The 57,671-nt window shown below is 67.3% G+C and carries 50 protein-coding genes, 1 pseudogene and 1 CRISPR repeat array (1 of these 52 running past the window's edge); of the genes and pseudogenes, 29 read left to right on the forward strand and 22 right to left on the reverse strand.

The genetic code is table 11. The annotated features are described in order from the left end of the window. Positions 1–35: 35 nt before the first annotated feature. Positions 36–918: a CRISPR direct-repeat array (repeat unit 28 nt; unit sequence ATGCGCCCCGCACCTGCGGGGATGAGCC). 422 nt (positions 919–1,340) lie between these two features. From AUCHE_RS13775 to AUCHE_RS13785, 3 genes are all read right to left on the reverse strand, one after another. Continuing rightward, positions 1,341–1,592, reverse strand: a complete 252-nt coding sequence (locus tag AUCHE_RS13775; RefSeq protein WP_006503933.1) for a hypothetical protein — start codon at positions 1,590–1,592, stop codon at positions 1,341–1,343. Then, entirely contained in the window at positions 1,589–2,116 is a 528-nt protein-coding gene (locus AUCHE_RS15915; protein WP_006503934.1) for a Panacea domain-containing protein, read from the reverse strand. The genes AUCHE_RS13775 and AUCHE_RS15915 overlap by 4 nt, the downstream gene beginning before the upstream one ends. A gap of 146 nt (positions 2,117–2,262) precedes the next feature. Next, a complete protein-coding gene (locus tag AUCHE_RS13785) occupies positions 2,263–3,372 on the reverse strand; it encodes an adenosine deaminase (protein ID WP_006503935.1) in 1,110 nt (369 codons plus the stop codon). A 601-nt stretch (positions 3,373–3,973) separates the two neighbouring features. Between AUCHE_RS13785 and AUCHE_RS13790 the strand changes: the two genes are divergently transcribed. Continuing rightward, the gene (locus AUCHE_RS13790) at positions 3,974–5,500 is read left to right on the forward strand and encodes a hypothetical protein (RefSeq protein WP_006503936.1); all 1,527 of its coding nucleotides are present in this window, start codon (positions 3,974–3,976) and stop codon (positions 5,498–5,500) included. Positions 5,501–5,601: 101 nt separating this feature from the next. On the opposite strand, the gene AUCHE_RS13795 is transcribed toward AUCHE_RS13790, so the two are convergent. The 3 genes from AUCHE_RS13795 to AUCHE_RS13805 all read right to left on the reverse strand — a co-directional run bounded on the left by AUCHE_RS13795 (position 5,602) and on the right by AUCHE_RS13805 (position 9,072). Continuing rightward, positions 5,602–7,749, reverse strand: coding sequence for a hypothetical protein (locus AUCHE_RS13795; RefSeq protein ID WP_006503937.1), 2,148 nt, complete (start codon positions 7,747–7,749; stop codon positions 5,602–5,604). Beyond that, positions 7,746–8,420, reverse strand: coding sequence for an ABC transporter ATP-binding protein (locus AUCHE_RS13800; protein ID WP_006503938.1), 675 nt, complete (start codon positions 8,418–8,420; stop codon positions 7,746–7,748). The genes AUCHE_RS13795 and AUCHE_RS13800 overlap by 4 nt, the downstream gene beginning before the upstream one ends. A 328-nt stretch (positions 8,421–8,748) precedes the next feature. After that, positions 8,749–9,072, reverse strand: coding sequence for a transcriptional regulator (locus AUCHE_RS13805; protein WP_006503939.1), 324 nt, complete (start codon positions 9,070–9,072; stop codon positions 8,749–8,751). 149 nt (positions 9,073–9,221) lie between these two features. Here AUCHE_RS13805 and AUCHE_RS13810 point away from each other — a divergent pair, with 149 nt between their 5' ends. Further along, the gene (locus AUCHE_RS13810) at positions 9,222–10,310 is read left to right on the forward strand and encodes an S-(hydroxymethyl)mycothiol dehydrogenase (RefSeq protein ID WP_006503940.1); all 1,089 of its coding nucleotides are present in this window, start codon (positions 9,222–9,224) and stop codon (positions 10,308–10,310) included. After that, entirely contained in the window at positions 10,307–10,924 is a 618-nt protein-coding gene (locus tag AUCHE_RS13815) for an MBL fold metallo-hydrolase (protein WP_006503941.1), read from the forward strand. Before AUCHE_RS13810 ends, AUCHE_RS13815 begins: the two co-directional genes overlap by 4 nt. A 120-nt stretch (positions 10,925–11,044) precedes the next feature. Here the strand turns inward: AUCHE_RS13815 and AUCHE_RS13820 are convergent, their stop codons facing one another. Beyond that, complete coding sequence (locus AUCHE_RS13820) at positions 11,045–12,379, reverse strand: M20 family metallopeptidase (RefSeq protein ID WP_006503942.1); 1,335 nt, start codon at positions 12,377–12,379, stop codon at positions 11,045–11,047. Between the two features lie 222 nt (positions 12,380–12,601). Then, entirely contained in the window at positions 12,602–13,276 is a 675-nt protein-coding gene (locus AUCHE_RS13825) for a superoxide dismutase family protein (RefSeq protein ID WP_006503943.1), read from the reverse strand. A gap of 278 nt (positions 13,277–13,554) precedes the next feature. Here AUCHE_RS13825 and AUCHE_RS13830 point away from each other — a divergent pair, with 278 nt between their 5' ends. Then, entirely contained in the window at positions 13,555–14,538 is a 984-nt protein-coding gene (locus AUCHE_RS13830; protein WP_006503944.1) for a BadF/BadG/BcrA/BcrD ATPase family protein, read from the forward strand. On the opposite strand, the gene AUCHE_RS15920 is transcribed toward AUCHE_RS13830, so the two are convergent. After that, on the reverse strand, positions 14,514–15,170 hold the full coding sequence (locus AUCHE_RS15920) for a TetR/AcrR family transcriptional regulator (protein WP_006503945.1): 657 nt from the start codon (positions 15,168–15,170) through the stop codon (positions 14,514–14,516). The genes AUCHE_RS13830 and AUCHE_RS15920 overlap by 25 nt on opposite strands. 197 nt (positions 15,171–15,367) lie before the next feature. Here AUCHE_RS15920 and AUCHE_RS13840 point away from each other — a divergent pair, with 197 nt between their 5' ends. Beyond that, a complete protein-coding gene (locus AUCHE_RS13840; protein ID WP_006503946.1) occupies positions 15,368–17,134 on the forward strand; it encodes an oleate hydratase in 1,767 nt (588 codons plus the stop codon). Positions 17,135–17,974: 840 nt separating this feature from the next. On the opposite strand, the gene AUCHE_RS17925 is transcribed toward AUCHE_RS13840, so the two are convergent. After that, positions 17,975–18,535, reverse strand: coding sequence for a helix-turn-helix domain-containing protein (locus AUCHE_RS17925; RefSeq protein WP_407639826.1), 561 nt, complete (start codon positions 18,533–18,535; stop codon positions 17,975–17,977). Positions 18,536–18,907: 372 nt separating this feature from the next. Between AUCHE_RS17925 and AUCHE_RS13855 the strand changes: the two genes are divergently transcribed. The 6 genes from AUCHE_RS13855 (at position 18,908) to AUCHE_RS13880 (ending at position 24,728) form a co-directional block, all read left to right on the forward strand. Beyond that, complete coding sequence (locus tag AUCHE_RS13855; protein WP_006503949.1) at positions 18,908–20,392, forward strand: dicarboxylate/amino acid:cation symporter; 1,485 nt, start codon at positions 18,908–18,910, stop codon at positions 20,390–20,392. 200 nt (positions 20,393–20,592) lie between these two features. Then, on the forward strand, positions 20,593–21,306 hold the full coding sequence (locus AUCHE_RS13860; RefSeq protein WP_040322672.1) for an ABC transporter ATP-binding protein: 714 nt from the start codon (positions 20,593–20,595) through the stop codon (positions 21,304–21,306). Next, complete coding sequence (locus AUCHE_RS13865) at positions 21,303–22,829, forward strand: ABC-2 family transporter permease (RefSeq protein WP_006503951.1); 1,527 nt, start codon at positions 21,303–21,305, stop codon at positions 22,827–22,829. The genes AUCHE_RS13860 and AUCHE_RS13865 overlap by 4 nt, the downstream gene beginning before the upstream one ends. A 10-nt stretch (positions 22,830–22,839) precedes the next feature. After that, a complete protein-coding gene (locus AUCHE_RS13870) occupies positions 22,840–23,274 on the forward strand; it encodes a BlaI/MecI/CopY family transcriptional regulator (protein ID WP_052024938.1) in 435 nt (144 codons plus the stop codon). Then, positions 23,271–24,176 (forward strand): M56 family metallopeptidase, encoded by a 906-nt coding sequence (locus tag AUCHE_RS13875; RefSeq protein WP_006503953.1) that lies wholly within the window; start codon positions 23,271–23,273, stop codon positions 24,174–24,176. Before AUCHE_RS13870 ends, AUCHE_RS13875 begins: the two co-directional genes overlap by 4 nt. Before the next feature lie 216 nt (positions 24,177–24,392). After that, entirely contained in the window at positions 24,393–24,728 is a 336-nt protein-coding gene (locus tag AUCHE_RS13880; RefSeq protein WP_006503954.1) for a peptidoglycan-binding domain-containing protein, read from the forward strand. Between the two features lie 83 nt (positions 24,729–24,811). On the opposite strand, the gene AUCHE_RS13885 is transcribed toward AUCHE_RS13880, so the two are convergent. Beyond that, the gene (locus AUCHE_RS13885; protein ID WP_006503955.1) at positions 24,812–25,291 is read right to left on the reverse strand and encodes an antitoxin; all 480 of its coding nucleotides are present in this window, start codon (positions 25,289–25,291) and stop codon (positions 24,812–24,814) included. 307 nt (positions 25,292–25,598) lie between these two features. Here AUCHE_RS13885 and metB point away from each other — a divergent pair, with 307 nt between their 5' ends. Continuing rightward, entirely contained in the window at positions 25,599–26,774 is a 1,176-nt protein-coding gene (metB, locus tag AUCHE_RS13890; RefSeq protein WP_040322700.1) for a cystathionine gamma-synthase, read from the forward strand. A gap of 34 nt (positions 26,775–26,808) precedes the next feature. Here the strand turns inward: metB and AUCHE_RS17930 are convergent, their stop codons facing one another. The 3 genes from AUCHE_RS17930 to AUCHE_RS13900 form a co-directional block, all read right to left on the reverse strand. Continuing rightward, the gene (locus tag AUCHE_RS17930) at positions 26,809–27,045 is read right to left on the reverse strand and encodes a DUF4113 domain-containing protein (protein WP_081578257.1); all 237 of its coding nucleotides are present in this window, start codon (positions 27,043–27,045) and stop codon (positions 26,809–26,811) included. Between the two features lie 173 nt (positions 27,046–27,218). Beyond that, complete coding sequence (locus AUCHE_RS13895) at positions 27,219–27,548, reverse strand: type II toxin-antitoxin system PemK/MazF family toxin (RefSeq protein ID WP_006503957.1); 330 nt, start codon at positions 27,546–27,548, stop codon at positions 27,219–27,221. Next, entirely contained in the window at positions 27,548–27,817 is a 270-nt protein-coding gene (locus tag AUCHE_RS13900) for a hypothetical protein (RefSeq protein WP_074788530.1), read from the reverse strand. Before AUCHE_RS13900 ends, AUCHE_RS13895 begins: the two co-directional genes overlap by 1 nt. 138 nt (positions 27,818–27,955) lie before the next feature. Here AUCHE_RS13900 and AUCHE_RS17935 point away from each other — a divergent pair. The 3 genes and pseudogenes from AUCHE_RS17935 to AUCHE_RS13910 all read left to right on the forward strand — a co-directional run. Then, positions 27,956–28,136 (forward strand): annotated as a pseudogene (locus AUCHE_RS17935) (IS630 family transposase); the annotation flags it as partial. 1,523 nt (positions 28,137–29,659) lie between these two features. After that, positions 29,660–30,682 (forward strand): alpha/beta hydrolase family protein, encoded by a 1,023-nt coding sequence (locus AUCHE_RS13905; RefSeq protein ID WP_006503959.1) that lies wholly within the window; start codon positions 29,660–29,662, stop codon positions 30,680–30,682. Positions 30,683–30,863: 181 nt separating this feature from the next. Further along, positions 30,864–31,739: a hypothetical protein gene (locus tag AUCHE_RS13910; protein WP_006503960.1), complete on the forward strand. Its 876-nt coding sequence runs from the start codon at positions 30,864–30,866 to the stop codon at positions 31,737–31,739. A 69-nt stretch (positions 31,740–31,808) separates the two neighbouring features. Here AUCHE_RS13910 and AUCHE_RS13915 read toward each other — a convergent pair whose 3' ends face one another. Continuing rightward, the gene (locus tag AUCHE_RS13915) at positions 31,809–34,376 is read right to left on the reverse strand and encodes a non-ribosomal peptide synthetase (protein WP_006503961.1); all 2,568 of its coding nucleotides are present in this window, start codon (positions 34,374–34,376) and stop codon (positions 31,809–31,811) included. Between the two features lie 205 nt (positions 34,377–34,581). On the opposite strand from AUCHE_RS13915, the gene AUCHE_RS13920 reads away from it, so the two are divergent. From AUCHE_RS13920 to AUCHE_RS13965, 11 genes are all read left to right on the forward strand, one after another. After that, the gene (locus tag AUCHE_RS13920; protein ID WP_006503962.1) at positions 34,582–35,340 is read left to right on the forward strand and encodes a DUF4118 domain-containing protein; all 759 of its coding nucleotides are present in this window, start codon (positions 34,582–34,584) and stop codon (positions 35,338–35,340) included. A 73-nt stretch (positions 35,341–35,413) separates the two neighbouring features. After that, positions 35,414–35,500 carry a K(+)-transporting ATPase subunit F gene (kdpF, locus tag AUCHE_RS17940; RefSeq protein WP_074788531.1) on the forward strand — a complete coding sequence of 29 codons (87 nt, stop codon included), beginning with the start codon at positions 35,414–35,416 and terminating at the stop codon, positions 35,498–35,500. Further along, positions 35,500–37,149, forward strand: a complete 1,650-nt coding sequence (gene kdpA / locus AUCHE_RS13925) for a potassium-transporting ATPase subunit KdpA (protein ID WP_006503963.1) — start codon at positions 35,500–35,502, stop codon at positions 37,147–37,149. Before kdpF ends, kdpA begins: the two co-directional genes overlap by 1 nt. Beyond that, the gene (gene kdpB / locus AUCHE_RS13930; protein WP_006503964.1) at positions 37,146–39,212 is read left to right on the forward strand and encodes a potassium-transporting ATPase subunit KdpB; all 2,067 of its coding nucleotides are present in this window, start codon (positions 37,146–37,148) and stop codon (positions 39,210–39,212) included. Before kdpA ends, kdpB begins: the two co-directional genes overlap by 4 nt. 6 nt (positions 39,213–39,218) lie before the next feature. After that, on the forward strand, positions 39,219–39,803 hold the full coding sequence (gene kdpC / locus AUCHE_RS13935) for a potassium-transporting ATPase subunit KdpC (protein WP_006503965.1): 585 nt from the start codon (positions 39,219–39,221) through the stop codon (positions 39,801–39,803). A gap of 10 nt (positions 39,804–39,813) precedes the next feature. After that, entirely contained in the window at positions 39,814–42,426 is a 2,613-nt protein-coding gene (locus AUCHE_RS13940) for a sensor histidine kinase (RefSeq protein ID WP_006503966.1), read from the forward strand. Beyond that, positions 42,423–43,106 carry a response regulator transcription factor gene (locus AUCHE_RS13945; RefSeq protein WP_006503967.1) on the forward strand — a complete coding sequence of 228 codons (684 nt, stop codon included), beginning with the start codon at positions 42,423–42,425 and terminating at the stop codon, positions 43,104–43,106. The genes AUCHE_RS13940 and AUCHE_RS13945 overlap by 4 nt, the downstream gene beginning before the upstream one ends. 49 nt (positions 43,107–43,155) lie before the next feature. After that, complete coding sequence (locus AUCHE_RS15925; RefSeq protein WP_006503968.1) at positions 43,156–44,472, forward strand: sensor histidine kinase; 1,317 nt, start codon at positions 43,156–43,158, stop codon at positions 44,470–44,472. A gap of 1 nt (position 44,473) precedes the next feature. After that, positions 44,474–45,127: a response regulator transcription factor gene (locus AUCHE_RS13955; RefSeq protein WP_006503969.1), complete on the forward strand. Its 654-nt coding sequence runs from the start codon at positions 44,474–44,476 to the stop codon at positions 45,125–45,127. A 112-nt stretch (positions 45,128–45,239) separates the two neighbouring features. Beyond that, complete coding sequence (locus AUCHE_RS13960) at positions 45,240–46,337, forward strand: DUF418 domain-containing protein (protein ID WP_143115210.1); 1,098 nt, start codon at positions 45,240–45,242, stop codon at positions 46,335–46,337. Positions 46,338–46,417: 80 nt separating this feature from the next. Beyond that, entirely contained in the window at positions 46,418–47,269 is an 852-nt protein-coding gene (locus AUCHE_RS13965; protein ID WP_006503971.1) for an alpha/beta fold hydrolase, read from the forward strand. 60 nt (positions 47,270–47,329) lie between these two features. On the opposite strand, the gene AUCHE_RS13970 is transcribed toward AUCHE_RS13965, so the two are convergent. From AUCHE_RS13970 to AUCHE_RS13995, 6 genes are all read right to left on the reverse strand, one after another. After that, complete coding sequence (locus AUCHE_RS13970) at positions 47,330–48,205, reverse strand: class I SAM-dependent methyltransferase (RefSeq protein WP_006503972.1); 876 nt, start codon at positions 48,203–48,205, stop codon at positions 47,330–47,332. Beyond that, positions 48,198–48,560, reverse strand: a complete 363-nt coding sequence (locus tag AUCHE_RS13975) for a cupin domain-containing protein (protein ID WP_006503973.1) — start codon at positions 48,558–48,560, stop codon at positions 48,198–48,200. The genes AUCHE_RS13970 and AUCHE_RS13975 overlap by 8 nt, the downstream gene beginning before the upstream one ends. A 149-nt stretch (positions 48,561–48,709) precedes the next feature. Continuing rightward, positions 48,710–49,150 carry a hypothetical protein gene (locus AUCHE_RS13980; protein ID WP_006503974.1) on the reverse strand — a complete coding sequence of 147 codons (441 nt, stop codon included), beginning with the start codon at positions 49,148–49,150 and terminating at the stop codon, positions 48,710–48,712. Positions 49,151–49,254: 104 nt separating this feature from the next. Further along, on the reverse strand, positions 49,255–50,157 hold the full coding sequence (locus AUCHE_RS13985) for a DMT family transporter (RefSeq protein ID WP_006503975.1): 903 nt from the start codon (positions 50,155–50,157) through the stop codon (positions 49,255–49,257). 458 nt (positions 50,158–50,615) lie between these two features. Continuing rightward, on the reverse strand, positions 50,616–50,831 hold the full coding sequence (locus AUCHE_RS13990) for a hypothetical protein (RefSeq protein ID WP_006503976.1): 216 nt from the start codon (positions 50,829–50,831) through the stop codon (positions 50,616–50,618). A 359-nt stretch (positions 50,832–51,190) separates the two neighbouring features. Then, on the reverse strand, positions 51,191–52,219 hold the full coding sequence (locus tag AUCHE_RS13995; protein ID WP_040322678.1) for a LacI family DNA-binding transcriptional regulator: 1,029 nt from the start codon (positions 52,217–52,219) through the stop codon (positions 51,191–51,193). Between the two features lie 104 nt (positions 52,220–52,323). On the opposite strand from AUCHE_RS13995, the gene uriH reads away from it, so the two are divergent. The 3 genes from uriH (at position 52,324) to AUCHE_RS14010 (ending at position 56,511) form a co-directional block, all read left to right on the forward strand. Beyond that, the gene (gene uriH / locus AUCHE_RS14000) at positions 52,324–53,268 is read left to right on the forward strand and encodes a uridine-preferring nucleoside hydrolase UriH (RefSeq protein ID WP_006503978.1); all 945 of its coding nucleotides are present in this window, start codon (positions 52,324–52,326) and stop codon (positions 53,266–53,268) included. Between the two features lie 98 nt (positions 53,269–53,366). Beyond that, complete coding sequence (locus AUCHE_RS16390; protein ID WP_006503979.1) at positions 53,367–55,808, forward strand: S-methyl thiohydantoin desulfurase domain-containing protein; 2,442 nt, start codon at positions 53,367–53,369, stop codon at positions 55,806–55,808. Positions 55,809–56,187: 379 nt separating this feature from the next. Then, a complete protein-coding gene (locus AUCHE_RS14010) occupies positions 56,188–56,511 on the forward strand; it encodes a GIY-YIG nuclease family protein (RefSeq protein ID WP_040322679.1) in 324 nt (107 codons plus the stop codon). Here the strand turns inward: AUCHE_RS14010 and AUCHE_RS14015 are convergent. Continuing rightward, on the reverse strand, positions 56,505–57,671 hold the 3' portion of the coding sequence (locus tag AUCHE_RS14015; RefSeq protein WP_006503981.1) for a PH domain-containing protein. Its footprint extends 555 nt past the window's final position; the window shows 1,167 of its 1,722 coding nt (coding positions 556–1,722); its start codon lies beyond the right edge, outside the window; it ends in the stop codon at positions 56,505–56,507. The two genes, AUCHE_RS14010 and AUCHE_RS14015, sit on opposite strands and share 7 nt — an antisense overlap.

The raw sequence follows: 57,671 nt of genomic DNA on the forward strand, positions 1-57,671 counted from the left end.
CCCCCGATGTTCTTGTTGGCCAGGCAGAGGATCGCATGCGCCCCGCACCTGCGGGGATGAGCCGAGGTGGCGTGCCATGACATGGATGCGTCCTGTATGCGCCCCGCACCTGCGGGGATGAGCCGATGGAGCTCAACGCCCGGCGATTCGCGGAGGCATGCGCCCCGCACCTGCGGGGATGAGCCGGCCCAGCGCACCGGGTCCCCTACGAACAAGCTATGCGCCCCGCACCTGCGGGGATGAGCCGACACCCGACCGACCCTGTGCGTCGCTCAGAGCATGCGCCCCGCACCTGCGGGGATGAGCCTGAATGGGCCCCGTTCGCAGCGGGACCCATTCGATGCGCCCCGCACCTGCGGGGATGAGCCGGGCAGCCGGAGCTTGCGTCCGGTGTCGTCGGCATGCGCCCCGCACCTGCGGGGATGAGCCGACGTTGGGGCTGGAGAACAAGACCAAGCTGGCATGCGCCCCGCACCTGCGGGGATGAGCCGTGCCACCCGTGCCACGACATGACGCCAAGCGAATGCGCCCCGCACCTGCGGGGATGAGCCGTCGAACCCGAACCCGTCAGCGTTTGACTGCTCATGCGCCCCGCACCTGCGGGGATGAGCCAGTCCGGGGTGAGCGTCCATGACGCGGTCCCGGGATGCGCCCCGCACCTGCGGGGATGAGCCCCAGCTCCGAGACGCCGGCGTGCCCGTCTACGAATGCGCCCCGCACCTGCGGGGATGAGCCCCGCTGCTTCAGCTCGTCGACGTTCGCGCCCGAATGCGCCCCGCACCTGCGGGGATGAGCCGCATGTCGACGATATGTGCCCGGGACGTGTCGGATGCGCCCCGCACCTGCGGGGATGAGCCGACGGTGACTGCGGAACCGAAGACCGTCACGGCATGCGCCCCGCACCTGCGGGGATGAGCCAACCCATAACCTTCTGCTCTGTGGACTCGCGGAATATTCGCAGCCGGTCACTCCTTCTACGTGACCAGCACATCTGGCCCTTTCCCGTGTAGCGTCAATCGCGCCTAGACGGTATGCCCTCTCGCCATCGGTGCTGTGTGAGCGAACGTGCACGCGCACGTGGATCTCAGGAGCAGTCTCATGGCGAAGAAGGGGAAGCCGCCGATCGGCTCCGCGCAGAGCGAAGCTGCGAGGCATCGCCAAGTACGAGCATTGACGCATTCCTGCTGGATACAGCCAGTTGACACGGCGAGATCAGCTGAGACCGACCATCCGCGCGTTGATCCACATCGCAGCGGTTCGCGCGCCGTCCTGATCCTCGGCAAGCGACCTCACGAAGTAGTCGACCTCCGCCGCCGACGTCCACACGAGGCTTTGACCATTCAGCTCCAGGAACAGAACCGTCGTGTGCCAGGCCAACCGCTTTTGCCGTCGGTGTACGCCTGAGCGCGCTGGATGCCGTCAAGCAGCTTCCCTGCCTTCTGGGCAAGCGACGGGTAGAGGGCGCGATCGAAGACCACCTGGAACGGGGCGTTGACCGCTCCATCGAGAAGGCCGGGGTCTCTCAGGACCCCGGCCTTCACCACGACTTCGTACAGCGCACGAACTTGCTGCGCTGTGACCTGGACGATCACCGGGCGAGCAGAGCTAGTGCGTCGTGCCACCGGTCTTCGTTGGCACGCGCGATAGCCAGAACGTCTTCGTCAGACGCTCGGCCGGTGGTGACCGAGGGCGCAGTCGGTCCCTCACCTGCGATCGACTGCTCCGTGTAGTACTTCCTCATCGCATCATGTCTGATCTCGTGAGAGCAGTGCCCCTCACCGTCGTTGTAGTTCTCCCAGGTGTCCCGCCAGGGGGGCTCAGCGTGCGATAGCTCACTGAGAGCAGTTCCAGACCGTCGCCCGTAGTGCGCCAGGACCGCATCGATGACCGCGGTGTCGCGCTCCTCCAACGCATGGGACGGCGCGACCGGGCGGTAGCGCAAGGCACGGACGACCGGCCCCATCTGCCACGCCTCGATGCGGTCGTTGAACATCGGGCGTCCTTGCCAGACAAGGGACCACGCCTGGATGTAATAGGCGAGCTTGTGCCTGTGCATCTCGCCGAGGGTGGGCATGCGAGACTCCACGTAGCTCATCACGTCCATGATGTCTGCCATGTCAGCCTCCTCTGCTACTTCGTCAGGTTTACATGACACTACTTACTGTGCCTGACAACGCATCGACCGAGTAAGACCATTCCGTAACGAATGCCTCGGCCCAGTCCTCCGTGCCACAGCCCCAGCCCGACCCAGACAGGCTCAGGTCAACGTGGCGGCGGTACTGGTTCGACTCCGCGTGCTGCCGCGAAAGCTGGCCGGATCGTCCCGGTGACGAGGCGCTCGCGGGAGTCCTCGTCCCAGAAGGCGGCGCGGGCGGCGTCCACGGTGAATCGTTCGACCGCTTCGATGCCGTAGCCGAAGGCTTCGCAGAGCAGAGCAAATTCCTCGGTCAGGGTGGTGCGGCTCTGCAACCTGTTGTCGCAGCTCACTGTGACGAGGAAGCCCAGGTCCGCGAGGATCGGGAAGGGATGGTCGGCGATGCTGTCGCAGATGCCCGTCTGGACATTCGACGTCGGGCACACCTCCAACGGGATGTGGTGGTCCCGCAGGTAGGTGGCGATCTTCCCGAGTTTGGGGCTGTCGGCGTCGAAGCAGATGTCCTCCATGATCCGTACTCCGTGGCCGACCCGTTCCGCGCCGCACTCGATGACGGCCTGTCGGATCGACTCCGGGCCGTCGGCTTCACCGGCGTGGGCGGTGCTGTGCCCGCCTCCGGCGCGGATCGTCGCGAAGGCCGACGCGAAACGGTCGGCGGGGAAGCCGTCCTCCGCGCCGGCGATGTCGAAACCGGCCACCCCGCGGTCCTTGAATTCCAAGGCCAGTTCGGCGACCTCCGTGGAGGGTTCGTTGTGGCGCATGCTGCACAGCAGTTGGCGCACCACGATCGGGTGGCCCTGTTGGGCGCACTCGGCCATGCCTTGGACGAGCCCGGCGGCGACGGCCTGCACGGCGTCGCGCATGGTCATCTCGCCCTGGGTGTGTTGTTCGGGCGCCCACCGGGTTTCGCCGTAGACGACTCCGTCGGCGGCGAGGTCGTGAACGTACTCCCGGGCGATCCTGGTCAGGGATTCGGGGGTCTGCAGGACAGCGACCACGTGGGTGAAGGTCTGGAGGTAGAGCTCCAGTGAGCCGGAGGTCGACGCCTCGTAGAACCAGTCGCGCAGGGCGGCGTCGCCGTCGGCGGCTGCGTCGGGGAGCTGCCAGCCGATCTCTTCGGCGAGTTCGATGATGGTCTGTGGGCGCAGGGCACCGTCCAGGTGATCGTGCAAGGAGACCTTGGGCAGCGCACGTAGCTGGTCACGGGTGAGGGTCATGGGTCCTCCTCGGTCGCTCCTGGTGGCTTTCCGTGTCGGGTCGTCGCCGGGTTCGTGTCCCCTCGAGCACTGCGACATGCCCGGATGGCGCCGAGGACATCCTCGACAGCATCAGAATGCCTGTCACTGACGTGAATCCGTCGCTTTGACGGCTCTTGCCAGTTCTTTCGCAAGGTCAACGTGCCGTACGGGGTGTTGGGTTCCGCACTTAAATAGGATGTTGGGTCTGATTCGGTTCTTTCTGCCCGGATGCCACCGGTGGTCGTGACGCGGGGTCTTTCTCGCCGGTCCCGGGCTTTTCCTGCCGTCTGCCCTGTCGTGCGCGGGCCCTCTTCGCCGGGATGTTCCTGCCCTGCCCTACCCGGCCCCGCCTTGCCGTACGTCGTCGGCCGACCCTCCCGCGCACCCATCCTTGCCCTGCTTTTATGCAGCTTTACGAGAAGCTATCTATAGTTAAGCTATTAGAAGGCATACTTTGGTAAAAGATGGATGAGCGCTCGGGTGACACCAACCCGCCGACACCCGCGCGCCCAGGGGGCACGGCGCCCTCCGCCGCGCACCCCACACCCGCGAATGATGCATCGGTGCAGGTAGGAGAGACATGTTCAAGGCCGCCCCGTCCGCCCATCAACAAGCCCTCGAAGACCAGTTCGGCCTCGCCGACCGCGTCGTCAACGAAGGCGTCCTCGCCAACAGCGTCGAACGCTTCCGCGAACGAGGCATCACCCTCCCCACCCTCGAAGAACTGTCGAACCCGCCGAAATACATCACCCAAGAGAAATACGGCGACGCCGACCCCCAAGGCCCCGACCCCCGCAACCTGTGGCGTGTCCACTGGTACAACGACAAGGACGGCAACCAGGTCGACGTCCCCGAGCACGTCGTCCTCACCAAAGAACTCACCGGCATCGACTCCCCGATCCTGGTGCTCTTCGGCAACCGCTTCCCCATGATCACCGCGCACAAGGTGCTCGCCGCGTACGCATGCCTCGCCCCGCGCCTGGTCACCGGCCAGTTCGACCCCACCGCCCACCGGGCCATCTGGCCGTCCACCGGCAACTACGCCCGCGGTGGCGTCGCCATCTCCCGGCTGATGGCCTCCCGCGGCGTCGCGATCCTTCCCCAAGGCATGAGCCAGGAACGCTTCGACTGGCTCGACAAGTGGTGCGAGAACCCCGCCGAAGACGTCATCAAGACCGTCGGTACCGAGAGCAACGTCAAAGAGATCTACGACGAGTGCAACCGTCTCGCACAGGACGACGGCAACTTCATCTTCAACCAGTTCGCCGAATTCGGTAACCACCTCACCCACTACAAGGTGACCGGCGCCGCGCTCGCCCACGTCTTCGAGCACTACAAGGAGACGACCGGTAAATCCGAAGCCCGGCTCGCGTTGATGACCTCCGCGACCGGGTCCGCCGGGACCATCGCCTCAGGTGAATACCTGAAGGACACGTACGGCACGAAGGTGTGTGCGGTCGAGGCCCTCGAATGCCCGACCCTGCTGAAGAACGGCTACGGCGAGCACAACATCCAGGGCATCGGCGACAAACACCTGCCGATCATCCACAACATCAAGAAACACGACCTGGTGTGTGCGATCTCCGACCGGGCCACCGACTCCCTCGAAGTGATGTTCAACGAGGAAGCCGGCGTCGACTACCTGAAAGCCAAGGGTGTGCCGCAGGAGATCATCGACGCGCTGCCCGACTTCGGTGTGTCCTCGATCTGCAACGTCCTCGCCGCGATCTCCTGCGCGAAAGTGCTCAACCTGGGCGCCGACGACGTCCTGGTGACAGTGGCCACCGACGGCGGCCAGATGTACCCGTCCGAGCGGGCCAAGATCACCGAGCGTGACTTCGCCGGTGCCTTCACCGCCCAACACGCCGCCGAGGTGTGGGGCGAACACCTGGCCACTGTGCCGACCGACGCCACCCTCGAGATGACCGAATTCGACAAGGACCGCATCTTCAACCTGGGCTACTACACCTGGGTCGAACAGCAAGGCACCCCGTTCGAACTGTTCGAGTCGCGGCGCGACCAGAAGTTCTGGGACGACCTGCACACCTACCTTCCGGTGTGGGACCGGATGATCCAAGAGTTCAACGCGAAGGTCGACGCCGGCTGAGCCGGGGGAGGAGCTCCGGGGCGCATCCCCCCAGGCCTGGGACGCGCCCCGGAGGACCCCCACCCCCACGAACAACCCCACCCCGACAACGCAGGCCCGCTCTACTCCTGCGGAACCAACGGATCGGACGCCCGCGAAAGCACCCCTCGCGACAGACCCACCGCCGCCGGGGCACACACCCCGGAGACCACGGCCAACACCACCGTCGGCCACACCGGCACCCCCGCCTGCGTCGAACTCAACTGCACGAAACCCGCCGCGACGGCGAGCCCCGCCACCCAGGCCAGCGCCAAGGTCGGCCACACGTTCAAACAGGTCTGCAGGACCAACGACCGCTGCAGATCACCCAACGACATCCCCGCGATCCGCAGACCCCGCAACGTACGCCCCCGCCCCCGCACCTGCGCGTGCAGGCCCACCACCAGGGAGATCACCGCGACGCCGGTGGCTACCAACACCGTGGCCACCGTCGCCATCAGGAAAGGACGCGTGACCTGCCGGGCCTGGTTCGCCGCCTCGCCGAGTGTCTCCACCGTCGACGTCGCCAGCTGCGCCCGGATCAGGTCGGTCCGCAGTCGCTCGGTCGCCTGGACGCCGTCACGTTGGAAGACGGCGAACAGCGTGGACGTCTCTCCCAGCGGTGGGATCGCAGTCGAACCGTGTTCCTGCTCGATGTGAGGCGGGAGCGGAACCCGGTGCGCCGTGGACACCGCCCGGACCGCCGCCACCGCAGCCTGCCCGCAGGTCGGCGGCCCGCCGTCGACGGACAACCCGCGACAGCGCAGCGACGCACGCCACCCGCCCTGGTCGTCCAGCGACGACGGGTCCGGGGTGTGCACCGTCAGAAGGGCATTCGGGTCGAGCCCGTTCACCCGCGGGAGCGCATCCGGGGTCACCGCGAGGACGATGGCATCCCGCCCCACGGACTCGGCGGCCGAAGCTTTTGCCCCGCCGCCGGACTCACCGAGCGTCGGGAAAAGTGTCATCAGCACCCCGGAGACCACGGTGAGCAGCGCCAAGGCCGCAGCCATGCCCACACTGCGGCTGCTCTGGCGTCGAGTGGCCGCACCGCCGATCACCATCCACGGGATGCGACTGTTCATCGGCGGCCCGGCCAGCCATCTCGCCAGGATGGCACCCGACATCGTGGCCGCCACGCAGAGCAGCAGAAAACCTCCCAGCAGGGCAGCAGCCCGCGCGTTCACTTCGTCCGGCCGCGGCCACCACACACTGACCACGACCCCTGCCGCGCCGAGGAGGACACCCGAGAGCGCCACCCACGAAGGTCGGGTACGTCGCCCACCGGAAGACGGCGACGGCGACGGCGCGAAACCGGCCCGCACACTGCTCAAGGCATACACCAGCGTGGTGACCAGGAGGAGTACGCCCAGGCCCACCGACATCGCCAGTGGATCGGGGCGAAGATCACCCGGCCACACGCCGTGCCCGACGGGAAGCCGAGGCGCGACCCACTGCGCCGACAGGAAGAAGACCGGAACCCCGACGAGCACCCCGGCCGCAGCTGCCACCAGACCTTCCAGCGCGGAGGCGCACAGGAAGACCTCCGGGGGAAGACCGATGAGGTCCATGGCCGTCCGACGCCGCGCACGCGCCGAGGACTCCACCCCGGAGGTCACCCACAGCAGCCACGCCAACGGCAGACACAACATCGCCGCGATGACGGGCGCCCCGACCCGCACCACGCCGGGCACCACCACATCGGCTCCTGCCGACGAAGCCATCCCCGCGATCAGCACGCCGCCGCGAGCCTCGACCTCCGCAGCGGGGGCGCCCACCACAGCGCGTAATTCGCGAGGCCCGCGCAGCGCGTCGGCAGGCATCTGATCGACCACCCGGCCCGGATAACGCCGGGCCAGCTCGGCATCCCGTTGCAGCGCAGCCGCCAATGCCGGGGAGACCACCATCTCGCCGGGGCGCGGATTCCCGGACAGCCGCGGAAACCGGAAGGTGGACGTCTCCGGCACCGCGATCCGGTCGACGGTGACCGGAAGACCCCGATAGTTCTCGACCGACTCCACCACCCACGCGCCCTGACCCGCGGCCGGCGCCGCACCCCGCACCGGCATGGTCGAGACTGCGACATCACGCTGCGTCTGCCCGACCGGCCCCGCGGAGAGCGCCGCGAGCACGACGACACCGATGACCGCGACCACCAGGACGGTGACGAAGCTCCGCCGCCGCTCGGCGGCCATCCCCCGGAGCGCCACCCATGCGGCCGCCCGGATCATCGCTGACCTTCCGGATGACACACGCCGTCACGCATCTCCACGACGCGGTCGTAGCGGGACAGCTGGCTGCGCTCATGGGTGACCACCAGGACACCCACCTGGTGACGACGGGCCTGGGCGACCAGCAGGTCCATGGCGGTGGCGGCGTTCTCACTGTCCAACGACCCGGTCGGTTCGTCCGCGAGGATGAACGCCGGACGCCCCACCAGCGCCCTCGCGATGGCGGCCCGCTGGCGTTGACCGCCCGAAACCTGCGCCGGAAGCCGCCCGGACAGCGCACCCACCCCCGCGACCTCCAACAACGAACGGGCCTCGGCTTCTGCCGCCCGACGGGAAGCCCCGCGCATGAGCCCAGGCAGCAGCGCATTCTCCAAGAGGGACAGCTCAGCGATCAGCTCCCCGAACTGGAGAACGAACCCGAGATGACGGGCCCGGAAATCACGCCGGTGACGCGCCGACATCTCCGACAGGGAAAGATCCCCGAAACGGACCGTGCCCTGACCGGGCACCTGAAGACCGGCCAGGCACATGAGCAGGGTCGACTTGCCGCATCCGCTGGGACCGACCAGGGCCACGATCTCCCCGGAGGAAAGAGTGAGCGACGAACCGCGCAGCGCGGGCGTCTCCCCGTAGGAGACATGCACATCGGTGGCAGAAAGGACGCCGTTCACGATGCGACCACAATCTTCCGACACGACTCCATACGGCGGAGCATCACATGATTGTCGGACCCCAATATGCGGGCCAAAGATTTCGCTTCAGGAGATATTGATGCTGAGACGGAACAAGAACTGAGTGGCGCTCCCGCAGCTACACCAGCGATGATGCGCAAGATTGAATGAACATTCATGCATTCCTCGCATTTTAAGAGTGTGAGCCAAGGCTAACTCTCATCACGTTTGATTCAGCGCTTCTCCCGGTTTTTCCGCAGCGAGTCCCGCAAACAGGAATCAGGCGGCGACAACAGGAACACCTGTATGCGGCACCCGGGCAGCCAGATCAGGGCCGTCGCGCCCGCACCGATTCCGAACGGCGGACCACCCTGGCCAGACGTTGGATCTCGGCGACATGCCCACAGAAAGCGACCCGCCCGACATCGGTGAGGGCCACCTCCAACCGGTCGTGGCCATCGGTGCGCCGTCGAACCGTCTGCGCATATCCGTGTTCGCGCAGCACCCGCACATGTTTGCTCAGTGCCGAATCGGAGATGCCCAACTCGTCCCGGAGGCCGGAGAACCTGCGCGACTCCACCGGGATCAACAAGGCGCACAGACGCATCCGGGTCGGCTCGTGGATCAGGGCGTCGAACACAGGGGCGGGCACCCCGCCATCCTCACATGCGTCTTGCCGCATAGGAAAGGCTCTTTCAGGTCGACGACCAGCACCGACCCGCCCACGACCGCTTTCTTCCTGGCCAAATACGCCAGACCGACGTTGACTGGGGGCTACCCCGCACCGAACGAGGAGCCCACATGCCCACCACCGTGAAAGGCGTCATCGCCCGCAGCAAAGGCACCCCCGTCGAACTCGTCGATGTCGTCGTCCCCGACCCCGGGCCCGGCGAAGCCGTCGTGAAGATCCAGGCCTGCGGGGTCTGCCACACCGACCTGCACTATCGGGAAGGCGGCATCAACGACGACTTCCCCTTCCTGCTCGGTCACGAAGCCGCCGGAACGGTCGAAACCGTCGGCGAAGGCGTCACCGACGTCGCCCCCGGCGACTACGTCGTCCTCAACTGGCGGGCCGTCTGCGGACAGTGCCGGGCCTGCAAACGCGGCGAACCCTGGTACTGCTTCGCCACCCACAACGCCACCCAGAAGATGACCCTCACCGACGGCACCGAACTCACGCCGGCCCTGGGCATCGGCGCCTTCGCCGAGAAGACCCTCGTCGCCGCAGGCCAGTGCACCAAGGTCGACCCCGAAGCCGCGCCCGCCGCAGCCGGCCTCCTCGGCTGCGGTGTCATGGCCGGGATCGGCGCCTCCATGAACACCGGCGCCGTCAGACGCGGCCAGTCGGTCGCCGTCATCGGGTGCGGCGGGGTCGGCTGCGCAGCCGTCGCCGGGGCAGCGATCGCCGGGGCGACCACGATCATCGCCGTCGACCTCGACGACCGGAAACTCGACCTGGCCCGGAAACTGGGCGCCACCCACACGATCAACAGCAGCGGCGTCGACCCGGTGGAGCAGATCCGCGAACTCACCGGCGGACACGGCGCCGACGTCGTCATCGACGCCGTCGGACGCCCCGAGACCTGGAAGCAGGCCTTCTACGCCCGCGACCTCGCCGGCACCGTCGTCCTCGTCGGCGTACCCACCCCCGAGATGACTCTCCCGGACATCCCGCTGATCGACGTCTTCGGCCGCGGCGGTTCCCTCAAATCCAGTTGGTACGGCGACTGCCTGCCCGAACGCGACTTCCCGATGCTGATCGACCTGTACAAGCAGGGACGACTCGACCTGGACGCCTTCGTCACCGAGACCATCGGCATCGGCGACGTCGAAGCAGCCTTCACCAAGATGCACCACGGTGACGTCCTGCGATCGGTGGTGACCCTGTGAGAGGCCCCCAGATCCCGGTGGCCCGCGGCATCACCTCGGGCACCTTCACCCTCGACGGCGAGACCTTCGACGTCGACAACAACGTCTGGGTCATCGGCGACGACCGCGAATGCCTCGTGCTGGACGCTCCGCATGACGTCGCCGAGATCCTCCAGATCGTCGGCGACCGCGAACTCAAAGCCATCGTGTGCACCCACGCCCACGACGACCACGTGCGTGTCGCACCGGAACTGCGCGAACGCACTGGCGCGCCCATCTGGTTGCACCCGGCCGACCGTCCGTTGTGGGAACTGACCCACCCCGACCAGTCCTGGGACGCCGATCTCGCCGACGACCAACGGATCACCGTCGGCGGGGTGACCCTCCAGGCGATGCACACACCCGGCCACGCTCCCGGCGCCGTCTGCTTCTACGCCCCCGACCTGGACGCGCTCTTCTCCGGGGACACCCTCTTCGCCGGAGGGCCCGGCGCCACCGGCCGTTCCTTCTCCTCCGAACCGCAGATCCTGCGGTCCATCAGGGAGCGCCTGCTGACCTTGCCCGGGCACACCGTCGTCCACACCGGGCACGGCGACTCGACGACCATCGCAGCCGAACGGGAGAACATCGGCTGAACCCGGACCCGGGGAGGGGAGGCCGCGGGGCCGCGTCGCCGGCGCGGCCCCGCCGGCGCGTACGCTCCACCGTCATGGCGTCGCCCCGGTCGCCCCGCGGATCGAGGACCCGCCCGGGGGTCACAGGGTGAAGGCGCTGCCGGGGAGTTCCGCCGCGGACAGGTAGATGCCGACGTTGCCGGTCAGCGACCGCTCCAGATAGTCGATCCGGGCGTATTCGTGAGGGGTGTGGATGCTCGCTTCCTGCGTGCCGGAATAGCCGATGCAGGGTTTGCCGAGGGCGGCGACGGCGGGCACGTCGGTGGAGAACGGCCAGTAGGTGTGCGCGACAGGTTCGCCGACGGAGGACAGGCCGTCACCGCAGGCGCGGACGAAGGGATGCTCGGCCGGGATCAACCACGGTTCCTTGCAGGCTTTTTCGGTGTCGACGGCGCCGGTGTAGCTGACGCGTTCGTAGGAGTTGACGGTGACATCGGCGCGGAAGGTCTCGTCGGTCTCGGCCAGGGTGTCGATCACCTCGCGGATCCCGGCGACGACGTCCTCGACGGTCTCGCCGGGCACGGTGCGCCGGTCGAGGATGAATTCGACCTTGTCAGGGACGATGGCCAGGGCGTTCGGGTAGACGGTCAGCATGGTCGGGGCGATCCCGGCCCGGCCCAGTTCGGGGTGGCTCATCCCGCTGCCCCAGGTGCCTTCTTCGACGGCACCGCTCAACCGGGCGGCGTGGACGAGGGCGTTGACCCCCAGCCAGGGCGAGCTGCTGTGGCAGCTGCGTCCGTACACGGTGACCTTCAGTTCGACCCGTCCTCGGTGGCCGAGGGCGAGCCGCAGACTGGACGGTTCGCAGCAGACCATGGCGTCGACGGTCAGCCCGCGGGCGGGCATGGTGTCCCGGATGAATCTGCGCATGGAGAACATCTCGCCGGGTTCTTCCATCGCGACCTGGGTGAGGAGGAAACGACCCGGGACCTGGTGTCCTTCGTCGATCAGGCGGGCGAGGACCGCGCCGGCGTAGACCTGGGCGGCCATGCCGCCTTTGAGGTCGGCGACGCCTCGACCGTGGATGACCTGTGCTTCTTCGTCGGGTTGGCCGGTGCCCAGGGGCGGCGGGGCGGAGTCGGTGGGGATGGTGTCGATCTGGGCGCCCCACGGGTCGTAGGGGGCCCAGGTCGCGGGGTCGCCGGCTTCGACGACGTCCATGTGTCCGTTGAACATCAGGGACGGTCCGGGGCGGGTGCCGTCGATGATGCCGACGACATTGCCCCAGTCGTCGCGGAAGGCGTCGTGGTAGCCGAGGGCGGTCAGACGTTCGAGGAGTAGTTCGGAGACGGCGTGTTCGTTGCCGGTGATCGAGGGGATGCGGACGAGGTCCTGGGTGAACTCGATCATCTCCGGTGCGAGTCGTGTGGCGATCGCTCGGGCGCGTTCGAGGGTGTGGCCGGACAGGTTGGTCACGTGTCCTCCTGGAGGGCAGAGGGGTTCGCCGCCGGAGTGCGTTCGGCGGTGGGGGAGCCACGAGTCAACCTACGCCGGGACGTTCTCGGAAATGGTGGGGGTATGGCTCCGAGGACGACCGGGCGTTCCGGCAGGTGCTGTCCGAGTTGGTGATGGCGCGTATTTGCCGAGGCCGCAGCCTTTTTGGGTGTCGGGCCGGCTGTTCTGCGAGGGGTGCGGGGGTCAGTGTCCGCCGCCGGCGTCCTTCTTCTTCAGGACGGCGCAGCCGATGCGCGGGCCGGAGTCGCCGGCGGCTTTGGTCTCGGCGTCGGGGCCGTTGGGGGCGTAGCGGGTGGGGATATTGGCGTAGTTGTCGGGGTTGTTGTGGATGATCATGCTGAGTCCGGCGGCGGCGTCGAGGTGGCTTTCCTTGATGCGGTCGGTGAGGGTGCTGATCTTCCCGCGGCCGTCCTTGCCGACGTAGAGGACGGGAAGGTCGCCGTCGTGGTCGGGGTGGGACTGGCCGGCTGCGGCGAGATGGCCGCCGGAGGAGAGGTGGTGGCCTTTCTTCTGGGGGTCCTTGGGGTCGTGGGAGTCGGCTTCGCATTTGCCGACGGCGTGCAGGTGCATGCCGTGGAAGCCCGGGGGGAGGCCGTCGGTGGTGACGCGGACGGTCATGCCCTGGTCGGCCTTGGCGAGTTCGACGGTGCCGACCTTCTTGCCTTCGGGGTTGGTGATCTCGCCGGTGGCGAGGGCGGCGCTGTCCTGCGGGGTGGAGCCGTGTCCGGCTGCGCCGTGGCTTGCGGCGGTGCTCTGCCAGCTGGGTTTTCCTTCGCTGACGGCGCTGTTCTGTTGGCCCCCGCAGCCGGAGAGGACCGCAGCGGTGACGGCGATGAGGGGTAGGGCGGCGCGACGCATGGATCCTCCTGGGGGTTCGCTGGGCGCCCTACACCCTGGTTCATGTGTGGCTGTAGGGGCGTCGGTGTGGATATCGGGTAGCCGGGGTGGTCGTGGCCTGCGCCGGGTGGTCGTGTCGGGCGACGTCCGGGAAACCGTGGATGACATACGATATGGCTTTTTCCTGACCTGGGGCCGTGGCCAAGCCGGACGTTTCATGGCAGAGCATGATGGAGGAGTACGGCGCTCGACCGCGGCAAAGGACGCCTGCGGAGTGCTTTCAGAGCCAGGAGGTCACCATGTCGCTCTCGGACACCCCCGGAACCACCGAGAACCCGGCGATCCACGCCGTCGCCGACTGCGGCGGCACCCACACCAGACTCGAACTATGGCGTGGTGACGAACTCCTGGTCACGGAAAATCTCGGCAGTGCGAACACCGCAGCCACCAGCGACACCGAAGCCGCCCGGATCTACGCCGAACTCGTCGGCCACATCGCCTCCCGGGTGCCCGACCCGGTCGACACCTATGTCGCCACCGCCGGATTCGACGACCCCACCGCCGACCGACTCGCCGAGATGTTCGCCGACGCCGTCCGCGAGCACCGCTACCTGGGACGCATCCACCTCTTCAACGACATCCTCCCCCTGCTGTTCACCGACGAACCCGGCAGCGAATCGGTCGCCGCCATCATCGGCACCGGCAGCGCCTTCTGGGCGCGGAACGCCCAGGACGACATCACCCGGGTCGGTGGCGTCGAATGGGTCGCCAGCGACGAAGGTGCTGCCGTCGACGTCGGACGGCGCGGACTCGTCGCCATGGTCCGCGCCGCCGACGGCCGCGGGGAGGCCACCACCATCACCGCCCGGGCCGGGCTGGACGACGCCGGCGCGCTCCGACTGGCCCGCGAGCTCGGCCAGGACTCCCGGCCCAAGAAACACCTGGCGGTCCTGGCCCGGGCGGTGACCACGGCCTGGGAGGAGGACGACGACGCCGTCGCCGGCCGGATCATGGCCTCCGTGGTCGAACAGGTGGAGGAATCCTTCGCCGCAGCGGCCCGGAACCTGGCCGACCCGGCCGCCGCGACCTGGGTGATCTGCGGAGGCCTGGTGGGCGGCTGCCTGCCCTACCAGCGATTGGTGCTGGGTGCGTGCGCGCGGGCCTCGGGCGGCGCTGCGCAGGTGCATGTCGTGGAGAACGCTCTGGGTGCGTTGCGGTCGTTCGCGGCCCGGGGGTGCGCGTCCCGTGTCGGGAACCGCTATCGGAGGACCGTGGTCTCCTGACCGGCAGCGGTCTCCCGGCCGACCTCCGGTGGGAGGAGCCCGTGCAGGAGGGTGCGGATGGTGGCGCGTAGCTGCCGGGGGAGGTCGTCGCTCGGTGCCCGGCCGATGCCGACCCGGACCAGGTCCATGTACATGGTGGCGTAGATGCTGTACGCCGCGAAGGCCCGGTTCTCCTCGGGGTGGCCGGGGTGGGTGACGGCCAGGATCTCCCGGATGGTGTTCTCGAGCTGTTCGACGGTGGCCAGGTCGGCGTCGCGTCGTGGGTCGACGGTGAAGAGGAGTTCGCGCTGGTAGGCGACGACGACCTCGGGGTGTGCCATGCCGGTCTCGGCGAGCGGGGTGAGCAGGGCGACGACGGATTCGACGGGCCCTGCGCCCTGTCGTGCCATGCGTAGGCCCCGTTCGTGGCCGAGTCGGAGCCGGGAGTTCATCACGGTGACGAGCAGGTCGGCCTTGGATCGGGCGTGGCGGAAGAGGGTGCCGTTGGAGACGTCGGCTCGTTGGGCGATCTCCTGGGTGGTGACGGCGTTGTAGCCCTTGAGCCGGAAGAGTTCTTCGGCGGCGTGGAGGATGGCCTCCGACTTGAGGCGCTTGTTGCGTGCGCGGCGTCCTTCGTCCTGGGTGGCTGTCATAGGTCCCTTCTTGGTGCGGGTGCGTCCCCGCGGAGATGAAATATGTTCCTTATGAGAGGTTACTCCGTTTTCGAAGGAGTGATCTGGCCTGTGTGAACTTCGCTACAACGTGACAGTAGACCTTCAAAACGGAGTACGCTCCTTTTTGGGTGGTCGTGTTGCCGCCCTGTCAGGCAGACCATCAGGAAGGACGCACGGTGTACTACAGCAGTGGCAACTACGAGGCCTTCGCACGCCCCCGCAAGCTCCAGGGCGTCGACACGAAATCCGCCTACCTCGTCGGCGCAGGCCTCGCCTCCCTCGCCGCAGCGGCCTTCCTCGTCCGCGACGCCCAGATGAAACCCGAACGGATCACCATCCTGGAAGCCTCCCCCCTCTCCGGCGGCGCCTGCGACGGCATCGTCGACCCCGAGAAGGGCTTCCTCATCCGCGGCGGACGCGAGATGGAGAACCACTTCGAATGCCTCTGGGACCTCTACCGGTCCATCCCCTCCCTGGAGATCCCCGACGCCTCCGTCCTCGACGAGTTCTACTGGCTCAACAAGGACGACCCGAACTACTCGCTCATGCGCGCCACCAAGAACCGCGGCGAGGACGGCGAGACCAACGGTGAGTTCACCCTCACCATGCGGGCCCAGAAAGACCTCATGAAGCTCTTCTTCACCCGCAACGAGGACCTCTACGACAAGAAGATCACCGACGTCCTCGGCAAGGACTTCTTCGAGTCCAACTTCTGGCTCTACTGGCGCACCATGTTCGCCTTCGAAGACTGGCACAGCGCCCTGGAGATGAAGCTCTACCTGCAGCGCTTCATCCACCACATCGGCGGCCTGCCCGACTTCTCCGCCCTGAAGTTCACCAAGTACAACCAGTACGAATCGCTGATCCTCCCGCTGGTCACCTGGCTGAAGGACCAGGGCGTCGTCTTCCAGTACGACACCAAGGTCACCGACGTCCGCTTCGCCCTCACCGCGCCCGCACCCGGCGGCACCGGCACCACCAAGGTCGCCGAACGCATCGAATGGATCCGCGACGGTGAACCCGGCGGCGTCGACCTCACCGCCGACGACCTCGTCTTCGTCACCAACGGCTCCTGCGTCGAGAACTCCAACTGGGGCGACCACCACACCCCGGCGACCCTCGACCCGGAGGTCCGCGAAGGCGGCACCTGGCAGCTGTGGCGCAATATCGCCCGCCAGGACCAGAGCTTCGGCAACCCCGAGAAGTACTGCAACGAAACCCACCTGACCAACTGGGAGTCGGCCAGCCTCACCACCCTCGACGACCGGATCCGCCCCTACCTGGAGAAGATCTGCCGTCGCGACCCGCTCGCCGGTCGGGTCACCACCGGTGGCATCGTCAGCGTCCGCGACTCCTCCTGGATGCTCTCCTGGACCATCAACCGCCAGCCGCACTTCGCCGCCCAGCCCGGCGACAAGATCGTCGTGTGGATCTACAGCCTCTTCACCGACCGCCCCGGCGACTACGTCAAGAAGCCGATGCGCGACTGCACCGGTGAGGAGATCACCCGGGAGTGGCTGTACCACCTGGGCGTCCCCGTCGAGCAGATCGACGACCTCGCCGCGAACTCCGCGGTGTGCATGCCCTGCATGATGCCGTTCATCACGTCGTTCTTCATGCCTCGCCGGGCCGGTGACCGCCCGAACGTGGTGCCCGACGGGTGCGTGAACTTCGCCTTCCTCGGCCAGTTCGCCGAAACCACCCGGGACACCATCTTCACCACCGAGTACTCGGTGCGCACCGGCATGGAGGCCGTCTACACCCTGTTGAACGTCGACCGTGGCGTTCCCGAGGTGTGGGGCAGCGTGTACGACGTCCGTGATCTGCTCAACGCCACTGCGCGCATGCGGGACGGCAAGAAGCTGAAGGTGCCCGGTTTCATCATGAAGCGCCTCGACCGCACCATCATCGGCGGCCTGCTGCGCTCCACCGGCGTCATCTGACGGGGGCGGCCGGATACCGATCCGGTCGGATCAGCGGGCTCAGATCGGGCCGTTGATCCGACCGGATCCGGCGGCTGATGCGCTGCGGCCGTGCAGTAAGGCCGCACTGACGACGAGTGCGGACATTCGGCTCAGGGTGTCCGCACCGGCGGATTCTTTTCCGTGGCGCAGGCTCAGCCCTGAAGTGCGATCTGGAGTAGGTGTTTGCGGATGCGTTCTGCGAACAGAGGCAGCCCTGCTCGGGTCAAGGTCTCAGGGAGGTCTGTGCCCTCAGGGATGCGTTTGCCCCAATAATCGCGCTGCTTTCGAGTGACTGTGCAGACTATGCTCGGCGCGCAGTCGTCGACGTAGCAGAAGAACTCATCGGGTTTCCATATCTCGTAGGGAAGAGAGTCTTCGCTGCCACCTGACGATAGAAGACCCTCTCTGTCGTTGGTGAGAACGATGTCGGCTTTGCAATGCACTGCAGCTGAGTGCACATGGTGATCGTTGGGATCTTTCCCTAGGAATCCGCTGGCCTGTGGGAAGTCGGTAACTTTGTAGTGCCCGAAGCTCCCTTCTAATTTTTTTACGGATATTTTCCAAGCGGCTGCTATTTCATTCGGGGTGTGTCCGTCGGAGGCTGTACAAAGTCTCGACCAGTACATCTTCGCTCCATCGAGGCTGATATACCTCGCCGTCCTCGACAGTTGCCGTCAGGAGGAACCAGTCCCGTATCGCCCTTGAATACAGCACATTCGCATCAACGAAGACGATGTGCTGTCCTAGGCCGTACATCTTCCCAGCTTAATGATTTCGGAGTGATATGGACTGGGCCATGGACTTCTTCTGCTGCGGCATTTAGACATCGTCGGCTGCTTCGAGTTCACGCAGGGCATCGAAGGCGGCACGCTGATCAGCCCGCCTACGGCGACGGGCCTCGTCCACATCATCCGTCCGGAGTCGTGTATGACTGCCGACTTTATGTGCAGGGATTTCCCCCTTGCGGATCATCTTCATCAATGTGGGCCGGGACACTCCGAGCGCGGCTGCGGCAGCAGTCGTCGTGAGTGTGGCAGGGCGAGATCCGACAGTGACGGTTTGTCCGGAAGCAAGAATGCGGATGGCTTGACGCAGCACGTGGTCCAGTGCTGAGGGCAACGGCTGTGGAGCGCCGTCAGGTCGGGGGAGTGAGGCCATCTGGTGCCCGGTGTCGAGGCTCTTGTTCAGGTTTCGTGCTTCATCGAGAGCGCGGCTGCTGAGGAGCACATCGGGGTGCGAGGGGCCCATTGGGCTGTCCTTCCGGTCTGATGGTTCGGGCTTAACGGACAGTCTATCGACTGTTGCAGATATAAGTGAAGCAATTTCTGAGTGTACGGGTTGCTGGCCGGTGCTGTCGTCGTGAGCGGCTGGTGGTGCCATGGGAAGAACTGGGAAACAAGCCACGATGTCCTTTCGATGAAGCTGCGGAGAGCGGAATCTTGGCTCGCGTGGTGGCGGGCCTGCGGAGGCTGCAGTAATCCGTGAAACTAGCCGACGACCAGTGAAGATACTTGTCGCTCAGCGTGTTTCCGGGTACCACCGGCGAATGGGAAGTGCGGCGGAATAAAATGAATACCTCGCGCGTTGGGTGAGCCGTGAGCAATATCTGGCATCTCACCGAACGTCGGTACGTGGACCTGTGCATGCAGGCCACGTGTGTCTGTCGAGGCTGACCACCCGCCTCGCGCCGGCACCACACGGTGCTTCCGCCCGGCGGTCGACAACTTGAGACCTGCCAGCAGAGGAAACAGCATGACCAGCGCATCACAGCCTGCATCGCCCGCGACATCGCCCACCCCTGCCGCTGCGGACACGAGCCCGCCGGCCGAGACCCCACCACCTCGGCGACGCGGGCCCCGCATCTCCTACACCACCCAGGTGCTCCTCGCCCTCGCCGCCGGTATCGCCCTGGGCTATCTGGCCCGCGCCGCGAACCTCGACTGGCTCGCCAACTCCCTGGGCATCATCGGGTCGCTCTTCGTCCAACTGCTCAAACTCGCCGTGCCGCCGTTGGTGTTCACCGCCGTGGTCAGCAGTATCGCCCACCTGCGTGGAGTCACCAATGCGGCCCGCCTGGCCGGTCAGACCCTGCTCTGGTTCGCGATCACCGGCCTGGCCGCATCCCTGATCGGTGTGGCCCTCGGCCTGCTCACCCACCCCGGGCGGGGAGTCACCCTCGACCTGGGCACCGCGAAGGCACCGTCGAAGGGCGGTGGCTGGACGGACTTCCTCGCCGGGATCGTCCCCACCAACCCGGTCGGAGCTTTCGTCCAGGGCAACGTCCTGCAGATCGTCTTCCTCGGCGTGGTCGTCGGACTGGCCGCGGTGCAGATCGGCGACAAGGCCGAGCCTTTCCTGAAGCTGACCGACTCGGTGCTGGAGATCACCCAGAAGGCCCTGTGGTGGGTCATCCTGCTCGCCCCGATCGGTACCCTCGGCCTCATCGGCAAAGCCGTGGCCACCTACGGTTGGGATCTGCTCGCGCCGTTGGCGACCTTCGCGATCGACGTCTACGTCGGCTGCTTCCTGGTGTTGTTGGTGCTCTACCCGGCGGTGCTCTTCTTCTCCGGACGGTTGAGCCCCAGGAAGTTCTACGCGGGCGCCTGGCCGGCCATCCAACTGGGTTTCGTGTCGCGGTCGTCGGTGGGCACCATGCCTCTCACCCAGGAGGTCACCATCGACCGGCTGGGTGTACCCAAGGATTACGCCGCCTTCGCGGTGCCCTTCGGCGCGACCTCGAAGATGGACGGATGCGCCGCGATCTACCCGGCGTTGGCGGCGATCTTCGTCGCCGAGGTCTTCGGGATGGACCTGTCGATCCCGCAGCTGGCGTTGATCGTCCTGGTGTCGGTGGTCGGTTCCGCGGCGACCGCCGGGCTGACCGGGGCGATCGTCATGCTCACGTTGACCCTGTCGACCCTGGGTCTGCCGCTGGCCGGTGCCGGTCTGCTGCTGGCGATCGACCCGATCCTCGACATGATGCGCACGGCCACCAATGTCGCCGGGCAGGCGTTGATCCCCGTCGTCGTCGCCTCCCGGGAGGGCATCCTCGACCGTTCGATCTACGACGCCCCCAAGGGGGACATGGTGATCGGCGGCGAGGCGCCCAAGTCCGACGACGTCGACCGTCCCGTCCCGGCCGCCCCGGTGAAGGACGAACCGGCTGCGCAAGGAGCCGCCGCGGCTCCTGCCGAGCCGGTCGCTGCCGGGCAGGCCTCCGCGAAGAACGCGGGATGAGCGCGTCGACGACGTCGATCTGATCCGTACGGCAGCTCAGCGGATCTTGTAGGAGGAAGGGCCGGGTTTTCCCAGGGGGAACCCGGCCTTTCCGGTTGCTCTACGAGCTAGGGCCGTATCCGGAAAGTCCTTGTCGGCACCATCAGGGGCAACTATGCTGCGGATCGAACTACTACAGTCAGTAGCAGAAGAGGGCCGTGATGGAAACCGACAGTTCACTCGCTGTGGTGACGACAGACCTGAACCACCGATTCGGCCGGGTCGACGTCCTCAGATCAGTGCACATGACCGTCCGGACCGGCACCGTGTACGGACTCATCGGCCCCAACGGTGCCGGGAAATCCACCCTGCTGAGCGTGATTCTCGGCCTGGTCCGCCCCACCTCCGGCGCCATCCGTATCTTCGGCCGCCCCTGGAGCAATGACTCCCTCAACCACATCGGCGCCACCCTCAACGGCCCGGCCTTCTACCCACATCTCACCGCCACCGAGAACCTTCAGATCCACGCACATCTCATCGGCGCAGACCGGTCACACATCCGCGCCGCCCTGGAACAGGTCGACCTGCCCGCACAGAGCAGAGCCAAAGCAGGCACCTTCAGCACCGGAATGAAAAGCAGACTCGCCCTGGCCATCGCGCTCCTGGGCGACCCCGAGATCCTCATCCTCGACGAACCCCAGAACGGACTCGACCCCGTCGGCATCGCCTCGCTGAGACAGATGCTGCGAACCCGCGTCGACGACGGCAAGACCGTCATCGTCTCCAGCCACCTGCTCGACGAGATCGCCCATCTTGCCGACGACATCGGAATCCTCGTCGACGGGCGACTGCACCACCACGGGCCACTGAACCCGGACGAGAACAACACGACCCTTGAAGAGGTCTTCTTCGACATCATCGGAAACAGCCGATGACATCCGTCGACCCCCACTCTCCGACAGTCCGCCTTCCTCGACCTCGCAGGCACCCCCGGCTCACTGCTGCATCACGAGCAGAACTGCTGCGCTGGCGCCGGAGCCCCGCCCAACGGACCACCGCCGTCGCCGCTTCCTACGGTGCGGCCGTCTGCCTCCTCCACGCGGCCTCCACCATGGACGGCACCTGGAGGGTGCTGAACAACTGGAACAACATCTGGGCCGTCCTCATCGGCCCGCTCTACGCACTCCTCCTCGGCGCGACCATCACCCGGGCCGAGACCGCCACCCGGTCCGGCGGAACTCTCTGGCGGTCGAGCTCACCGACCGCAGCCCGGGCCGCGCGAGCTGTGTTCCTCCTCCTCCACCTCACCGTCGCCAACCTCGCCGCGATCACGATTCCACTGATCTACGGGCTCCTCGTCGGCTTCCCCGGGCCAGCCCCGGTCCCTGAGACCCTCCTGCTCTCTGCGGTAAGCACCCTCTCCCAGAGCGCACCGGCAGCACTCGGCACAGTGCTTGCCCACACCCCGTTCCCCGGCCTATCACTCACCGCGGCAGCTGGATTCATCATTTCCTGGATCTTCGTCGGCACCGTCGAAACCGATGACTGGGCCGCTTGGCCGGCCAACTGGTTCATCCGGGGAACCCTTCCCCTGACCGGAACCCACGCGAACGGCATCGGCCTCGAAACCGGCAGTCATCTGTGGCACATCACCCCGTGGACCCCGGCGACCGCATCCTTCGCGCTCGCCGTGCTGGTCTTCCTCTGCATGCCGGTGCATCCCCGACGGCCGGCATCCGTCGGCCTCCGTCGTCATTCCGTCTGCCCGGGAGCTTCGAGTGCTCCGGAAGCCGAGTACCTCGGGTTACCCCAGCGTTTCCCTGTCGTCGCCGCGTTGGCACTGGTCCTCGCCCGCACCTCGACCCCGTGGATCGCACCGGGGCTCTTTGCCGTCGGTCTGCTCTTCCTGCGCTGGCAGCCGGTCTCGAATGTGACAGAACTGGTGGTCGTCCTCTTCCTGCCCGTCGCGGCGACCGTACTTCCGTTGAAGGTCTGGGCGGTGCTCTCCCCAGGCCGGCGCGCTCTGCGCACCCGGGCTACCGGCAACCGTCGGATGACCGTGTCCATGTTGGTCATGACCCTGTTCTCTCTCTTCGTCCTGTACGCGGCGGCTCTGTCCTTCCTCGTCGTCCACGGTTTGTCCGGCGATATCGCGTGGCGGCTCTGGACAGCAGGCATGCTGACCGTGTCGGTCCTGGTTCCCGCGACCTTCCTGTCCGCAGCGACCCTGGGTGTAGCGGTGACCGGTGCGTTCAACATCGCTGGAGTGGTCCTCGGACTGCTCGTCGGCGCATCGTCCTTGCAGTCGGTGCTCTGGCCTTTCCTTCCTTGGTCATGGGGTGTGCTCAGCTGGTTTCAGCTGCGCCATGTCCTCCTCGGCGTCCTCGTTGCAGCTCTGGCCGCCGGGCTCGTCCGGGCGCTCTGCGTCATCAGGCTCGGGCATCGTGGTGGTTGCTAACATCCTGAAGATGCCGCGTCAACGTCCTGAAGGGGCCACCGGACTGAACGCTCATTTCGGTGAACGCGAATTCGACGTGATGGATGTGCTCTGGTCGGCCACCGACCGTCTGGACGTCGGTGAAGTGTGCGAACGACTTGACGGGAAGATCGCGTACGCGACGGTGAAGACGATCATGGAACGTCTGGTGATCAAGGGGCATCTGTGTCGGGAGAAAACGCAGCGGAGATATCTCTACTGGCCGTCCCGCACCAAGGAAGAGACCGAGAGCGAACACGCCGCTGCCGACGTCCGTGACCTGATGGACGGTTTCGGCCACTTGGCCGTGGTCAGTTTCGTGGACGCCATTCGCAGCGACGAGGAAACACTCGACCACGTGCGTCGGCTCCTCGCGCAGGTCGAGGACCGCGGCGACGAGAGCACACCGAGGAAGAGCGCAACTTGACGGGTCTCGAGTGGATCGGATACCCGCAGATCGTCCTCGCTTTGTGGTGCCCGTTGCTGGCCTTCGCCGTCGGCAACCTTCTCCTGAGACGACGGATGCCTCCCCGAGCACGGTTCGTCATCGGCGTCTGCGCAGCTTCGACGCCGGCGGCGGCGCTGTGCGTCCCCTATCTCCCCGGGTTGCCGTTCTTGGGTGATCTTCCTTGGCGGGCGCCGCTCGTCTGGGGGATCAGCAGCCCGTCCATCGCCTATTCCGGCGTGGCGCTCTTCCTGTTGGACATGGCCACTCTGTTTCTGCTCGCCGGGCCTTGTATCGGCATGGCCGTCCAGGCCGTCCGGGTGTGCCGCAGTCATCGCAAGCTCGTCGCGCTGCCCGGTTACCAGGTCGACGGGCTCCGGGTCGTGACCGGTCGGTCTCAGGGCAGGACGGCCTGTACTTCCGGGTTGTTCCGGCCGGTGATCCATGTGGGTGAAGGAATTCACCGTTCTTCGCAGGCATCGGCCGTCATCGCTCATGAACGTGCCCACGCTCGGGCCCGTCATCTTCTGTGGATCAGCCTGGCCGAGGGGTTGACGATGGCGTGGGTGTGGATGCCCGGGCGACGTCGGTTGATCACTCACATCCGTCTTGCGGCCGAGCTGTGGGCTGATGAGGAAGCCCGTTGTCGGGTCGGCGACCGGGAGCTGGCCCAGGCGTTGCTCGCCCAGCTCGGCGGGAGTCTCTCCGACCCTGTCGTCCCGGGGCGACGCCCTACATCATCGGCGGTCGGTTTCTCTACTGCGGACATGCTGTTGGTCAGGGCGGAAGCTCTCACCTGCCCCCCGGTGCAGTGGTCACGGCGGACGACATCCTCCGTCGTGGCGATGGCAGCGGCCGCAGGGTTGCTCGTCGTTCTGTTGTGACCGCACTTCTTATGGCGTGAATATCTGGAGTCGAAGAATAGTGACAGGTATATCCGTCATGCCGTCATGCAGGGATCGAGAGAAATGCGCGTGTCGCGCTTGAACGGTGCCGCGAAGAACGCTGGTATGAAAAAGTCTCCACTCGGATACGAGCCTGTTTTCCCTTCGAAAGAAATGAGTGCAGGCTGCCCCCTATGACACGAGAGGACACTTTCGATGATGGTGAAGAAAGCCAGTATGGCGCTGGCAACAGCCCTGATGGCAGCAGGTTCCTTCGTGGCGATCGCCCCGGCTGCTCAGGCCGGTCCGTGGCCCAATTCTCGTTGCAATTACACAGTTGAGACGCCTGTGCTGAGCCGTGGCTCCACAGGTGCAGCGGTGCGTCAGCTCCAATGCATGCTCAACCAGCTCGGATACAAATTGGATGTCGACGGGAGCTTCGGGCCCGCAACCCATAGGGCGGTCATCCATTTCCAAGGAAGATACGGCCTCGAAGTCGACGGTTATTTCGGCCCGGCCAGCTGGACCAAGATCTACCAACTCGTCCCCTGAAAACCGCCACGGTGCAGGTGCGCTCCACGACCGGGCGCACCTGCACCAGCCCGGAACCGCCCGGAACCAACTCGGAAACCAGATCAGCGCGGTGAACCCGGGTCGTACGGCGGAATCGGCGCCGAATACGGCCGACCCGAACCACCAGACTCGCCACCGGCCGCGCCGGGGCCAGACTCAGCCCGCGGCCAACCCGTCGGATACTCCGACCCACGAGGACGATCCTGCACCTGATCGTCCTTCCACACCGCCGTACCCGCAGGCCCGATGATCACCGGACCCTGCGGCGACTCACCCGGACGAGGCGGCACCCGCGTCGACTTCTGCTTCGCCACGAAATCGACGCCCTTCGTCGCCGCCCGACGAGCCTTGGTGATCTTCGCGGTGTACTTGCCCTCGGTGCGGGCATCGACGAAACGACCCGCCCGGTCGAGCGCAGCCTCGATCGTTTCCCGATTCGCGTCCGTCATCTCACCGGCGCTCCGACGGGCCTGCGCCGTCGCATGAGCCGTCTCACCGACCAACTTGCGTGCCTTACGCGAGAAATCCTTCGCAAACGGCATCTCGTCCTCCTCGCCTCTTCGACAGCCACCGCCCCGGGCGACCGGGCCTCACCCTCGACACCAGGCGATCCTGGCGCGCCGCGACAGTCTTCCTGCCCGAGCACTACCCGGCCGGGATGCCTTCACACCTCGCCGGACACCCCACCGCATGACACCGAGAGATCCCGCACCGACGCGACAAGAGCCGCACCAGCGCAGACGCGCCCCCAGGAAGGCCGGACCACAAACCAGGAATACGACCGACCCCGAAGGATGTTCGATATCGAAAGAACTTCGCGATGCCGTGGAGACGACCGAAAGGCACCCCGTGACCGACCGACACCCGCACACCCGCGCCGTACGCGCCGGCCTCGAGAGCGACACCACCCACGGGGCCGTCGTCCCACCCGTCTACCTCTCCAGCAACTACACCTTCGCCGGATTCGGTGAACCCCGCCGCTACGACTACACCCGCAGCGGCAACCCCACCCGCGGCGTCCTCGGCGGGGCGCTCGCCGACCTCGAAGGTGGCGCCGACGGCGTCGTCACCGCCACCGGCATGGGCGCGGTCACCGTCGTCGTCACCGCGCTGCTCGCCCCCGGTCAGCGGGTCCTCGCACCCCACGACTGTTACGGCGGCACCTGGCGGCTCTTCGACTCCCTCGCCGGGAAAGGCCATTTCACCGTCACCTACGTCGACTACACCGACCCGGAGGCCGTCGCCCGCGAACTGTCCGCCGACGCACCCGGGGGAGCGCCGAGCGTCGTCTGGATCGAAACACCGTCGAACCCGCTGCTGCGGATCACCGACATCGTCGACATCGCCGACCGGGCGCATGTGCTGGGGGCGACCGTCGTCGCCGACAACACCTTCTGCTCCCCGTTGTGGCAGCAGCCCCTCGCCCTGGGCGCGGACATCGTCGTGCACTCCACGACCAAGTACCTCAACGGGCACAGCGACGTCGTCGGCGGGGCCATCGTCGCCGCGACCGCCGAACTCGCCGAGCAGATGGCCTGGTGGGCGAATGTCCTGGGCGTCACCGGAAGCCCGTTCGACAGCTATCTGACCTTGCGCGGGTTGCGCACTCTGCACACCCGGATGCGCGCCCACGAAGAAGGTGCCGCGGCGGTCGTCGACGTGCTCACTTCGCATCCGGCCGTACGGCGTGTCCACTACCCGGGGATCCCGAGTCATCCCGGTCACGAGATCGCCGCCCGACAGCAGCGCAGCTTCGGGGCGATGATCTCTTTCGAACTGGCCGACGAAGCCGCCGTACGTCGTTTTCTCGACGGGCTGACCTGCCTTTCTCTGGCTGAGTCCCTCGGCGGGGTCGAGTCGTTGGTGGCCCACCCGGCGACGATGACGCACGCCTCGATGACCGCGGAGGCGCAGGCTACCGCCGGGATCAGCGGTGGGCTGCTGCGCCTGTCCATCGGTGTGGAGGCTCCGGAGGATCTCACCGCGGATATCCGCGCCGGCCTCGACCGGGCTGTGGCGCAGTGAGTCGCCGCACGCGCTGAGATCTTGGGGCTCTGGGTTATGGCCTGGCGGTGAGTAGTTCGTCCCAGTGGGTGGTGGCTGCCGGTGAGAGGTGGTCTCGGCGCATCTGCCAGGGGGCGTCTGTGCGGAGCCCGGCCGTGCCGTAGCCGATGGCTGTGGTGCCGTAGCGGGCGGTGATCGCGTCCAGGGCTCTGCCCAGGCGGGGGTCGGCGGTGGTCCCCCACAGTGTGGCGGCGTGGATCAGGTCGAGGGGCTGGTTGGTCGGTGGGCCCAGCGCACTGGTCCGGACTGTGGTCTGTGCGTTGTTGACCGACTCAGGCTGCCGTCGGCGGCCGGGTGCCCATCAGCAGGTCATCGCTCGGTCCTCAATACCTACTGAGGACCGAGCTCGACGGAAAACCAGTGCAGGCGTGCCTCTTCTGCTTCGAAGGCGTGCCAGGCAGGCGACTAGGGGAGGGCTAAGGCGGCTTTCAGCCCTGCCTCGACGTCTCGCATGAGGTCAGGTGAGACCGCGCCCGAGTCCTTCAGCACCTCGTCTTCATAGATTTCCACGATGTCGTCACAGACAAATACCCCCTCGAGTCCGGAAGCGCGCCCTTTGATGCTCACGATGGTGGGCAAAGGTGGCTTGGGGGAGGACGTCATGCGTACAGCGAGCACGGAGTCGAGGTTGCGGTTGCGGCGGTTGTTCGACACCACCAAGTAGTACTTGGGATCTAGGCCGCCCAACTTGGCGAGGTAGATCTGTCCTCGGTGCAGGGGCCAAGGAGTCTTCATCAGTCTTCGTCCGCCCAGCTGGGTCGGCGCCGGCGGCTCGTCGCTTGGCGTCGCTCTCGGCTAGCTACTCGCTCTTGGGCGATCTGAGCGTATCCTCGTTCGGAGAGCTCATCCTGCATGAGTTGTAGGCCTCGACGGGTCGCTTCGGCCAGGACCGCTGCCTCAGACTGCTTCTGGTACTGCGGGGCAGAGCGTATGAGTTCCAGGTCGCGCAGGTCGGTGGAAGACAGCGGCAGACTCTTGCGGACCTTCATCAACTTGTTGGCCATTGCTCCATAGTGCATCAAATACCTGCTGCACGTAAATGCAGCAGGTATTTGAATCATATAAGTGCATCATGCGTAGTGCTTCAGCTGACCGATCGCCCACGGCAGGTAGCGATTCCGCCAGAGCTGCGGGGCTCCGGCGAACGCTCGTTCGCCGAGCTGACTCGCCGCAAACTACGGCGCTCGACCCACCGGCCCGTCACCGAACTCGAACGCGACATCGTCACCTGGACCCAGGAATGGAACAAGAACCCCACGACCGTTCGTGTGGACCAAGATCGCCGACCAGATCCTCGACACCCTCAGCGGATACTGCAAATGAATCAACGACACTAGGGCGCTATGACCCTGCCTGGCACGATGGGATCTCTGGGAATTTCATACCTCGGACATGCTGATCGGAGCTGCTCTCATCGGTGTGTCCAGCGCCATGATCTACCCCGGACTTCTCACATAAGTCGTGGCCTTGTCGGGAAGCCTTCGGGCCAAGGCTGCTGCTTCTTTGGAGTCGTTCACCGTTCTCGGCTACGGAAGTAGAAGCCTGACGATTCGGCAGGAGCGAGGTCGACTGTTGCAGCAGCAGCGACAGCCAAGAGAGCTTGGCCATGACATTTCCTGCTTTCCTCATGTTGAACGACTTCGGGTTCACGGCTCAGCAATACGGAATTGCACTCGGGGTGCCAGCATTGGGGGGGATTGGTCGGATCGATCATTTCTGCACGCTGGGGTACTGCGACGAATGAAGCAGGATTACAGAAGAGCTGTGCGTTCCTCAAGGGGACTTCTGATAACCAGATCTGCATCCAATCTCGCCTACGGCTGAGAACTGATGTTTTGTGGTCCACTCGCCGGTGACGGTGCAGAATGTGGCCTTCGAAGTTGAGGCGCGGTTACTGCGGGTGCTGGCGGGGGCGTCAACGAAGGCGTAGGCCGTGGTGTCTCTGTAGGTGGGTAAGGCATCTGCTGAGGAGGTGGGAGACGTTGTAGTGGTGGCGTACGGGCTGGTCTGGTCACCGAAGGCGGACCGTAGCCAGGCGGCGGAGCATCTCGACACCCATAGACACGCAGTCCACCGTTCGGGCAAGCCATCATGCGCGACAGCTCCTCATCGGTGAACTCAGGTTCGGCGCTGGCCGAGTCTGAAGGCTTCGACAGGCTGTCGCCACGTCTTGTCTCCCTGCCCTCCAGATCAGTTCCAGTGACCAAGGTGGCGGTTTCGGTTGCGCTTGGTGATGGCAGCGATGTGGTGGGGTCAGCAGTCACCGTGATGACTGTGGTGGGGGCTTGCTGGGCGGTGGAGCATCCAGTGAGGAGAGCTGCGGCTGTCAGCGCGATCAGCATCGTCCCCGGGCGAGAGAAGACATGCACGAATCGCACATTACTCTCGAGTACGACGTGAGCCTCTCAATGTCTCTCTGTAAGGCCAATCAGGTGTGGTTCTAGATTAACCATTGCCCCTAGGAGAAGTTGAACGTTAGCGGCATCTGAACTGTTCACGTACTGTTTCGGGGCTGTTGAGCCTAGCCAAGCCGCCATTTCGAGGGTTGCGACCTTGGATCGGCGGGCTGAGAAATATGGGCCGGTAAACACCGCGGCTGGTCGAAGTTCGTCAGGCAGCCTCGACTGCTCATCCCAGGCGGGGCCGCCCGACGGGTCTATTCTCAGGGCATGAAGAGCGCATGCGGTCGAATTTCCTTGCGTTTCAAAGTTTTAGTGGCGACATCAGTGATTCTGGTGGCTGGCCCCTCGTCCCTGGCGGCCGCTGTCTCCCCGTCGCCGACCGGCCCGTCGCCAGTCCCCGCCGTGACCGGAACGGCGCCGTCGACTTCCACCCCGGGACGGGCGGTGACCGCACCCGCCGAATCCCGCCACATGCCTCGCGTCCCGCGCGGCTGGATCGAGGAGGAGATCACCTTCGCCAGCGCGAGCGGCACCGTCTACGCCACCTGGCTGCACCCCCTCGACACAGGGACACCCCGCCCCGCCGCGCTGCTCATCGCCGGCAGCGGACCCACCGACCGCAATGGCGACAGCGTCGACGGCAAAGGAAATGTTCTCCGGCTCGGCTCGCTCCAAGCCGTCGCCCGCACCTACGCCGCACACGGCATGCCCAGCCTGCGCTACGACAAACTCGGCAGCGGAAAAACCGGCCTCGGCACCGTCGGGCAGCAACAACCGAAGTTCGAGATGTTCCGTGACCAGTCCGAACGAGCCCTCGCCACCCTCGCCGGCCGGCCCGGCGTCGACCGGACGCGCCTGATCGTCGTTGGACACAGCGAAGGAGGCCTCCACGCCCAACTCCTGGCCCTGGGAAGGAAACCCGGGCTGCCGACAGTGCGCGGGATCAACCTGCTCACCCCGCTGCCGACGCGTTTTCTCGACATCCTCGTCGACCAGCTGACCAACCGCTTCCAAGCCGCGGTCGCCGCCGGACAGATCACCCCTGAACAAGGCCGGGAGCTGACCCGCCAAGTGACCTCGGCGATGAAAGCCATCCGCGAGGGGAAACCGCTGCCCACCCTGGACGAACACCTCACAGGGATCTTCTTCCCGCAGATCGTGCCCTACCTGCGGCAGATCGACAGCTTCGACCCGGTGACCCTCGCCGGACAGACCCGAGCCGACCTCCACGTGCTCCTCGCCTGCGGAGACGTCGACGTCCAGGTCGGATGCCCCGACGTCCACCGCCTCGCGGACGGCTTCACCGGGCTGTACCGAGCGCCCCGCTTCGTCACACTCACCGGAGTGAACCACGTCCTGAAGGAAGACCCCACCGGGTGGGCCTATCTGCAGGACCTGCCCTACTCGGCCCGACTCGGACAAGAGATCGGCCGATTCGCTGCCGCACTACGGGCACCGACACCGTAGAACTCCGGGAGTCGAACGGCCCCCGTCCGGGAACAAGAACACCTTCGGTAGGGAAAGCCTGAAATGTCGGCACCCGATCGCACCCTTCACCGACAATTTCTGCAGAATATATTCAAGTTCTGCACAGTGCGACTGTATAGATTCTCACCACATCTCCCGGTCGCTGCAGACAGGAAAAAACGTGAAAATTCGGACAGCCTGCAAGAGGGTCCTCACACTCGCCGCAGTGGGCGCCCTGGCCGTCTCGCTCACACCCGCCGCCCACGCCACCTCAGGAAGCGGGTTCGAAGGGCATTTCACCGGCAACGGTTCGATGAGCAGGGGAGAGATCAGGAAACACGTCCAGGTCAACGCCAAGAAATACGGATCACGTGAATTCGGCGTCCTGGCACTGGCCTTCGACAAAGAATTCCTCGCGAAAGCCGGCGCGGCCCAGCAGGAAGTCTTCACCCGGAAATGCCTCGACAACGAAGCCTGCGCCTCGGTGCTCGGACACCCCTCCCTGCCCATCAAGGACGACGCCGTCAAGAAGTTCCACACCGCAGCCACCAACTTCTGCGCCAAGAAGGTCAACAGCCCCACCCCCGAGGTCACCTTCAAGAAATACGCCTTCAAAGAGACCGGCACCGGCTTCGTCAGCGAGAAAACCGGCCCCACCCAGAGCAACACCACCGGCCAGGACCGCTCCCTCGAACTGAAGAACCCCGAGACCTACACCAAGAACAACACCGTCGGATGGGGCATCGAGGCCAAGGACGTCGACAAGAACGACAAAGTGAAAAAAGCCCTCCCCAAGACCTTCACCCAGAGCATCGGCAGCAACGTCGAAGTCACCCGCACCATCACCGCAAAACCAGGCGAGAACTACCGCCTCGACAAGGGACACCAAGAAGTCAAAGGCATCGCCTCCGCGACCTTCCAGAGCGGCACCCACCGGTTGTGCAACAACCTGAAAGCCGAGGACAACGAATTCTCCTACGGGCACTCCACCACCGAGAAAGTCCACCAGGTCGACGCCTCCGGCAAGATCCTCCGCGAAATCACCCCGACCCGCTGAACCCACGTCGGCGGCAGTACACCCACTGCCGCCGACCACACCCGACGCGCCCCGGCACGAAGCCCGCCGTCACTCCGTCAAGAACTCCCGCACATGATCGGCAACCTCGTCCACCCACGGCGAGCGCAACATCGTCACGTGGTCGCCGGACACCGTCACCGAACGCCACCTGCCGGTCAGGAACGGATCCCACACCGACCGCATCGTCCGCTCCGGAGTGTCCGCCAGCACCACCAAGGTCTTTCCCGGCCACGGCCGGCCGTGGTAGTACGGCGCGATCATGTTCGCGTGATCGAACAGTCGCCACGCCATGCTGCCATTGCTGCTGGTCGCCGCCAGCGCCACCGTCCCACCCAGGAATTTCGCCTGCTCGATGAGTGAACGTTTCGGCGGCGGCGGCATGTACGCCGCATCCGGGGGGAAGGAATCCAGGATCACCAGGTGGCTCACCCGGTCGCCCGAGGCCACCAACTGGTGCGCCATCTCCACCGCGACCACCCCGCCGAACGAATGGCCTGCCAGGATGTACGGGCCGTGCGGTTGAATCCGGCGGATCTGCGCGATCCGGCGTTTCGCCATCTTGCGGATCGACCATTCCGGCAGGCCGCGGCCCTCGACCAGAGGCGACTGCAAAGCATAGGACGGCTGATCCGGGCCTAAGCGGTTCGCCAACGCCAGGAAACCGACACCCAGACCGCCGGCCCCGGTCACCAGGAACACCGGTGGGCGACTCCCGTTGCTCTGCAAAGGCAGTGACCAACGACGTTTGTCTTTCGGGCCGTCCTCCAGGAGCCGGGCAGCGAACACGCGCAGCGTCGGTGTCTCCGCCAACATCCGGGTCTCCGCGCGCGCCGGGGAAACTCCCACGTCGTTGATCAGCCGGGTCATCAGCTCCTCGGCGCTCAGCGAATCGCCGCCCAGGGCGAAGAAATCGGAGTAGCCCCGCAGTGTCGTCTTGTCGAGGCACAGGACGTGTGCCCAGTGTTCGGCGATCAGGCATTCCCACCCGGTTTTGAGGTGTTCGCTGTCGTCGTCATCGGCGGGGACCGGTTCGGGCAGGGCCTTCCGGTCGATCTTTCCTCGTTCGGTGCGCGGCAATTCGTCCAGGAGGACGATGATCTCCGGGACCATGTGCGCCGGGAGGCGTCCTCGCAGTGAACTGCGCACCGCAGCTTCGCCGGTGTCGGTGCCTGATTCCAGCACGACGTAGGCCAGTAGCCGGGTTGCCTGGTCGTGCGGGCGGATCCCGCTGACGACTACGGCTTCGCGTACTCCGGGGATCTGGAAGAGTGCGGCGTCGATCTCTCCGGGGTCGACCAGATAGCCGCGGATCTTCACGCTGTGGTCGGCGCGGCCCACGATCATGTGGTTGCCGTCCGGCAGCAGGCGTCCTTGGTCGCTGGTGAGATAGGTGTGCCAGCCGTCCTCGGTGCGGCCGAAGGAGGCCTCGGTCTGCTCCGGGAGCCCCCAGTAACCCAAGGAGAAACACGGTGCGCTCACCCGGACCCGTCCGACCTCGCCCTCGGGGACCGGGACTCCCTCGGCGTCGACGATCTCCACGACGGTGCGGCCTACGCCTTTCCCTGCGGGCAGCTGGCCGTCCACCGTTGCCGGGTCGACCACGTACTCGGTGAGCAGCCCGGTCTCCGAACAGCCGTACCGGTTGCGGATCGTGCATCCCGGCGGGAGGAAAGCCGTCGCCGGGAGGACGTCTCGGGCGTGGGCGGGTTCACCGGCGATCGTCAGGTGGCGCAGGCCGGACAACAGGTCGGGGCGGGGGGTCGACGCGGTGAAGCCGCGCAGGATCGCCGGGGACGCGATCATCAACGTGCAGCCTTGTTTGTCGATGAAGGCGGCGAGCTGGCCGATCCCGGTGGTGCGGGTGTCGTACAGGTGCATCGTCACGCCCACCAGCAGGCCGTGCACGGTCGCGGTCAACCCGGCGTGGAAGGCGATCGGCAGGGTGTGCGCGAAGACGTCGGTGTCGCCATAACAGCCCGCCGAGATGCTGGAGTTCCACGCGTCGCGGATCAACATCTCGTGCGGATTCGCCACTGCTTTCGGTTCGCCGGTCGACCCGGAGGTGAAAGCCACCACGGCGACATCGCGGGCGTTCGGGGGGTTCTCCCACAACCGGTCCACGCCGGTGGCGTCGCCATGAGTGGCATCGCCCTCGGGGACGACCACGCGGATGCCCAATTCGCCGGCGAGGAACTGCTGGCTCGGTGCGGTCAACACGATCCGCGCGCCGACTCGTCGCACCAGACGCCGGGAGCGGTCGGCCGGGGTCCGGGGATCCAACACCAGCACCGGATGTCCTGAGGCCAGGACCGCGACCAGCGCGGCGACCGCGTCGACCTCGTGGTCGAACAGCAGCGCCACCGGCTCGTACGCCCCGAACTCGGCTTCTCCGAAACGGCGGGGCGGCGGGACCAGTTCGGTCAGTTCGTTCTGCAGGTCGGACAGGATCGACGCGGCCCGGGCGGCCAGCGCGCCGTAGGTCAACGAATGCTTCGGGTCGGTGACAGCGATCTTCGAGGGTTGCTCGGTCATGACATCGCGTAGACGGGGGATGATCCCCGCTGGGATGTCCTCCTCCTGCAGAGCGCGGCAGCGTTGCTTGTCGGCACCGATCATCACGGCAGGCCCCCTCGAGACTTCGTGGACAGTTCGCCTGGAGTCTAGGAGCACCCCTGTCAACCATCGACAGCGCGGTCGAAATCATCTATCCGGTAAAGGATTTCCGCTACTCAGCGGGGGTCTGCGTCAAGGAGGCGTCAAGACCCGTCAGCTCCACGTCAGGAAAAGACCACCCCCGGGCGCACCGCCTTTCGATGGAGACATGACCCCCACCCACGCCGTAGGGAGAGACGCCCTGACCGAGGCCCTGCACCACCCCCGGGTACGACGCGCCCTCGCCGCACTGGCCCCCCTGCTCCTCGCCGCCGCACTCGTCCCCACCCGGGAGAACACCGACCCAGCCATCACCGTCCTCCTCTTCACCCTCATTGTGGTGGCCTTCGCCGCCACCGGCGACCGCGCGGCCGGGCTGCTCAGCGCCCTGTCCTGCGCCGCCTGGATGGACTTCTTCCTCATCCCGCCCTATCTGACCTTCCGGATCGCCCGCACCGACGACATCCTCCTCGCGCTGCTCCTCGCCGCCGTCGGACTCGCCGTCACCGAACTCGCCCTCCGCGGAAGAAAACAGGCATCCGTCGCCGCCCGCCGCGCAGGCTATGTCGACGGCGTCCTCGAAGTCCTCCGGACCGACCCCGACAGCGACTCCGGCAACGACCGCAGACAAGCGATCTGCCAGGAGATCACCCGCGTCCTCGGCATCGACTCCTGCACCTGCTCACCCGGAGCGCCACCCGGCGGATGGCCCACCCTCACCGACACCGGCCGACTCGACCACCTCGGCTACCTCAGCGACCCCACCGTCGACGGACTCCCCACCACCACCATCACCGTGATCCCCGTCAGCCGCGGACACGAGATCGTGGCCCACTTCCGACTCACCGCGGCCACCCGGGTCGTCCACCCCAGCGACGACCAGCTGAAAGTGGCCTTCCTCCTCGCCGAACAAGCCGCCACCGGCTGAGCGGACGACCCACCGAACAGCCGGGCGCACCCGCCTCCGGCCACCACCCCGCACCGAGGAGAACCCGCCCCCGATGTTCGAGAACGTCCTCGCAGCCCTCCTGGCCCTCGGCCTCCTGGGCTACCTGACCTACGCGCTGACCCACCCCGAGAAGTTCTGATGGACGACACCACCGCAGCCGTCGCCACCCTCGCCGTCGTCGCCGCGACCCTCGCCGCGACCCACCTGCCCCTCGGCGCACACCTGGCGCACACCTTCACCACCGACCGCCACCTCCGCGGAGAAAAAACCCTCTACCGGATCTGCCGGATCGACCCCGACAGCGAACAACACTGGCGCACCTACGCCGCCTCGCTCATCGCCTTCAGCCTCGTCGGCATCCTCGCCCTGTGGACACTGCTCCTCGTCCAGACCCACCTGCCCCTGACCGCCGGACGAACCGGCATGAACGTCGACACCGCCCTCAACACCGCCGTCTCCTTCGCCACCAACACCAACTGGCAGAGCTACAGCGGCGAGGAAAGCGCCACCCACCTGGCCCAGATGCTCGGCCTCACCGTGCAGAACTTCGTCAGCGCCGCCGTCGGACTCGCCGTGGCCGTCGCCCTCACCCGCGGCCTCGCCCGGCACGACACCGACCGCATCGGCAACTTCTGGGTCGACCTCACCCGCGGGATCACCCGGGTACTGCTGCCCCTCGCCGCCGTCGGCGCACTCCTGCTCGTCCTCGGCGGAGTCATCCAGAACCTCGCCGGACCCACCGTCGTCGACACCCTCACCGGAGGACGACAGACCATCCAAGGCGGGCCGGTCGCCTCCCAGGAAGCCATCAAACTGCTCGGCACCAACGGCGGCGGATTCTTCAACGCCAACTCCGCCCACCCCTACGAGAACCCCACCGCGCTGACGAACATCCTCCAGATCATCCTGATCCTGCTCGTCCCCTGCGCACTGCCCCGCATGTACGCGCTCATGGTCGGCGACCGACGCCAAGGACGCACCCTCGTCGGCCTCATCGGAACCCTCTTCCTCACCTCCTGGACACTCACCCTCCTGGCCGAACACCGACTCGGCGACACCCTCGGCGGCGCACTGGAAGGCAAGGAGACCCGCTTCGGGATCCCCGGCTCGGTGCTCTTCGCCACCGCCACCACCAGCACCTCCACCGGCGCCGTCAACTCCCTGCACGACTCCTACAGCCCCCTCGGCGGCGGACTCCTCCTCACGAACATGCTGCTCGGCGAGATCAGCCCCGGCGGAGTGGGCACCGGGCTGTACAGCGCGCTGATCCTCGTGGTCATCACCGTCTTCGTCGCCGGACTCATGGTGGGACGCACCCCCGAACTCCTCGGCAAAAGCATCGGCCGCCGCGAAATCACCTGCGCCGCACTGGCCATCCTGATCATGCCGACCCTGGTGCTCGGCGGCACCGGCGCCTCCCTGGCCAATCCCGCCGCCCGCGACGCACTCACCGCCCACGGACCCCACGGACTGACCGAGATGATGTACGCCTACGCCTCGGCCGCCAACAACAACGGCTCCGCCTTCGCCGGGCTCGGCGCCGACACCCCCTGGTTCAACCTCACCCTCGCCGCCTGCATGCTGCTCGGCCGGTTCCTGCCCATCCTGCTCGTCCTGGCCCTCGCCGGCTCCTTCGCCGGCCAACCACACCGTCCCACCACCGACGGCACCTTGCCGACCCACACCCCCCTGCTCACCGGACTGCTCGTCGGGATCGCGTTGATCGTCGCCGGCCTGACCTTCTTCCCCGCCCTCGCCCTGGGCCCGATCGCGGAGGCACTACGGTGACCCGACCCGACAACACACCCGGACTGACCTCCACGATCAGAGCCCAACTGCCCGACGCCATCCGCAAACTCGACCCCCGGCATGTCGTCCGCTCCCCGGTGATCTTCGTCGTCTGGGTCGGCTCGACGCTCACCACGCTGCTGTGCCTGCTCGACCCGGACATCTTCTCCGTCGGCATCACCCTCGGCCTGTGGGCCACCGTCCTCTTCGCCAATCTCGCCGAAGCCGTCGCCGAAGGACGAGGTAAAGCCCAAGCCGCGAGCCTGCGCGCCACCAAGGTCGAGACCACGGCCCGCCGGATCGGCCCCGACGGCCAGGAAGAGGTCGTCCCCGGCACCTCGCTGACCGTCGGCGACCTCGTCGTCGTCGAAGCCGGCGAGGTGATCCCCGGCGACGGCGACGTCGTCGAAGGCGTCGCCACCGTCGACGAATCCGCGATCACCGGCGAATCAGCCCCCGTGATCAGAGAATCCGGGGGAGACCGGTCCGCGGTCACCGGCGGGACGACCGTGCTCTCCGACCGGATCGTCGTCCGGGTGACCACCCGGCCCGGCGAAAGCTTCATCGACCGGATGATCGCCCTCGTCGAAGGCGCGGCCCGACAGAAGACCCCCAACGAGATCGCCCTGTCCATCCTGCTGACGACCCTGACGATCATCTTCCTGCTGGCCGTCGTCGCCATCTCACCGATGGCCGGGTACAGCGGCGCGGCACAACCCGTCCTCATCCTGGTCGCCCTGCTCGTCTGCCTGATCCCCACCACCATCGGCGCGCTGCTCTCGGCCATCGGCATCGCCGGGATGGACCGGCTCGTCCAACGACGCGTACTCGCCCGGTCGGGCCGCGCCGTCGAAGCCGCCGGCGACGTGTCCACCCTGCTGCTCGACAAGACCGGCACCATCACCTTCGGCAACCGGCGCGCCTGCGAGATCGTCCCCGTCGGACAGAGCGGACCCGACGAGGCCCGACGCGCCGCCTACCTGTCCTCGCTGGCCGACCGGACCCCGGAAGGACGCTCCGTCGTCGAACTCATCGACGGAACCGCAGCCGCCCCCGACAGCACCGCCGCCCCTGACAACCCCGCCGGAGAAACCACCCCCGAAGGTGCCCTCTTCATCGAATTCACCGCGCAGACCCGCATGTCCGGGATCGACCTGCCCGACGGCACCCGGATCCGCAAAGGCGCCGGCAGCGCCGTCACCTTCTGGGTCCGCGACCACGGCGGCCACATCCCGGACGACCTCGACGACATCGTCGAACGGATCGCCGCCTCCGGAGGTACCCCACTCGTCGTCGCCGCACAGCACGCCGACACACCAGCCCGGGTCCTGGCCGTCATCCACCTGAAGGACGTCGTCAAACCAGGCATGCGAGAACGATTCGACGAACTGCGCCGCATGGGGATCCGCACCGTCATGGTCACCGGGGACAACCGGCTGACCGCACAGGCCATCGCCGAGGAAGCCGGAGTCGACGACGTCCTCGCCGAAGCCACCCCGGAGGACAAGATGGCCCTCATCCGCCAGGAACAAGCCGGAGGAAGACTCGTGGCCATGACCGGCGACGGCACCAACGACGCACCGGCCCTGGCCCAGGCCGACGTCGGCCTGGCGATGAACACGGGAACCTCCGCCGCGAAAGAAGCCGGGAACATGGTCGACCTCGACTCCGACCCCACGAAACTCATCGAAGTCGTCGGCATCGGCAAACAACTGCTCATCACCCGGGGCGCATTGACGACCTTCTCGATCGCCAACGACGTCGCGAAATACTTCGCGATCATCCCGGCGATGTTCATGTCGGTCTTCCCCGGCCTCGCCGCGCTCAACGTGATGGGGCTGGCCAGCCCCCGGTCGGCGATGCTCTCCGCCGTCGTCTTCAACGCCCTGATCATCGTGGCCCTGATCCCCCTGTCGTTGAAGGGCGTCCCGTACCGCCCGATGCCGGCGGCCGCACTACTGCGCCGCAACCTGCTGATCTTCGGAGTGGGCGGCGTACTCACCCCCTTCCTGGGGATCAAGGTCATCGACCTGCTCGTCTCCCTCCTGCCTGGAATGGTGTGATCCGACATGCGTGGAATGTCACGACAGTGGGGTGCCGCGCTGCGGATGCTCCTGTGCTGCACAGTGCTCCTCGGGGTGGCCTATCCGCTGGCGATCACCGCCGTCGCCCGGACAGTGGTGCCCGACCGGGCGGACGGACAACAGGTCGTCCACCAGGGACGGGTCGTCGGCAGCGCACTGCTCGGCCAGGACAGCCCCGGCGCCGACTGGTTCCAGCCGCGACCCTCGCACCCGGGACGTTCCGGGGAGAACTCCGGCGGGAGCAACCTCTCACCGGTGTCGGACGAACACCGCGCGATCGTCCGACAGCGCGCCCAGGAACTCCGCCGGGACAACCCGGACGCCCCCGAGGAGATCCCCGCCGACGCGCTCACCGCGAGCGCCTCCGGTCTGGACCCGCAGATCAGCCCGGAGTATGCGCGTTGGCAGGCGCCTCGGGTCGCTGCGGCGCGCGGATTGCCGGTGGGTGTGGTGCGTGATCTGGTCGAGCAGCATGTGCGGGGGCGTTCTCTGGGTTTTCTCGGCCAGCCTCGGGTGAACGTCCTCGAACTGAACGTCGCTGTGGCGCAGGTGCCTCGGCATGTCGGGTGAGAATCGGAAGATGCGACGAGGGACCCTGAGGATCTATCTGGGCGCGGCGCCCGGAGTGGGGAAGACCGTGGCGATGCTCGGCGAAGGGCATCGACGGGCCGAGCGGGGCGCCGACGTCGTCGTCGGCTTCGTGGAGACCCACGACCGCGCCTACACGGCCAGGGCCGCATCAGGCCTGGAGACGATTCCCCGACGGGTCACGACCTACCGGGGAGTGGAGTTCACCGAGTTGGACACCGACGCCGTGCTCGCCAGATCCCCTCAGGTCGTCCTGGTCGACGAGCTCGCCCACAGCAATGTGCCCGGTTCGGCGCGTCGACGACGTTATGAGGACATCGAGGTCCTGTTGGCCGCCGGGATCGACGTGGTCTCCACGGTGAACATCCAGCACCTGGAGTCGCTGAACGACGCCGTCTTCGCGATCACCGGCGTCCGCCAACGGGAGACGGTGCCCGACGGGGTGGTCCGGGGCGCCGACCAGATCGAACTGGTCGACATGTCCCCGGAGTCCTTACGGCGGCGCATGGCCCACGGGAATGTGTACAAGGCGGAGAAGGTCGACGCCGCCCTGGCGAGCTATTTCCGGCCGGGAAATCTCGCCGCGCTCAGGGAACTGGCCCTGCTGTGGCTGGCCGACCGGGTCGACGAACGCTTGGAGAGCTACCGGGCCGACCACGAGATCCGTTCGTCCTGGCCGGCCAGGGAACGGGTCGTGGTCGCGGTGACCGCCGGACCGGAAGGCGAATCCGTCCTGCGTCGAGGGGCCCGGATCGCCTCCCGAGGTGCCGGCGGTGAACTGACCGCGGTCTACGTCCGGCGCAGCGACGGCCTGATCGGCTCGGAGACATCGACGGTCACCGCCCGGCACACCCTCACCCAGGAGCTCGGCGGACAGTTCCACACGGTCGCCGGCGACGACATCGCCGAAGCGATCCTGGCCTTCGCCCGGCGGGTGAACGCCAGCCAGATCGTCCTGGGCGCGAGCAGCCGCAGCCGGTGGGCCCGCCTGTTCTCCGAGGGCGTCGGGGATCAGGTCGTCGCCGGTTCCGGGGATATCGACGTGCACCTGGTCACTCACGCGCGGGTCGCCGCCGGTGGCGGCGCAGGTCGACGGAGCAGGGTCGGGTTGGGCCGGGCCCGGGTACGTCTGGGATGGGCGTCCGCACTGGCCGGCCCGGCCGCGCTGACCGGGATCCTCGTGGCGGCCCAGGGATACCACCAGCTGCCCCTGGACGTGATGTTGTACCTGGCTGTCGCGGTCGGCGTCGCTCTGCTGGGCGGACTCGGCCCGGCCCTGCTCTGCTCGGTGCTGGGCGCCCTGATGCTCAACTGGTTCTTCACCCCGCCCCTGCACACCTTCACCGTGGCCGAGCCGGTGAACATGATTCTGCTGGTGGTCTACCTGCTGGTGTCGGCGGCGGTGGCCTCGGTGGTGCACCACAGTGCCCGTCGGGCCGCAGAAGCGGCAGCCGCCCAACGTGAAGCCGCCGGGCTGACCCGGGTCACCCACGCCATGCTGTCCTCGACCGAACCCCTGCCGTTGCTCCTGCAGGAATGTCTGGACATCTTCGGGATGACCTCCGGCGCGGTGGTGCGCACCCCGGCAGGGCCCTCCGTCGAGGAAACCGGTCGGCCGCGTCTGCTGGCAGCCGTGGGCGGGTTCACCGTCGACGACGTGACCGGAGCGTCCGTCCGTGAACAGATCGACGACGAGACGACCCTGGTCCTGTCGGGGCGGGAACTACGCGCCCAGGACCAGTCCTTGGTGACCGCCTATGCCGCCAATGCCGCCGCGGTGCTGACCCGGCAGCGGCTACGGGCGGAGGAAGCCGCGGCGAGCTCCCTGGCCCAGGACAACCGCGCCCGGCAGGCCCTGCTCTCCGCCGTCTCGCACGACCTGCGCACCCCGCTGGCCGCGGTGAAGGCGGCGGTGTCGAGTCTGCGCAGCGACGAGGTCGTCTTCAGCGACGAGGACGAGGCGGAACTGTTGGCGGCCATCGAGGAGTCCACGGACCGGTTGGACGCACTGGTGGGGAACCTGCTCGACCTGTCCCGCCTGGAGACCGGGGCGATGCGCCCGCACCGGGTCGTCTTCGACGTCGTCGCCGCGGTACGGGCCACGACACAGGAGTCCTCCACGCCGGAACGGGTGTCCCTGTGGGAACAAGGGGAGTGCCTGGCCTACGCCGACCCCGGCCTGCTCGACCGGGTGGTGGCGAACCTGGTGGAGAATGCACTGCGCCATGCCCCGCGAGATTCCCAGGTGGTGGTTAACGTGGCCCGGGTCGGTGGACGCACCCAGGTGAGGGTGATCGACAACGGGCCGGGCGTGCCGCGCAGCGAATACGACCGGATCTTCCAACCCTTCCGCAGACAAGGGGACGTCCCCGCCGGCGACGGCGTCGGACTCGGGCTGGCCGTGGCCCGCGGGCTGGCCGAAAGCATGGACGCGTCGGTGACCGCCGACGACACCCCCGGAGGCGGGCTCACCATGACGGTCGACCTGCCCGGCGAACCCCTGCGAGTGGGGCCCGAACCCGAGGGCACAGGGCCCGCCGCCGGCTCCGCGGACGTCCCCGGCGAGGACGTCCCCGCCGGCGCGCCCGGACGGACACCACGATGACCCGCATCCTCGTCGTCGACGACGAACCGGCCATCGCCCGCACCCTGCGGATCAACCTGCGGGCCCGCGGGTACGAACCGCAGATCGTCGGGGACGGACGCAGCGCCATGCAGGCCATCGCGGAGGACCAACCCGACCTGGTGATCCTCGACCTGGGGCTCCCCGACCGCGACGGGATCGAGGTCCTGGCCTGGCTGCGCCGCCGCAGCACCGTCCCCGTGGTGGTGCTCTCCGCCCGCCACGAATCGGACGACAAGGTGGAAGCCCTCGACCTCGGCGCGGACGACTTCGTCACGAAACCCTTCGGGATGGACGAACTGATGGCTCGGATCAGGTCGGCGCTGCGCCGCGCCCACCCCGAGACCCTCGCCGGCCAACCTGCCTTCACCTGCGCGGACTTCGTCCTGGACTTCGCGGAACGTCGAGCAGCCGACGCGGCAGGAACCCCGATCCGGTTGACACCCACCGAGTGGCGGATCGTGGCCGTCCTGGCCCGCGAACCGGGCCACCTGGTGACACAGGCCGAACTGCTCGCCGAGGTCTGGGGGCCGACCTACCGACGCGAGTCGAACTATCTGCGGGTCTTCGCGAATCAGCTGCGCCGCAAGCTCGAACCGGAACCGTCGACCCCTGTGCACCTGATCACCGAACCCGGCCAGGGCTACCGACTCATGCCCTGAACATCCGGTTCGGGTAGAGCGTGCCGAAGCACCCCTACACTCGAGCCTTGTGAGGAAAGTCCTCTTCGCCGTCACCGCGATCCCCGCAGCCCAAGCTTTCCTGCTCACCCTGACCACCCACCACCAGATCACGACGATCCTGCTCGACCTGGCCGGCGCCTTCGCGGGGGCCATGCTCATCCGCCAGCTCTACGACCGGCCTGCGATGCGCCCGACCGACCGACCTGTCGTGGCCACCGTGGGCGGCATGGCGTTCGCGGTGGTGCTCACTGCTTTCCTGGGCGGGCTCGTGCGATGGCTGCCGACCACCGACTGGGTGGCGGTGGTGCTCACCGGCATGTTGTGCGCGCGGATCGACGGGCCGGGGGCGCCGCGGGCGCAGACGGCGGTCGCGGTGGCCTCCGGTGCGCTGTCGGTGGTCGCGGTGGCGATCGGTTTCTGGGGGGATTCTGCAGTTCTGCCCGCCGTGATGATGGTGGCCTTGTCCTCGGTGGTCGCGGCGGCGATCGGCCTGCAGGCGCGCAGTACGGCCTTGCGGGTGGAGATGGCCCGTCAGACGGCGTTGTCGCGGATGCGCCAGGAGATGGCCGGTGAACTGCACGACGTGGTGGCTCACGAGATCACGGGGATCGTGGTGTTGGCGCAGGCGGCGGGTGCGGGGTCGACCGGTGCGGACGCGCGCATGTTCGGGGCGATCGAGGCGGCCGGGTCGAGGGCGTTGACCGAGATCCGGGCGATGGTGGCGGCCTTGCGTGAACCCGGCGCGCCCGCTCTGAGCCCGGCACCGCAAGGACCGTCGGAATTCCACGAGTCGGTGGCGGCTTTCGCGGCGACGATGCGGGCGCGGGTGGAGGACCGGGTGGACGACGAGGCGGTGGCCGGATGTCCGGCGCCGGTGTTGTTGACCGCGCATCGGGTGGTGGTGGAGTCGTTGACGAATGTGCGCCGGCACGCGGCGGACACCCGGCGGGTGACGGTGGAGGTCCGCCGGGTGCGCGGGGGCGGGGGGAGGGCCGGTGAACTGCCCGGCGACATGGTGCAGGTGCGGGTCGCCGACGCGGGGAGCCGGTCGTCGAACGGTGAGGTGCGGGCCGAGGACCGGGCGGCGGGTGCCGGGGAGGGCAACGGGAGCGGCCTGTTGACCTTGGCGGAACGCTGCCGGGTGTTGGGGGGACGCTTCGAGGCGGGGGCGGACGGGAACGGGGGGTGGGTGGTCGTCGCCCAGTTGCCGCTGGGCGGGGTGGTGCCGGCTGACGGGTCGGCGCCGACGGGTGGTGCGGGGCCGTCCTCGGGGGCGGTTCCTGACGGTGAGATCCCGGAGTGGTGGCGCAGGCTGTCCGGTCCGGGCGGGAGCAGTGGGGTGTGATGTGACGATCCGTGTGGTGTTGGCCGACGACCAGGAGATGGTCCGGATCGGTTTCGGTCTGATCCTCGACCGGGCCGAGGGGGTCGAGGTGGTGGCGCAGTGCGCCGACGGTGTGGCGGCGGTGGAGGCGATCCGGCGTCTCCGTCCGGAGGTGGCCCTGTTGGACATCCGGATGCCGCGCCTGGACGGTTTGGAGGTGTGCCGTCTGGTGTCGGAGCGGACGGCGGTGGTGATGGTGACGACTTTCGAGGACACCGATTACGTGGATCGGGCGTTGGCGTACGGCGCGCAGGGTTTCCTGTTGAAGGACGCCGGTCCGGAGTTGTTGGTGGCGGCGGTCCGTTCGGCGGCGTCGGGGGAGTCGTTGATCTCGCCGAAGTTGTTGGTGCCTCTGTTGGAGCGGACCCGGGGTGCCGGGGTTCAGGCTCCGCCGGAGGTGGTGCAGGCGGTGGCGTCGCTCAGTGAGCGGGAGCGGGAGGTCGCCCGGCTGGTGGCGCGGGGTGCGACCAATGCGGAGATCCAGGCGGAGCTGGTCATTTCGTTGAGCACGGTGAAGACCCATCTGGGCAGCATCCAGGCGAAGTTGGGTGCGCGGAACCGGGTGGAGATCGCGGCGCGCATGTGGGAGTCGGGGGTGGCGATCCGGCCGATGTGACGGCGCGCTTCCGGGTGACGGCGCGCGGGTCGTCCGTTCGGCCGATGGGTGCCGCGCAGGATCGTTCCTTCGGCCGGAGCGCGCCGGGTTGTTCTCCGGCGACGCTGAGGACATGACAGCAATGCGTATGTCCGGCCGGGAAGTCACCGGTCCGGTGTCGGGGGACGACGTGGTCGGTGAGCGGGTGGTGACGCCGGCGGAGATGGCAGGTGCCGGTGGGCCGGTCCGCTCCGAGGACGGCGGGCGCGGGGCCCGCATGGCGTGGATGGACGTGCTGCGGGGGGTCGCCCTGTGCGGGATCATCTTCGTCAATGCCCGGGTGTTGATGTGGCGGGGCGCGGAGGAGATCGGGAACCTTCCGGTGCCTTTGCGTGATTTCCTGGCCCTGTGGGTGCAGGAACGGTTCTTTCCGCTCTTCTGCTGGTTGTTCGGGTTGGGTTTCGGGTTGATGTGGTTGAGCGCCCGGGCGAGGACGGCGCGGCCACGTCGGGCGTTGGTGCAGCGCATCGGCGTGCTGGGTGTTCTCGGGTGCGCGCATCAGTTCCTGCAGCCGGGTGAGGCTCTGCTCTTCTACGCCGTCACGGCGCTGGTCGTGCTGCTGCCCAGTACGTGGTGTCCGCGGTGGCTGGTGCTGGTCGCGGCTGCGGTGCTCGCGCCGGCGGGGGTCTTCTTCGGCGGGGCTGCTGCGATCCCCGGGCTCTTCCTGCTCGGTTTCGCGATGTCCTTGTACGGGGTGCCCCAGGTGTTGGAGCGTCGCCCGTGGATCGGCGGGTTGGTGTTCTTCGTGACCTTCCCGTTCGCGGTGACGATGGCGCGTTGGCAGCTGCTCGACCCGGTCAACGCCGGGTTTTCCACGGCGTCCCATGTCGCGGGCGGTCTGATGGCGGTGTGTTACGCCTCGGCGGTGATCGCGGCGATGGGTCTGCCGGTGGTGCGTCGGGTGTTGTCGGTGGTTTTCGCTCCGTTGGGGCGGATGGCGTTGACGAACTACCTCACGGCGAGTGTGTCGATCTTCGCCTTCGCGGCGTTGCTCGAGCCGTTGGGTCTGGCGGGCCGCGGCTCCGATGTCTGGTACGCCGCGATGTGGGCGTGTGCTGCCACGCTGGTGGTGCAGTGGGCGTGGAGTACGGCCTGGTTGTCCTGGCGGTCGCAGGGCCCGTTGGAGGAGCTGTGGCGTCGGTTGACGTGGGCGGGTGTCGCCCGGCGGTGAGCTGTGTCGGCGGCGGGCTTCCTGTCTCTTTTCCGGGGGTTCGTCGACCGGCCGCGCCCGGAACTTGGTTGAGTGTCCTCATGAGGCAGTTCACAAGGGACGGTTTGGTCTTCGATGTCAGGGACAGTGCCGGGGACGTGGACGGCACGGCGGGCGCGCCGGGTGCGGCTCGGACGGCGGTGCTCCTGCACGGTTTTCCTCAGGATTCTCACGCCTGGACGGGGGTGACGCCGCTTCTCGTCGAGGGAGGTTTCCGGGTGTTGGCTCCTGATCTGCGCGGTTATTCTCCGGGCGCTCGCCCGACTTCTCGTTCGGCCTATCGCCTGGAGGTGTTGGCCGAGGACGTGTTGGCGCTCCTGGATCAGGCGGGCGTGGATCGGGCTCACGTGGTCGGTCATGACTGGGGTGGGGCGTTGGCCTGGGAGTTGGCGACCAGGCATCCGGGTCGGGTGTCCCGGTTGACGGTGCTGTCCACGCCGCATCCGGCGGCGTTGGCGTGGGCGATGCGTCATTCCACGCAGGCGTTGCGGAGCTGGTACATGGCGGCGGTGCAGGTTCCGGTGATCCCGGAGCGGGTGTTGGCCGCGAGGGTGCGTCGGCGTGGCCTGTCGGGCTTCGGTCTGCCGGCGGAGCAGGAGCAGGCCTATCGTGCTCGTCTGCTCACCGAGGAGGGTTGGCGGGGCGGTCTGTCCTGGTATCGGGGCCGGTGGGCCCGTCCGGCTCCGGACGTGGCTCCGGTGTTGGGGCCGGTGCGGGTGCCGACGACCTATGTGTGGGGCCGACAGGATGCCTATTTGGGCCGGGCGGCGGCCTATCGGACGGCCCGGCATGTCGACGCCCCTTATCGTTTCGTGGAGTTGGACGCCGATCATTGGCTCCCGGAGAAGCATCCGCGGGAGGTGGCCTCCGCGGTGTTGTCCGATGTGCACTGAGGTGCGATTTTCGTGAGTGGTGTGTGGCCCGGTCCGGGTGGCCGGGCCACATCCTGTTGTTCATCGGGGTTTGCGGGCGACGACGGCGATGGCGCCGAGGCTGTCGGCGTGGGCGCGGAAGCTGGCTCGCATGGCTTGGACGCGTTCCCGGGCGGGTTTGTTGCGGGCCAGGTTGATCAGGAAACGGCTTGCGCCGAGGACGCCTTCGTCGGCGACGATCCGGCTGGGTTCGAGCAGCCGCATGGGTGCCTGTCCGGTCCAGGTGATCTCGAGGCCGTGGCGGGTGAGTAGTTCGTGCCAGCCTGCGACGGTCAACGGTCGGGCGCCGACCTTGATGGTGCGGGAGATCTCCTTGCTGACGGGGTCGCCGGGGCCGCTCGTCGGGGGGTCGGTGTCGGCGGGGATCTCTCGGAGGAGTTCGTGGACGGCGTATCGGCCGCCGGGGGCGAGCAGTCGGACGGCCTCGCTGACGATGGCGTCCTTCTCTTTTTCGTTCTGCATGGAGAGCATGGCTTCGCCGACGACGAGGTCGGCGCAGCCGTCGGGGAGTTCGCTGTGTGCGGCGTCGCTGATCTGGAGTCGTGCCCGGGGGTGGCGGTCGAGGATCTTGCGGAGCGCTTCCTGGCCTTGCGGGTTCGGGTCGACGGCTACGTAGGAGGCGGGTTTCGCGGCGAGCAGGATGGTGGCGGTCTTGCCGACGCCGGGTCCGAATTCGACGATGTGGTCGGTCGTCGTGGGTGCGGCGGCGTGGAGGAGCTGTCGGGTCAGGCCGAGTCCGCCGGGGCGGAGGACCTTCTTGCCGAGGTGGGCGAGGAGCCAGTGGCCCTGCATGTGTTTTTCGGCGGTGCCGGGGCGGGTGTTCTCCCCCGACCGTGTGATGCCGGTGCCGGTGCCGGTGTCGGTGGTGGGGTGGGCCGGTCCGGTTCGGTCACTCATCGGTGGCGGTCCTCGGCCGGTCGACGTCGACCATGGTCAGGGTGAGACGGCAGGGGGTTTCTGCGGTGAGGGCGTGGGGCGCGTCGGGGGCGAGGTAGATCATGTCGCCGCTGTCGAGCAGGTGTGTGGTGCCGTCGACGGTGAAGTGCATCCGGCCTGCGGTGAGATGGCAGACGACGGCGCGTGGCGTGCTGTGTTCGGTGAGTTCCTGTCCGGCGTCGAAGGTGAAGTTGACGACGCGGAGTTTTTCGTTGTCGAGGACGACCCGGGAGGTGGTCGAGGCGGTGACGACGGGGAGTGCGTCGGTCAGGCCGAGGTGGGTGGAGGACTGGGTGAGGGGTGAGGGTGCGGGCATGGCAGGTCTTTCGCCTCGGTGGGGTGGTGGGTGGTTCAGGGCATGGGTGGTCGGGTCGGTTCGGGCAGGTCGTCGAACCGCGCACCCATCTACTTAGGTATGCCTAAGTTACGCCTGTCGGGGGTGCCCACCGGCGTCGGCCCCGAGGATCAGCCGCCCTGTTCGCCGGACCGTCTGCGCGTCCACTGCCAACCGGGGAAACCGATGTCGACGAAGAGACACTGGATCAACCCGAACGGGAGGAGCGCCGCCAGCAGCACCACCCAGGAAGGCAGATTCGGGACGCTGGTCAGCAACCAGATCAGACCGAAGGACGGCGCCGCCGACCAGAGGTAGATCGGGGCGTACTCGGGCGGCTCCGAGAGCGGCCACATCTGGCCTTTACGGGCCCGACCGATCAACTGGAAGGTGACCAGGGTGTAGGAGGCCATCGGAAGGTAGACGGCGCCCGGATAGGACTTGCCCGACCGGTGCGACTGGATCCCCAACAGGGTCAGCATCACCGCGGCCACCAGGTACATCCAGAAGGCTGCTTTCAGGCAGGCGGCTTTGTTCTCGTGCTGCTGGTCGCTGAACTCGGCGTGGACCACCGGCCGACCTCCGTCACGGGATGTCTGCAGCCCCGGGCGTCGGCCAGCGGGGAGCTGACCTGCCCCTATCGGCTCAGGATAGCCGCTCGACCCGCGTCGGCCGTTCATCTCGACGCGAGCGTCACCGTTTCCGGCTGCGGGTCTTCCTGCTCGGCGGAGATCCGGCTGATCCCCACCACCCCGGAGAGCAGCAGGGCCAGACCGACGGCCTCGGCGAGCAGGTCCATCGGCCCGTAACGCAGCATCTCTCCGTAGACGACCACGCCCAGGAGCACCGCGAAGAGCGGGTCGAGTGCGGCGACGACCGGTTGGCTCTGCGCCAGGGGTGCGGCACTGTAGGCGATCTGCTGGCAGACCATCGCGGTCACCGCGCAGATCACCAGGCCCCACAGCTGCCAGGAGAGCAGCATCGCCATCAGGCCCTCCACGTCGAAGATGCGGGTGCTGGACTTGATGAAGCCGGCCATGGCCACGTACAGCACGGCGACGATGACCGCCAGCGCCCGCGCCCGGTACCGACCGGTGGAACGTCGGGCGATCTCCGCGCAACAGGCGCAGCCGATCATCGAGATCACGGCGAGGACGACCCCGGGTGTCGTCCGGCCGATCCCCTCTCCGCCGTGGGAACCGAAGGAGCCGGACGAGGCCAGGAAGATCACCAGCCCGGTGATCAGACACAGACCCCAGGCGATCTCGGTCTTACGGATGCGGATCCGGGAGACCCACCGGCTGAGGATCAAGGCGATCAGCAGGGAGGCGGTCAGGACCGGCTGGACCACCGAGATGTCGCCGTAGCGCAGCGCCAACACCTGGAGGACGATGCCGCCCACGTCGAAGACCAGCCCGAGCAGCCACAGCGGACTGGCGATCATCGTCGCCAGCAGTGGCGGCAACGCCTGGGCGAAACGGCTCTCCGGGGTAGGCCGTTGGGCGCTGGCGTGTTTGGCCACCGTGGAGCAGGCGGCCGAGGTCGCGGAGGCGAGCGAGAGCAGGAGGACGGTGATCACGGGCGTATGGAGGTCGACGTGAGGGGTCTGGTCGACAAGGTCGGGCTCGTTTCGGTGGGGTCTCGTCGCCCGCGGTGAGGCACGGACGGGAGGACCGGTCGGACATGACGGTCGGGCGGTCGTCAAGGACGACCGCCCGACCTTTTTCAGTGTAATGAGACCCCTGGATGTCACCTGGAGATGCCGGGGAATCGCTGTGTCCGTGTGTTTCTCGGGAAAAAGAACTCGCCCCACGCAGGAGTCGGGGGAGGATCTGCGAGGGGCGAGAGCATGCGGGAAGCCGAGGGTTCGCCGTTCTCGGAGGCACTTCGAGGAGGCGGGCTTCCCTGTTCGAAGTACATCGTGAGCTGCTTAAGGGAGCCTGGGGTGGTGCTGGGTTCTGACCGTGAGTCGGCCCTGTCGGCGCGCGGACCCGGCGCCGACAGGGCGCCGGGTCCGGTAGCGGGGCGTCGACCGGGTCAGGTCAGGCCGATCCTGCGCAGGGCGATGTCGCGGACGGCGCTCTCGGGGTCGCGGGCCAGGAGGTCGAGGGTCTCCTGGTCGGTGTTCGGGTGGGCGGCGACACGTAGCCGGACGGCGAGTCCGCCGCTGACCGCGAGTTCGGTGAGGCGTCGTGCGGGTGTGGCGGGACCCAGGGGCACCGCAGGGGCCGACATCAGCTCGACAAGGGTCATCAGACCTCTCCTTCCGTGGCGTCAGACCTGGCCGGTGGGCTTCACCGTCCGGGTCCTTCCGCGTGCCCGCCCCCCTGGCCGGCACGCGATCGTCCGGGCGTTCTGGACGCTCGTCCGACAGGGTGACCATAGCCACTGTCGCTGAGTTCCGCCGCGGTCATTAGCGAATTTCGTTGCTTAGTAGCTGTTTTCGTGCAGAGTTGAGATATCCGTCCCAGAGCTGGGCGATATACCGCAGACCCCTGTCGGCCTCGGACAGTCGTTCCAAAGAGAACCCGACCAACTTTTTCCCCCACAAGTCGGACGTTCAACTCCGGCAAGCAGCCCGCCACCCGGAACACCCCACCCCGAACCCCCGATCAGGAACCGCTGCTCGCCCGCACCACCAACCGCGCCGGCAACACCGGAACCTCCCCCGACTCACGCCCCTCCACCCGATCCAACAACAGACGCGCCGCCGCCTCACCCAAGCCCTGCCCCGGCAGACTCACACTCGTCAACGCCGGCGCACAGATCATCGATGTCGGCAGATCGTCGAAACCCGTCACCGCCAGATCCTCCGGAACCCGCACCCCCACCTCGGCCGCCGCCGCCAACACCCCGTAAGCGATCGTGTCATTCGCGACCACCACCGCCGAAGCACCCGCCGCGACCCACCGCGGAAGAGCCTGCCGCACCGCCGCCACCGACGACTCCATCTCCAGATCGACATGGAAGACCTCGTCCAACACCTGCACCCCCCGACGCAGACACGACCGACGGAACAACTCCTGACGCACGGTGAACGTCGCCGAACCGGTGAACGAATCCAGATAGGCCACCGTCCGATGCCCCCCAGCCCACAGATGATCGACCAACTGGTCGACACCCGGCCCCACATCGAAATTCACCACATCCACCGGCTCACCGCCCACCTCGGCACCGACCGGGACGCCAGGCGCATCCATCAACACCACCGGATACGGAAACTGACCCAGCGTCTCCACCAGACCACGCTCCGGCGCATAGGTGAGCAGACCCGCAGGCCGAATCGCCGCCACCCGCCGCAGATCATCCGCCGACGGCAACCCTCGCCGCTCCGGCACCGCCAACAACAACCGGTACCGCCCCACCAACACACTGCGGATCCCCGAGATCACCTGACCGAAAAACGGATTCCACAAATCAGGAGCGATCAGGACAATCAGGTCACTACGCCCACTCGCCAACGAACTCGCCGCATGATCGACCACATAACCCAACTCGTCGACCGCATCCCACACCTGCCGGACCTTCTCCGCGGAAACCCGACCGGCAGCCTTACCGTTCACCACCAAAGAAACGGTGGACACGCTCGTCCCCGCGCGCGCAGCCACCATCGCGGCACTGACGCGACGAGAGTTCGGCACCTCGCCAGATTAGCCCACCACATCAGACAAAACTGTCAAGCGGTTGACCGGCTCCGGCCCGGTGGCCCACGATGAGGGCCCGATCCGACGACGGAGCGAAGGACATGCCGGAGAAGATCATCCTCGACTGCGACCCCGGCCACGACGACGCCATCGCACTCCTCACCGCCCACGGACACCCCGCGATCGACCTGCTCGCCGTCACCACCGTCGCCGGCAACCAGAGCCTCGACAAGGTCACCCGGAACGCCCTGGCCGTCGCCCGCATCGCCGGGATCACCGACATCCCCTTCGCAGCCGGGGCCGACCGTCCGCTGCTGCGCGAACCCGAACACGCCCCCACCATCCACGGCGACACCGGCCTCGACGGACCCACGCTCCCCGAACCCCGGATCGTCCTCGACGAACGCCACGCCGCCGACCTGATCATCGACCTCGTCATGGCCCACGAACCGGGCACCATCACCCTGGTCCCCACCGGCGCCCTCACCAATATCGCCCTGGCCGCCCGCAAAGAACCCCGCATCGTCCGGCGCGTCAAGAAAGTCGTCCTCATGGGCGGTGGCGTGCACGTCGGCAACTGGAGCCCCGTCGCCGAGTACAACATCGTCGTCGACCCCGAAGCAGCCGCCATCGTCTTCGCCGCAGGATGGCCCGTCGTCATGGTCGGACTCGACGTCACCCACCAGGCCCTGGCCACCCCCGACATCCACGACCGGATCGTCGCCCTCGACACCGGGCCGGCCCGATTTACCGGCGAACTCCTCGACTTCTTCGGCCGCACCTACCGGGACGTCTTCGGATTCGACCACCCGCCCGTGCACGACCCGTGCGCGGTCGTCCACGTCATCGACCCCGACGTCGTCCGCGCCGTCCCCGCCCCGGTCGTCGTCGAGACCACCGGCACCCACACCCTGGGGATGACCGTCGTCGACCTGCGCGCGCCCGCCCCGCCGGGGTGTCCGACGCAGGTGGCCCTGGAACTCGACCGGGGGCATTTCTGGGAGATCGTCGAAGAAGCTCTGGAGCACCTCGGTGACCCGGTCTGAGCAGGCGGTCCGGGCGTGGACCGGACCCCCGGAGGGAACGAAATTCTTCCTCCCGCAACGGACCTCGCCCTAGACTGCGCCGAATGCGAGGTGGTCACATGTCCAAGTCGAAGGCTGTCGAATCGATCGCGCTGGCGCGTGTTCCCCCCGAACAGCGACAACACTGGTCCTCCGTGGCCGCGATCCAGGCCGGGTACCTGGTGTCCGTGTCCAGCCTCATCACCGGCGCCCAGTTGGCCCTGGGGCTGCCGCTCACCTACGTCGTCCTCGCCGGTGTCCTCGGGTACGCCGTCATCGTCGCCCTGGCCATCCCGCAAGGCATCCAAGGACGCGACCTGGGTGTCCCCTCCGTGGAGGTCGCCACATCAGCCTTCGGTGAGCAGGGCAGCCGGTGGATCGTCTCGACGATCCTCGCCGCGTCCACCGTCGGCTGGTTCGCGATCAACGCCCACATCTGCGGGGTCACCTTCGCCTCCCTGCTGACCACACATCTGGGCATCCCCGTGCCGACCACGGCTGCGGTCGTCGGCTGGGGGCTGGTCATGCTGTCGACGGCGGTCCTGGGTTTCCAAGGGTTGAAATATCTCAACATGGTCGGGGTGCCCCTGATGATCGGGGTCTGCACCTACAGCACCTATCTCGCGTTGTCCTCCCACGGGTTGGAACCCCTGCGCAGCTATGTGCCCACCGGTGACCGTTCGTTGGCCTCCGCGGTCGCCGTGGTCGTCGGCAGTTACGCCGTCGGCGCGGTCACCGCCGCCGACACGAACCGGTACCAGCGTTCCCGCCGCCATGTCGCGATGGCGACGACCGTGGGTATCCTCCCGGCCGGGGTGCTCGCCCTGTGTGCCGGTGCCGCTCTCGGCGTGATCGCGAAGACTCCCGATCTGGCGGGGATCTTCGTCAAACTCGGCATCCCCGTCCTGGGGGTCGTCGCCGTCGTCATGTCGACCTGGGCCGCGAACGCCGGGAACGCCTACTCGGCGGGGATCAACGCCGTGAAACTCTTCGGCCTGCCCGACAGTTTCCGTGCCGCGGCGACCATCGGCTGCGGAATCATCGGGATCGTCGCCGCCTGCTTCGACGTCCTGGGGCTCTTCCTCGTCATCATGGAAACCTTCGGTGTCGTGGTCACCCCGCTGTGCGGGGTCATGATCGCCGACTACTGGTTGCGTGGGCGCGGTTCACCTCAACGGTGGCGTGCCGTCCCCGGTTTCCGTATCCCCGGGATGATCGCCTGGGCGGTCGGGGTCGCCGTCGGACATTTCGTCACCTTCGGTGTGCCGATCCTCTTCGGGATGGTCGCAGCCGCCCTGACCGATCTCGCCCTGGGGCGGATCTGGCCGGCTCCGGCCGCGCCCGAACCTGCGCTCGACGGTGGTGGACGCCACCGGCGGGGCGGACAGACCGGGCCGATGCCGCGTCGGGAACCGGTGCGGGAGCTGGGCCCGGTCGAGATCACCGACCTCATCACCGGGGCCTGCGTGCTGGGCACCGGCGGTGGCGGTTCCCTGGCCGGTGGGCTCGAGATCGTCCGCCCGCATCTCGAGAGCGGTCGTCCGCTGCGGTTGGCCTCCTTGCAGGATCTGCCCGACGAGGAGTGGATCGCCTGTCCTTATGCGGCCGGGGCCGCGACCGGCGGGAAATCCGTCACCCCCGGTGGTGACACCAATGCGTTGGCCTCGTTCATCGCCTTGGAGGACTATCTGGGACTGCATTTCCACGGTGTGATCTCCACCGAGCTCGGCGCGGAGAACACGGCCGACGCCGTCCATGTCGCCGTCGAGCTGGGCATCGTCCTGGTCGACGCGGACCCGGCCGGTCGGTCGGTGCCCGAACTGCAGCATTCGACCTTCTCCATGTACGGCGTGCCCATCGCGCCGCTGGCGGTGGCCACCGCCCAGGGGGATATCGCCCTGCTCAGCCAGGTCGGCGGGGACACCCGGGCGGAGGCGCTGGTCCGGGCGATGGCCGTGGCCAGCGGCGACGAGATCGGCGTGGCCTCGCATCCGATCCGGGGTGCCGACCTGCGCGACGTGGTCATCCCCGGGGCGATCTCCAAGGCCCTGGCGATGGGGGAGGCGATGCGCCTGGCCCGGCTGTCCGGCCAGGACGTGGCGGAGGCCCTGGCTGCCGTGGGTGGGGGCGCGGTGCGTTTCCGTGGACGGGTGATCGACCTGGTCTGGCAGAACCAGGGCGGTTTCACGGTGGGACACGTCGAATTCGGCGGAGTCGGTGCCTATTCCGGTTCGCGCTACCAGATGTGGTTCAAGAACGAGTACCTGGTGTCCTCGCGGGACGGGATCGTCGATGTCACGGTGCCCGACCTGTTGTGCGTGGTGGAGGCCAGCGGTGAACCGGTGACGAATCCGCATTACGCGCCGGACCGGGAGTATGCGATCTTCGCCCTTCCGGCGCCCGAGCCGTGGAAGACCCCCGCCGGGGTCGAGTTGTTCGGTCCGCGGAGTTTCGGTTTCGACATCGACTACGTGCCTTTCGAGAAGGTCGTCCTCGACGAGGAACCCTTCGGGGTCCGCTGACCGGGGTCGTGGCGTCCAGGCCGGTGCCGACGGAACCTTCCCTACGGGTTCATCTTCCGATCGGTACTGGTCAGGAGGTTTGACGCTTTGGTCCGTTTCCTGGCGGGGCGTGCCGGGCCGACGACACGCCGGTCACCAGGAGTTCGCCCGTTCTGGGCGCGCGGCGATGTCCGCCGTGGCAGGCTGGCTGCGCAGCTGCCGGGGTGGGCCCCGACCGATCGTCCGTGGTGTGTGCCGTCCGACGGTGTACACCATCCGTCCGTCGCGCTTGCGGGGGGTGGCCGACAGCCCTGGAGACGAGCGGTTTAGCGTTGAGAAGGTTCTGCCGGCTGCGCCTGAGCGACGGGCGCTGTACGAGGAGGGGATCATGCCGGGGCATATGAATGAACACGCGTTCGAGGGCTTCAACCCCAGAGCCGGTGTCTACAGCATCAGCTGCCGACGCACGGGGAAGGCTTACGTCGGGTGCACCGACCATCTGGTGGGGGCGCTCGACAGTCACCGGGTGCAGTTGTCGAACAATCTGCATCCGAACCGGGCGATGCAGGCCGACTGGGATGCTCATGGCGCGGAGTCCTTCGACTTCGCGGTCCATGACGAGATCCCACCGGAGGACTGCGGGGACATGTTGTCCGGCGACCTGGAGGAGCTGCGCGACCTATGGGTCGACCAGCTCGGGTTGGACGAGGGACGCACCTACTGATCGCGTGTTCGGGCCCCGGCTGCGGCCGGGGCTTCGTCATGCCCGGGCGGCCCGTCCGTGTCGGACGACGATGTCCCAGCGGTCAGATAGGCCGCTGCCGTTCGCGGCGTGGCCGCTGCGATGATGCGCACCGCTTCCGCCCGGGGGACGTCCGTCACCTGGACGGACCCCATGCCGCTCGCCATCAGCGCGCTCAAGGTGACCAGTCCTTGACGGCGTTGGAACCAGCTCTCCGAGATCTGCCAGCCGATGATCGAGGGCACCCGCAGCACCGTCCGGTTGAAGGGCATCGTCCCTTCGTCGGCCACCAGATAGCCGGGGACGAGCGCATGGCCCAGCCGTCGGGCGCGCAACCAGGCCACCCACGACTGGAAGACCACCACGGCGGCCAGGACGCCGAACAGCCACGTCGGCCAACCCCACCGCCACCATCCCACGACCAGAACCGGGACGCCCAACGCCGGGAGCGACAACGCCCTGAACCATCGGCGTCGGGTCGCCGCCGGGCCGTGGCCGGTCACGGCGACCTCCAACGGCGTCGGATCGCCCAGTACGTCGACGAGGACCCGGCGTGACACGGTCAGCGGCGCCGGCGGCACCAGCATCGTCGTGCCCGACATGGCGTCCTCGATCTGCTTGCCGGGCACTGCGCCGCCGGTGACCAGCGCTTTCGCCCGCCCGCCGCGGGCCAAGGACAGCAGCATCGGCCGCTCCAGGACCACCCCGCGCATCCTCGATTCCTCGATGACCGTGGCCTGGGAGGTCGTCAACCCCCGGGTGATGTGCAGGCCGCCGTCCGGGGAGCGCACCAGCAGGTAGTTCCAGTGGGCGAAGACGTACAGGAGCATCGACAGCGCGACCGCCAGGACCAGCACGGCCGCCCCGCCGCCGACCCAGAGGGCCACCGGGTCGATCCGCAGTGTTCCCTCCCGGGCCGATTCCAGCCAGGGCGACAGGAAGCGTGCGAGCCTCTCCTCTTCCATCACCTTCTGCCCGAAGTAATAACCGGCGGCCAGCGCGCCGAATCCACTCAGGCTGAATGGGGCCAGCAGGATCCACTTCCGTTCGAGCCGGCACAACGTCGTGCCCTCCGGCGGGCTCGGTTCGGGGGCGACCACCGGATCATCGACGGCTTCCGCCTCCGTTTCCGCCTGGCCGAT

It is taken from the genome of Austwickia chelonae NBRC 105200 (genome assembly GCF_000298175.1).
GTDB lineage: Bacteria > Actinomycetota > Actinomycetes > Actinomycetales > Dermatophilaceae > Austwickia > Austwickia chelonae.

Excerpts from the sequence above, each read along its gene's own strand:
- AUCHE_RS15915 (WP_006503934.1), bottom strand. The coding sequence starts at position 2,116 with ATGGCAGACATCATGGACGTGATGAGCTACGTGGAGTCTCGCATGCCC.
- AUCHE_RS13785 (WP_006503935.1), bottom strand. The coding sequence starts at position 3,372 with ATGACCCTCACCCGTGACCAGCTACGTGCGCTGCCCAAGGTCTCCTTG.
- AUCHE_RS13790 (WP_006503936.1), top strand. The coding sequence starts at position 3,974 with ATGTTCAAGGCCGCCCCGTCCGCCCATCAACAAGCCCTCGAAGACCAG.
- AUCHE_RS13795 (WP_006503937.1), bottom strand. The coding sequence starts at position 7,749 with ATGATCCGGGCGGCCGCATGGGTGGCGCTCCGGGGGATGGCCGCCGAG.
- AUCHE_RS13810 (WP_006503940.1), top strand. The coding sequence starts at position 9,222 with ATGCCCACCACCGTGAAAGGCGTCATCGCCCGCAGCAAAGGCACCCCC.
- AUCHE_RS13825 (WP_006503943.1), bottom strand. The coding sequence starts at position 13,276 with ATGCGTCGCGCCGCCCTACCCCTCATCGCCGTCACCGCTGCGGTCCTC.
- AUCHE_RS13830 (WP_006503944.1), top strand. The coding sequence starts at position 13,555 with ATGTCGCTCTCGGACACCCCCGGAACCACCGAGAACCCGGCGATCCAC.
- AUCHE_RS15920 (WP_006503945.1), bottom strand. The coding sequence starts at position 15,170 with ATGACAGCCACCCAGGACGAAGGACGCCGCGCACGCAACAAGCGCCTC.
- AUCHE_RS17925 (WP_407639826.1), bottom strand. The coding sequence starts at position 18,535 with ATGGCACCACCAGCCGCTCACGACGACAGCACCGGCCAGCAACCCGTA.
- AUCHE_RS13855 (WP_006503949.1), top strand. The coding sequence starts at position 18,908 with ATGACCAGCGCATCACAGCCTGCATCGCCCGCGACATCGCCCACCCCT.
- AUCHE_RS13860 (WP_040322672.1), top strand. The coding sequence starts at position 20,593 with ATGGAAACCGACAGTTCACTCGCTGTGGTGACGACAGACCTGAACCAC.
- AUCHE_RS13865 (WP_006503951.1), top strand. The coding sequence starts at position 21,303 with ATGACATCCGTCGACCCCCACTCTCCGACAGTCCGCCTTCCTCGACCT.
- AUCHE_RS13870 (WP_052024938.1), top strand. The coding sequence starts at position 22,840 with ATGCCGCGTCAACGTCCTGAAGGGGCCACCGGACTGAACGCTCATTTC.
- AUCHE_RS13880 (WP_006503954.1), top strand. The coding sequence starts at position 24,393 with ATGATGGTGAAGAAAGCCAGTATGGCGCTGGCAACAGCCCTGATGGCA.
- AUCHE_RS13885 (WP_006503955.1), bottom strand. The coding sequence starts at position 25,291 with ATGCCGTTTGCGAAGGATTTCTCGCGTAAGGCACGCAAGTTGGTCGGT.
- AUCHE_RS13895 (WP_006503957.1), bottom strand. The coding sequence starts at position 27,548 with ATGAAGACTCCTTGGCCCCTGCACCGAGGACAGATCTACCTCGCCAAG.
- AUCHE_RS13900 (WP_074788530.1), bottom strand. The coding sequence starts at position 27,817 with ATGGCCAACAAGTTGATGAAGGTCCGCAAGAGTCTGCCGCTGTCTTCC.
- AUCHE_RS13915 (WP_006503961.1), bottom strand. The coding sequence starts at position 34,376 with ATGATCGGTGCCGACAAGCAACGCTGCCGCGCTCTGCAGGAGGAGGAC.
- AUCHE_RS13920 (WP_006503962.1), top strand. The coding sequence starts at position 34,582 with ATGACCCCCACCCACGCCGTAGGGAGAGACGCCCTGACCGAGGCCCTG.
- kdpF (WP_074788531.1), top strand. The coding sequence starts at position 35,414 with ATGTTCGAGAACGTCCTCGCAGCCCTCCTGGCCCTCGGCCTCCTGGGC.
- kdpA (WP_006503963.1), top strand. The coding sequence starts at position 35,500 with ATGGACGACACCACCGCAGCCGTCGCCACCCTCGCCGTCGTCGCCGCG.
- kdpC (WP_006503965.1), top strand. The coding sequence starts at position 39,219 with ATGCGTGGAATGTCACGACAGTGGGGTGCCGCGCTGCGGATGCTCCTG.
- AUCHE_RS13940 (WP_006503966.1), top strand. The coding sequence starts at position 39,814 with ATGCGACGAGGGACCCTGAGGATCTATCTGGGCGCGGCGCCCGGAGTG.
- AUCHE_RS13945 (WP_006503967.1), top strand. The coding sequence starts at position 42,423 with ATGACCCGCATCCTCGTCGTCGACGACGAACCGGCCATCGCCCGCACC.
- AUCHE_RS13960 (WP_143115210.1), top strand. The coding sequence starts at position 45,240 with ATGACAGCAATGCGTATGTCCGGCCGGGAAGTCACCGGTCCGGTGTCG.
- AUCHE_RS13965 (WP_006503971.1), top strand. The coding sequence starts at position 46,418 with ATGAGGCAGTTCACAAGGGACGGTTTGGTCTTCGATGTCAGGGACAGT.
- AUCHE_RS13970 (WP_006503972.1), bottom strand. The coding sequence starts at position 48,205 with ATGAGTGACCGAACCGGACCGGCCCACCCCACCACCGACACCGGCACC.
- AUCHE_RS13975 (WP_006503973.1), bottom strand. The coding sequence starts at position 48,560 with ATGCCCGCACCCTCACCCCTCACCCAGTCCTCCACCCACCTCGGCCTG.
- AUCHE_RS13990 (WP_006503976.1), bottom strand. The coding sequence starts at position 50,831 with ATGACCCTTGTCGAGCTGATGTCGGCCCCTGCGGTGCCCCTGGGTCCC.
- uriH (WP_006503978.1), top strand. The coding sequence starts at position 52,324 with ATGCCGGAGAAGATCATCCTCGACTGCGACCCCGGCCACGACGACGCC.
- AUCHE_RS16390 (WP_006503979.1), top strand. The coding sequence starts at position 53,367 with ATGTCCAAGTCGAAGGCTGTCGAATCGATCGCGCTGGCGCGTGTTCCC.
- AUCHE_RS14010 (WP_040322679.1), top strand. The coding sequence starts at position 56,188 with ATGAATGAACACGCGTTCGAGGGCTTCAACCCCAGAGCCGGTGTCTAC.